General features: G+C 65.7%; 48 protein-coding genes and 2 pseudogenes (2 of these 50 only partly in view). 25 read left to right on the top strand and 25 right to left on the bottom strand.

Annotation, left to right across the window (positions count from 1 at the left end; genetic code table 11):
- Both I6H87_RS33640 and I6H87_RS33635 read right to left on the bottom strand, forming a co-directional pair.
- A protein-coding gene (locus I6H87_RS33640; protein WP_011154208.1) for a hypothetical protein crosses the window boundary here: on the bottom strand, positions 1-502 show its 5' portion. Its footprint begins 182 nt before the window's first position; 502 of the gene's 684 nt are visible here — the first part of the coding sequence; the start codon lies at positions 500-502; its stop codon lies off the left edge, out of view.
- A complete protein-coding gene (locus I6H87_RS33635) occupies positions 489-1,250 on the bottom strand; it encodes a hypothetical protein (protein ID WP_231881526.1) in 762 nt (253 codons plus the stop codon). The genes I6H87_RS33640 and I6H87_RS33635 overlap by 14 nt, the downstream gene beginning before the upstream one ends.
- A gap of 594 nt (positions 1,251-1,844) precedes the next feature.
- Here I6H87_RS33635 and I6H87_RS33630 point away from each other — a divergent pair.
- From I6H87_RS33630 to I6H87_RS33615, 4 genes are all read left to right on the top strand, one after another.
- Positions 1,845-3,134, top strand: a complete 1,290-nt coding sequence (locus tag I6H87_RS33630; RefSeq protein WP_011154204.1) for a recombination directionality factor — start codon at positions 1,845-1,847, stop codon at positions 3,132-3,134.
- A 96-nt stretch (positions 3,135-3,230) separates the two neighbouring features.
- Positions 3,231-4,691, top strand: coding sequence for a metallophosphoesterase family protein (locus tag I6H87_RS33625; RefSeq protein ID WP_011154203.1), 1,461 nt, complete (start codon positions 3,231-3,233; stop codon positions 4,689-4,691).
- Positions 4,692-4,868: 177 nt separating this feature from the next.
- On the top strand, positions 4,869-5,384 hold the full coding sequence (locus I6H87_RS33620; RefSeq protein WP_011154202.1) for a hypothetical protein: 516 nt from the start codon (positions 4,869-4,871) through the stop codon (positions 5,382-5,384).
- Positions 5,372-7,696: a nuclease SbcCD subunit C gene (locus tag I6H87_RS33615; RefSeq protein WP_011154201.1), complete on the top strand. Its 2,325-nt coding sequence runs from the start codon at positions 5,372-5,374 to the stop codon at positions 7,694-7,696. Before I6H87_RS33620 ends, I6H87_RS33615 begins: the two co-directional genes overlap by 13 nt.
- A gap of 89 nt (positions 7,697-7,785) precedes the next feature.
- Here the strand turns inward: I6H87_RS33615 and I6H87_RS33610 are convergent, their stop codons facing one another.
- The 5 genes from I6H87_RS33610 to I6H87_RS33590 form a co-directional block, all read right to left on the bottom strand.
- On the bottom strand, positions 7,786-8,097 hold the full coding sequence (locus I6H87_RS33610) for a hypothetical protein (RefSeq protein WP_041688724.1): 312 nt from the start codon (positions 8,095-8,097) through the stop codon (positions 7,786-7,788).
- 122 nt (positions 8,098-8,219) lie between these two features.
- A complete protein-coding gene (locus I6H87_RS33605; protein ID WP_011154199.1) occupies positions 8,220-8,663 on the bottom strand; it encodes an HU family DNA-binding protein in 444 nt (147 codons plus the stop codon).
- A gap of 110 nt (positions 8,664-8,773) precedes the next feature.
- Positions 8,774-9,706: a tyrosine-type recombinase/integrase gene (locus I6H87_RS33600; RefSeq protein ID WP_041688722.1), complete on the bottom strand. Its 933-nt coding sequence runs from the start codon at positions 9,704-9,706 to the stop codon at positions 8,774-8,776.
- A gap of 774 nt (positions 9,707-10,480) precedes the next feature.
- Positions 10,481-10,867, bottom strand: coding sequence for a hypothetical protein (locus I6H87_RS33595; protein WP_011154197.1), 387 nt, complete (start codon positions 10,865-10,867; stop codon positions 10,481-10,483).
- Complete coding sequence (locus I6H87_RS33590; protein WP_231881549.1) at positions 10,864-11,379, bottom strand: hypothetical protein; 516 nt, start codon at positions 11,377-11,379, stop codon at positions 10,864-10,866. Before I6H87_RS33590 ends, I6H87_RS33595 begins: the two co-directional genes overlap by 4 nt.
- Between I6H87_RS33590 and I6H87_RS33585 the strand changes: the two are divergent.
- Positions 11,321-11,488 (top strand): annotated as a pseudogene (locus I6H87_RS33585) (helix-turn-helix domain-containing protein); the annotation flags it as partial. The gene I6H87_RS33590 and the pseudogene I6H87_RS33585 sit on opposite strands and share 59 nt — an antisense overlap.
- Before the next feature lie 16 nt (positions 11,489-11,504).
- Here the strand turns inward: I6H87_RS33585 and I6H87_RS34770 are convergent.
- Together I6H87_RS34770 and I6H87_RS33580 are read right to left on the bottom strand one after the other, a co-directional pair.
- Entirely contained in the window at positions 11,505-11,630 is a 126-nt protein-coding gene (locus I6H87_RS34770) for a hypothetical protein (protein ID WP_268911852.1), read from the bottom strand.
- Positions 11,631-11,701: 71 nt separating this feature from the next.
- On the bottom strand, positions 11,702-12,214 hold the full coding sequence (locus tag I6H87_RS33580) for a hypothetical protein (protein WP_011154193.1): 513 nt from the start codon (positions 12,212-12,214) through the stop codon (positions 11,702-11,704).
- A 172-nt stretch (positions 12,215-12,386) separates the two neighbouring features.
- Here I6H87_RS33580 and I6H87_RS33575 point away from each other — a divergent pair, with 172 nt between their 5' ends.
- The 5 genes and pseudogenes from I6H87_RS33575 to fnr all read left to right on the top strand — a co-directional run bounded on the left by I6H87_RS33575 (position 12,387) and on the right by fnr (position 17,487).
- Entirely contained in the window at positions 12,387-12,677 is a 291-nt protein-coding gene (locus tag I6H87_RS33575) for a nucleotidyltransferase family protein (RefSeq protein WP_041688718.1), read from the top strand.
- A gap of 8 nt (positions 12,678-12,685) precedes the next feature.
- A pseudogene (locus tag I6H87_RS33570) lies at positions 12,686-12,849 on the top strand (helix-turn-helix domain-containing protein); the annotation flags it as partial.
- Positions 12,850-13,869: 1,020 nt separating this feature from the next.
- The gene (locus tag I6H87_RS33565) at positions 13,870-16,035 is read left to right on the top strand and encodes an adenylate/guanylate cyclase domain-containing protein (RefSeq protein WP_082236124.1); all 2,166 of its coding nucleotides are present in this window, start codon (positions 13,870-13,872) and stop codon (positions 16,033-16,035) included.
- A 190-nt stretch (positions 16,036-16,225) separates the two neighbouring features.
- Positions 16,226-16,696 (top strand): phage integrase N-terminal SAM-like domain-containing protein, encoded by a 471-nt coding sequence (locus I6H87_RS33560; RefSeq protein ID WP_011154189.1) that lies wholly within the window; start codon positions 16,226-16,228, stop codon positions 16,694-16,696.
- Between the two features lie 65 nt (positions 16,697-16,761).
- Complete coding sequence (fnr, locus tag I6H87_RS33555) at positions 16,762-17,487, top strand: fumarate/nitrate reduction transcriptional regulator Fnr (RefSeq protein ID WP_041688844.1); 726 nt, start codon at positions 16,762-16,764, stop codon at positions 17,485-17,487.
- A 620-nt stretch (positions 17,488-18,107) separates the two neighbouring features.
- Here fnr and mobB read toward each other — a convergent pair.
- The 8 genes from mobB to I6H87_RS33515 form a co-directional block, all read right to left on the bottom strand.
- Positions 18,108-18,671, bottom strand: coding sequence for a molybdopterin-guanine dinucleotide biosynthesis protein B (mobB, locus tag I6H87_RS33550; protein ID WP_011154187.1), 564 nt, complete (start codon positions 18,669-18,671; stop codon positions 18,108-18,110).
- Between the two features lie 137 nt (positions 18,672-18,808).
- The gene (locus I6H87_RS33545) at positions 18,809-19,561 is read right to left on the bottom strand and encodes a peptidylprolyl isomerase (RefSeq protein WP_011154186.1); all 753 of its coding nucleotides are present in this window, start codon (positions 19,559-19,561) and stop codon (positions 18,809-18,811) included.
- A gap of 27 nt (positions 19,562-19,588) precedes the next feature.
- Complete coding sequence (narI, locus tag I6H87_RS33540) at positions 19,589-20,272, bottom strand: respiratory nitrate reductase subunit gamma (protein ID WP_011154185.1); 684 nt, start codon at positions 20,270-20,272, stop codon at positions 19,589-19,591.
- A 48-nt stretch (positions 20,273-20,320) separates the two neighbouring features.
- A complete protein-coding gene (gene narJ, locus I6H87_RS33535) occupies positions 20,321-20,995 on the bottom strand; it encodes a nitrate reductase molybdenum cofactor assembly chaperone (protein WP_011154184.1) in 675 nt (224 codons plus the stop codon).
- A gap of 37 nt (positions 20,996-21,032) precedes the next feature.
- Entirely contained in the window at positions 21,033-22,583 is a 1,551-nt protein-coding gene (narH, locus tag I6H87_RS33530) for a nitrate reductase subunit beta (RefSeq protein WP_011154183.1), read from the bottom strand.
- A complete protein-coding gene (locus I6H87_RS33525) occupies positions 22,580-26,341 on the bottom strand; it encodes a nitrate reductase subunit alpha (RefSeq protein ID WP_011154182.1) in 3,762 nt (1,253 codons plus the stop codon). Before I6H87_RS33525 ends, narH begins: the two co-directional genes overlap by 4 nt.
- A gap of 187 nt (positions 26,342-26,528) precedes the next feature.
- Positions 26,529-27,923: a NarK family nitrate/nitrite MFS transporter gene (locus I6H87_RS33520; RefSeq protein ID WP_011154181.1), complete on the bottom strand. Its 1,395-nt coding sequence runs from the start codon at positions 27,921-27,923 to the stop codon at positions 26,529-26,531.
- Positions 27,924-27,962: 39 nt separating this feature from the next.
- Complete coding sequence (locus tag I6H87_RS33515) at positions 27,963-29,243, bottom strand: MFS transporter (protein ID WP_011154180.1); 1,281 nt, start codon at positions 29,241-29,243, stop codon at positions 27,963-27,965.
- A 224-nt stretch (positions 29,244-29,467) separates the two neighbouring features.
- Here I6H87_RS33515 and I6H87_RS33510 point away from each other — a divergent pair, with 224 nt between their 5' ends.
- Positions 29,468-30,688, top strand: a complete 1,221-nt coding sequence (locus I6H87_RS33510) for an NnrS family protein (protein WP_011154179.1) — start codon at positions 29,468-29,470, stop codon at positions 30,686-30,688.
- Between the two features lie 365 nt (positions 30,689-31,053).
- Here the strand turns inward: I6H87_RS33510 and I6H87_RS33505 are convergent, their stop codons facing one another.
- Both I6H87_RS33505 and I6H87_RS33500 read right to left on the bottom strand, forming a co-directional pair.
- Positions 31,054-31,716 (bottom strand): response regulator, encoded by a 663-nt coding sequence (locus I6H87_RS33505; RefSeq protein ID WP_011154178.1) that lies wholly within the window; start codon positions 31,714-31,716, stop codon positions 31,054-31,056.
- Positions 31,713-33,701: a type IV pili methyl-accepting chemotaxis transducer N-terminal domain-containing protein gene (locus I6H87_RS33500; protein ID WP_011154177.1), complete on the bottom strand. Its 1,989-nt coding sequence runs from the start codon at positions 33,699-33,701 to the stop codon at positions 31,713-31,715. Before I6H87_RS33500 ends, I6H87_RS33505 begins: the two co-directional genes overlap by 4 nt.
- A 412-nt stretch (positions 33,702-34,113) precedes the next feature.
- On the opposite strand from I6H87_RS33500, the gene I6H87_RS33495 reads away from it, so the two are divergent.
- From I6H87_RS33495 to I6H87_RS33485, 3 genes are read left to right on the top strand one after another with little or no spacing between them, the layout of a single operon-like run.
- A complete protein-coding gene (locus I6H87_RS33495) occupies positions 34,114-34,539 on the top strand; it encodes a hemerythrin domain-containing protein (protein WP_011154176.1) in 426 nt (141 codons plus the stop codon).
- A 43-nt stretch (positions 34,540-34,582) separates the two neighbouring features.
- Entirely contained in the window at positions 34,583-35,920 is a 1,338-nt protein-coding gene (locus I6H87_RS33490) for a hypothetical protein (protein ID WP_011154175.1), read from the top strand.
- Complete coding sequence (locus tag I6H87_RS33485; protein ID WP_011154174.1) at positions 35,913-36,599, top strand: Crp/Fnr family transcriptional regulator; 687 nt, start codon at positions 35,913-35,915, stop codon at positions 36,597-36,599. Before I6H87_RS33490 ends, I6H87_RS33485 begins: the two co-directional genes overlap by 8 nt.
- 39 nt (positions 36,600-36,638) lie before the next feature.
- Here I6H87_RS33485 and I6H87_RS33480 read toward each other — a convergent pair whose 3' ends face one another.
- From I6H87_RS33480 to I6H87_RS33470, 3 genes are all read right to left on the bottom strand, one after another.
- A complete protein-coding gene (locus I6H87_RS33480) occupies positions 36,639-37,427 on the bottom strand; it encodes an SDR family oxidoreductase (RefSeq protein ID WP_011154173.1) in 789 nt (262 codons plus the stop codon).
- A gap of 215 nt (positions 37,428-37,642) precedes the next feature.
- Positions 37,643-38,092: a putative zinc-binding protein gene (locus tag I6H87_RS33475; protein WP_011154171.1), complete on the bottom strand. Its 450-nt coding sequence runs from the start codon at positions 38,090-38,092 to the stop codon at positions 37,643-37,645.
- A 176-nt stretch (positions 38,093-38,268) separates the two neighbouring features.
- A complete protein-coding gene (locus I6H87_RS33470; protein ID WP_011154170.1) occupies positions 38,269-39,447 on the bottom strand; it encodes an NAD(P)H-dependent flavin oxidoreductase in 1,179 nt (392 codons plus the stop codon).
- A 249-nt stretch (positions 39,448-39,696) separates the two neighbouring features.
- Between I6H87_RS33470 and ubiU the strand changes: the two genes are divergently transcribed.
- Genes ubiU through ubiT form a run of 3 tightly spaced genes read left to right on the top strand, consistent with a single transcriptional unit; the run spans position 39,697 to position 42,167 of the window.
- A complete protein-coding gene (ubiU, locus tag I6H87_RS33465) occupies positions 39,697-40,743 on the top strand; it encodes a ubiquinone anaerobic biosynthesis protein UbiU (RefSeq protein ID WP_011154169.1) in 1,047 nt (348 codons plus the stop codon).
- A gap of 42 nt (positions 40,744-40,785) precedes the next feature.
- Positions 40,786-41,727, top strand: coding sequence for a U32 family peptidase (locus I6H87_RS33460; protein WP_011154168.1), 942 nt, complete (start codon positions 40,786-40,788; stop codon positions 41,725-41,727).
- Positions 41,724-42,167: a ubiquinone anaerobic biosynthesis accessory factor UbiT gene (ubiT, locus tag I6H87_RS33455; protein WP_011154167.1), complete on the top strand. Its 444-nt coding sequence runs from the start codon at positions 41,724-41,726 to the stop codon at positions 42,165-42,167. Before I6H87_RS33460 ends, ubiT begins: the two co-directional genes overlap by 4 nt.
- Positions 42,168-42,245: 78 nt before the next feature.
- Here the strand turns inward: ubiT and I6H87_RS33450 are convergent, their stop codons facing one another.
- Both I6H87_RS33450 and I6H87_RS33445 read right to left on the bottom strand, forming a co-directional pair.
- Complete coding sequence (locus I6H87_RS33450; RefSeq protein WP_011154166.1) at positions 42,246-43,274, bottom strand: FAD:protein FMN transferase; 1,029 nt, start codon at positions 43,272-43,274, stop codon at positions 42,246-42,248.
- 9 nt (positions 43,275-43,283) lie between these two features.
- Positions 43,284-43,682 carry a c-type cytochrome gene (locus I6H87_RS33445; protein WP_011154165.1) on the bottom strand — a complete coding sequence of 133 codons (399 nt, stop codon included), beginning with the start codon at positions 43,680-43,682 and terminating at the stop codon, positions 43,284-43,286.
- Positions 43,683-43,893: 211 nt separating this feature from the next.
- Here I6H87_RS33445 and nosZ point away from each other — a divergent pair, with 211 nt between their 5' ends.
- The 6 genes from nosZ (at position 43,894) to I6H87_RS33415 (ending at position 52,061) form a co-directional block, all read left to right on the top strand.
- Positions 43,894-45,825 (top strand): TAT-dependent nitrous-oxide reductase, encoded by a 1,932-nt coding sequence (nosZ, locus tag I6H87_RS33440; RefSeq protein ID WP_011154164.1) that lies wholly within the window; start codon positions 43,894-43,896, stop codon positions 45,823-45,825.
- A 61-nt stretch (positions 45,826-45,886) separates the two neighbouring features.
- Positions 45,887-48,508, top strand: a complete 2,622-nt coding sequence (locus I6H87_RS33435) for a NosR/NirI family protein (protein ID WP_011154163.1) — start codon at positions 45,887-45,889, stop codon at positions 48,506-48,508.
- A 56-nt stretch (positions 48,509-48,564) separates the two neighbouring features.
- Entirely contained in the window at positions 48,565-49,812 is a 1,248-nt protein-coding gene (locus tag I6H87_RS33430; protein WP_136227944.1) for a nitrous oxide reductase family maturation protein NosD, read from the top strand.
- Positions 49,787-50,710 (top strand): ABC transporter ATP-binding protein, encoded by a 924-nt coding sequence (locus I6H87_RS33425; protein WP_011154161.1) that lies wholly within the window; start codon positions 49,787-49,789, stop codon positions 50,708-50,710. Before I6H87_RS33430 ends, I6H87_RS33425 begins: the two co-directional genes overlap by 26 nt.
- Positions 50,711-50,712: 2 nt before the next feature.
- Positions 50,713-51,537 (top strand): ABC transporter permease, encoded by an 825-nt coding sequence (locus I6H87_RS33420; RefSeq protein ID WP_011154160.1) that lies wholly within the window; start codon positions 50,713-50,715, stop codon positions 51,535-51,537.
- Complete coding sequence (locus I6H87_RS33415) at positions 51,534-52,061, top strand: nitrous oxide reductase accessory protein NosL (protein WP_011154159.1); 528 nt, start codon at positions 51,534-51,536, stop codon at positions 52,059-52,061. The genes I6H87_RS33420 and I6H87_RS33415 overlap by 4 nt, the downstream gene beginning before the upstream one ends.
- A 16-nt stretch (positions 52,062-52,077) precedes the next feature.
- Here I6H87_RS33415 and norR read toward each other — a convergent pair whose 3' ends face one another.
- Positions 52,078-53,622 (bottom strand): nitric oxide reductase transcriptional regulator NorR, encoded by a 1,545-nt coding sequence (norR, locus tag I6H87_RS33410; protein ID WP_011154158.1) that lies wholly within the window; start codon positions 53,620-53,622, stop codon positions 52,078-52,080.
- Positions 53,623-53,772: 150 nt separating this feature from the next.
- Here norR and ytfE point away from each other — a divergent pair, with 150 nt between their 5' ends.
- Together ytfE and I6H87_RS33400 are read left to right on the top strand one after the other, a co-directional pair.
- Entirely contained in the window at positions 53,773-54,456 is a 684-nt protein-coding gene (ytfE, locus tag I6H87_RS33405; RefSeq protein WP_011154157.1) for an iron-sulfur cluster repair protein YtfE, read from the top strand.
- 46 nt (positions 54,457-54,502) lie between these two features.
- A protein-coding gene (locus tag I6H87_RS33400; protein WP_011154156.1) for a nitric-oxide reductase large subunit crosses the window boundary here: on the top strand, positions 54,503-56,471 show its 5' portion. Its footprint extends 320 nt past the window's final position; 1,969 of the gene's 2,289 nt are visible here — the first part of the coding sequence; it begins with the start codon at positions 54,503-54,505; the stop codon falls past the right edge of the window.

The following is a 56,471-nucleotide window of genomic DNA, read 5'->3' as shown; positions in this document are numbered from 1 at the left end:
CTGTCTCCGCCTTCGGCTCCGCTGGTGATCGCTCCCGCGTTTGCTCCGCGGGCACGGCGGCAGCGGATGCTGCGGACGTCGACGCCACTGCGGCCTCGCCAGATACCGGCAATACAGTGCTCTGAGCTACTTCCGATGCGGGGACGCTGTTGGTCTTGCGCGGCCATTCATGGCCGTCGGCCGCCGGAACACGCGCGGAAGCTTCGGGAGCGGAGTGAACCGGCTGCACCTGCTCGGTGCCGGCACGCGATTCCCGCTTCCCAATAGATGTGCCAATGATGAACATGAGCGCTGCGGCGGAAACGAAGCCAAGCCCCCACAGCAGCCGGGGATTGCCGCGCAACGCGAACGGGAACGGGGAGGTGGAGGCCCTTGCTGGTGCGGTGGAAGTGCCGCCATAGCCAAGATGCGGCGCCGTCGCTGCACCCGCCGGAGAGATGTCGATCGTAAGGGGTGGTTGGGCGTATTGAGCATGCAGCTGCTCGATGTCACGCATGTCCATCGGGGGAGCTCCGGTGAGATGAAATCAGTGTGCCGTCGGGTCCGAACTTGTCTGTGTCCGGGATGCAGAGTTGGTGAATCGCGGTGATCCGCTTTGCGGCGATCTGGATTGTCGTGGTGCGTTGGTCCGCAGAGATGGACCCGCATTCCTGGCTGTAGAGCGTCTCAACAAAAATCCGGTCGAACTGCATCAGCAGTCTGAGCAGCCGGCCGGCGAAGGAATGGGAGACCTTGACCTCTTTCTCCTCGTAGAAGAGGGGAATCTCGACCTGATCGGTCTTCGAAAGCCAGCTCAGTGCACTGCCATACCAATCCTCCGCGTCGCGAAACGCTTCATCCAGCGCCTTGACCTTGCCGCCACGCGCCACGACGAACTTGGATGAAGCGTAGTAGAAATGTGCATCCAGGAAGTCGCGCGCGAACTTTGAGCAGTAGGCGTGGAGGGTAGCTGAAGCCGTCGTCGGCGTGAGGCGGCTTAGCCGTTCTTCGCTGTTGTGTCGCTCAATGGGTCTGAGCCCACTGGCTGATACCTTGGGTGGATCCTGTTCGGCCATTTTTTCATGTTCTCGGAAGCGCTCTCTCAGGGTGAAATTGTCGGACACAACCGGGCACTCGATGACTTTGAAAGCTATGGCAAATTGGCGAGCTTTCGCATTCTTTGCGACGGATTTTCTGTGCCACAATGCATTCACACCTCGCGTCACTGACGCATCGACCCTGACTCCTGGCGAGTCCATCTTCTGCTTCAAGTCGTGCATATGCGCACGCGCCGACTGGTTGGCTACCAGTGTGGATATTTCTTGTGCTAAGTGTTTTCGCCGAACACTTCCCTCATCAGCTCGTAATACGCGTTCTCGCGGTGCCTCCTTGTGAGCGCACGCGACTGACACCGTTCGAGCCCGGGATCATGTGGAGCTCTCTCTCAAAGGCCCCTCCCGGGCAGAACGGCAGCCGTCGAGCCGATCCGTGAACCTGCGGCCGAACCTGTGGGTTCGCGAAATGGGTTGCTGTGCAGCGTGACCATGCTGCACGAGGACGACTTTACGTCCTCAGCATCGAGCAGCGCGCAATTGTGCGCCGCTCCCTGAGTGCCACGCCCCCGGAAGGGGCGTGGCATTGCAGGTTCTGAATAGCAAAGCTCGCTGCCGGCGCAATCCGGAGCGGGCTTTTTTCGTTTCTGGCGCGCCAATGGCGCCGCCAGTCTTTTCGGAAGCCTGCGCGTCAGGCTTTCCCATCGCCGCAACGACCCAGCGCGGGGCCGACACAGCCCAGCGCCTTCGGGAGCATGCTGCGTCCATCCGGGCCGACGTCGTTCGCTTTCCTGACAGGAGAAAGGACGTACCATGCATGCACCCATCACCTACAGCGAACCTGGCGGACGCCGGAGCCTGCTAGAGGAGCGGCCCACGCGGCCACCGATCATTGGCAAGATCCGGCCCGGCATCAAGGTTCTGACCAAGGCTGCACGTGAGAAGCCTGAAGCCGTCAAGATCCATGACCGGATGTTGGCCCAGGGTCAGAGCTTCGAGCGTATGGGGTTGGAGATATCCCGGGCAACCGGAATTAAAACGCCTCTTGTTCCGAAGAACGTGCCGTGGTTCACCTGCCGCGGCTCGGACTTTGCCAACCCCGCAGTGGCTGAAGAGATCGTGCAGCGCTACGGTGAGGATCGTGGCGACGGCAACGGCTTCCGTCTCTGGCGATTCCCGGTCATCTTCGCGTTCGACGACTGGTTGAGCAATATGCCCAATCAGCTCGTTGCATGGACGCAGAGCGGTCGCCAGTTCTTCTCGGAGTACGGGCCGGACGGCAGGCGTTACTGCAAGATGTACGCGCCCCCAGTGCGCGATGCTCGCGCCAATCGCGCGAAGCGAACCTGGGGCGGCCGCACCATCATCCTGCGACAGGACGACGATATCCCTGACGGTATCTGCGACCCACACATGTGCCCGCAATACCAGGATGGGAATTGCAACCTGTCGGCCAGTTTCTACTTCGCGCTGCCGGCCATTTCCGGCCTTGGCCTCATCGAAATGCCGACAACCTCGATTTACGTCCTGCAGAAGGCTCACGCCGCCATGCAGACCGTGGCGTTGGCGCGCGGCAGGCTGGTGGGCGTCAAGTTCTGGATGTCCAAGCAGGAGGTGGAGATCAGCCGCATCGATGATAGCGGAAGGGCGGTGCGCCAGATGCAATGGCTCATCACGTTGGACGCGGAGATCGATATCGCTGCCCTGCTGGACGGGTCGGACCGTCGTGCGCCGGCACTCGAGATGGCGACGCAGGCAGTTGCTGCGTTGGAAGACGAGGTCCAGCCAACGGAGCAGACGCCTCTGCAGGGCGATGAAGCGACGAAGCTGTCGCAGGTTGTTGATGCCACTGCAGCGCATCAAGTGCCCGTCGACGGCGACGACCTGGAAAGCCAGTTCGAGGATCTGATGGTGCGTCTGGGCCTGGCCAATCAGGAAGGCCGGGCACAGTTCCGCATCTACGCATCTGCCACATTTGGGCGCGGCTGGACCAAGCGTGACCAGGACGTTCGCCAACTGCTTGGCGAAATGCGCACAGCGCTGACCAATCCGCTTGCGTTCCGCGAACAGATAGCCGCGATCGCTGCCGAAGTCGCACCGTAGTTTCGCCAGCCTCGTGCCGGCATGTCAGGGGAAGCCATATGGCTTCCCTTTCTCTTTTCCTGCCGCACGCCGGCACATTTCTTTGGAGGTCATACCATGCACAATGAAGGCGATAGCCTGCTTGTCGCGCACTTCTCGGATCTGCACTATTCCCCTGGCCACCTGGCAGAGGCCGACCGCTGCTTCGGCTTTGCGGTCGATGACGCGATTGCCGGCGGGTGCCAAGTTGGCGTGGTGTCTGGGGATTCCACCGACCACCGCCTGGACGCGCACACACCGGCGCTCTCGGCGCTGGCACGCCGAGTTCACCAGCTGACAGCACGCATGCCCGTTTTGATGCTGCAAGGCACATATAGCCACGAGCCCCCGGGCACGCTGGACCTGTTTCGCCTCATCGGCGCACAGTATCCCGTCTATGTCGCGGATCGCATCCATCAGGTTGCACTATGCGCAGGGCACTTTGTGCCGTCGGTGGGGCCCGTCTTCGACACCGCGGAGATCGACGTGCTGCTAGCACAGCACGGCATACCGGAAGTGGTGTTCACCTGTGTGCCGACGGTCAATAAGGCTGTGCTGGCGGCCGCGGCTGGCGTTGCAAGTGCTGCCACGGCAGTCGGCGATCACCTGGCCGACTATCTGAGGGCTGCGGGTACCGTCAATCACCAATGGCGATCGAGGGGCGCGCGCACGATCGGCGTGTCCCACGGTACGGTCAACGGGTGCCAGACCGAGCACGGGGTGCCGATGGCCGGATTCGACTACGAATTCACCATTGGCGCGCTGTTCGATGCCGATTGCGATGCCTTCATGCTCGGGCACATTCACCGCGCCCAGCAATGGGCACAGGAGGGCAGGGTGGTGGCCTATCCGGGCTCCATCGGGCGCTTCCACTATGGTGAGATTGGGGAAAAGGGCTACCTGCGCTGGCAGATTGCTCCCCGCCGGACCGAGGCCTCGCTGGTGGCGACACCGGCGCGCCAGTCCGTCTGCATTGACTTCGACGGCCCGCCGGATATGGCGCAGCTGACCGAGATGGCCACCGATGCTGCCGACAAGTTCGTGCGCATCCGTTGGACGGTCAACGAGGAGCACCGCCAGCTTGTGGACCGGGAGGCCATCACGGCTCTCTTTGGCGCCAGTGCCGAGGTGAAGCTCGAAGCCCGGGTGCTACCGGCAGTTCGTAGCCGGGCCGAAGGCATCAGCCGGGCCGCAACATTGCCCGAGAAGCTGGGACGCTGGTGTGAGTTGACGGGTGTTGAGGCCAATCCGCTCATGGACTGCCTCTCGATGCTTGAGACGAACGATGCGCAGTCGATTGCCGATCGCGTGCTGGCGGATCTTGTGGCTGATCCGGTAGCGGCAGCATCCGATGCATCCCCACCCGAGCCTGTGTTGCCACATGTCTTAACGGCGCTGGTTGGCATGGAGCTGGAAGACGATGTCGGTGCGCCTCCGGTGCCGCCAGGCTCGAAGGAAACGGACGCCAAGCCGGCGTTGCCGTCGTCATCGCTAACTGCCCCAGCGATGGACTGGCTGACCGATGATCTGTTTGCGTAGCGATACGCCCACACCTTAGAACATGTGAGCCATGTTCCGACAGCCCTAGAGGCTGCCGAAACCCGGTTTTCTCCGCGTCCTTGACGCATCGACCCCGCAGTATCCATTTTCTTTCTTTCTACCCAGACGGGTGCTTCCCGTCTGGGGCGCACTCCGTCCTTTTCCAGGAGTGCAAAAATGATCTTGTACCACGCCGGTCCCGACTGGCTCTTCGTTGAAGAAGCGTGCATGGACCGCTCGGTGATGGCCAAGCGCCTGGCCGACGCCCATGAATTTACGCAGTGCATGCTGTACGAGCCGTTCGGCAAGGGCCGCGGTACGGTGATCGCCAAGCGCGGTCACATGCTGGTTTTGGCCCTTGGTGAAGTCGGCCGAAATACCTTCCTTGCCGTGGCACCTTCCAAGGAGCTGCAGGACCTGATCTGGTCGGCGTCCAACGGCTTGGCTTCCCAGTGGAGCCAACTCGAACTCAGGGCCATCACTGGCCTTGAGGATTGGCCGGCCGTGATCAAGATGGCCGCCGGCGAGTTTGCCGCAGCGCGTCGCTCCCTGGAGCGCGCAATCGCTGGCAAGCCGGAACGCGATGCTCCTGTCGTTGCCGAGCTGCCAGTGTTTGACGACAACGTCATGGAAATGCCGCCGGAATACCTTCACTCCTTCAATGGTACGGAGGTGTCCGAATGCGTCCACTGAAACTGATGCTCACGGGATTCTACGGGATCCGCGACGGCATGAAGCGCGATAGCGTCACGGTGGACCTGACGACGCTGCCGGGTGGCCTGATCGCCCTGGTCGGCCCCAACGGGGCTGGCAAGACCACGATCATGGACAACCTGCACCCGTTTCCCATCATGCCGAGCCACGCAAGCAAGATGTCAGTCGACGCGTTCTCGTACTGGGACCATCTCTGCGCCCCGCGCGCGGAGAAGGATCTGGAGTGGGAGCACGGCGGCAAGACGTATCGCTCAGCGTTCGCGTTCCGCAATCCTGGCAAGAGCCGCAAGGCCGAGTACTACCTGTTCGAGAAGGACGCGGGAGGTGACTGGAAGCCGCTGCAGTTGGCTGACGGGACGCTGTCGGACGGTAAGGCGGACACCTACAACCGGTGTCTGGAGGCCGTGCTCGGGTCGCCCGAGGCGTTCTTCACCAGCGTGTTTTCTGCCCAGAACCGCCGACCGCTCGCCAGTTACCAGGCCGGCGAGATCAAGAAGCTGCTTGCCGAACTGCTCGGGATCGAGCACCTGCGCGACTTGTCGGCGAAAGCGGGCGAGGTTGCCAAACTGCTCACCCGCTCGCTGGATACCCTGCAGCGCGACGTATTGACTCTCTCCGGAAAGCGCGACCGCGCCGCGGTGGTTGCCAAGGAGATCTGGCAGGTAGGCGAAAGCCTGGATGCCCAGCGCGAGGCCCGGGACGTGGAGACGGCCACGGGCGCCAAGCTGATGCAGGAACGCGCGACGCTGGCTGCGAAGCAGGAGGCCAATGCCGGTACCGAAGCGCGGTTGCGGGAATTGAACCAGCGCAAGGGTGAGTTGGAGCAGCGTGCGGTATTGCTGGGCAGCGACGAGCAGGCGGCTGCCGGCCGTGCTGCGGTGCGCCGACGCGATCTGGACCGAAATGCGGCAAGCCACCGCGCAGTGCTGGCGGAGGCCTCGGCCATCGAATCGGCCGCCGGCGAGCGGGATGCCTTGCAACTGGCCATCGGCCGGAAGCAGGCGGAGCTGGCCAGCCAGCAGGCGACTGTTGAAAAGCTCGATGCCGTGCAGGTCGAGCACGCGGCGCTCAGTTCCGAGCTCAAGGGCCTGGAACAACGCGGTGCCTCGGCGGCGCAATTGGTCAAGTCGCTGAAGCTGCAGGCCGACGTCATCGAGACGGTTCCTTGCTGGGACGACCCGATGCACGCCGCCTGCCCGTTGTTGGCACAGGCGCGCAATGCCAAAGCCGGTCTCAGTGAGCAGGCAGTGACGGTCGAGGCGCTTCGCGACAGCTATCGCAAGAAGCTGGCACAGGCGCAGTCGATGCAGGACTCGCTTGCGGCGCGCGCCCAGGCGCGGAGCGCCTTCGCGGCACTGCGGGCCGACCTGGAGCGTGATCAGCAGTCGCTGCAGCGTCTCACGGCGCTGGCGGCCAGGAAGCCAATGCTCGACGCCGCGCGCGAAGGGCTGGTGCAGGCTGATCGTGATCTGACGGCACTGACTGAGGAAGAAGCGGCGCGCGTAGACCGCCACAAGCGGGATGCTGCGGACGTGCAAGCCCAGCTTGAAGCGGTGCGCAGGGAACTGGCAGCACTGGCCACAGAGGATGTGACCGGCATGCTGGGACAGATGGACCGCCAGATCGCTGCCAGCCGGGAGGGTGGCGCTGCCATCGCCGGCCGGATCGAAGCACTGATTCGGCAGGAGGGCACGCTGGTGGCCGAGCGCGAGCGCCTGGATGCCGAGCTTGCAGGTTTGCCGGCGGCAGAGGCCAAGACGCAAGCGCTGTCCGACCAGATCGCGCAGTGGAAGCTGTTGGCAAAGGGCCTGGGCAATGATGGCGTCATTGCGTTGTCTATCGATGACGCGGGCCCGGCCATCACGCAGATCGTCAATGACCTGTTGCTTGCCTGCTACGGACCGCGATTCACCATCGCGATTCAGACGCAGACCGAGCTGGCCAACGGCGAGAAGCGGGAAGGCTTTGCCATCGACGTGATCGACGCCGACAACGACAGCACGAAGGATTTCTCCGTGATGTCAGGGGGACAGAAGGTATGGATCAACGAGTGTCTGACGCGTGGAATCGCCCTTTACCGGGCGCAGGACGCGCAGCAACCGTTCCAGACCCTCTTTACCGATGAGGCCGATGGCCCCTTGGATCCTGAGCGCAAGCGCGCCTTCATGAAAATGAAGCGCGAAGTGCTGCGTATCGGTGGCTACGAACGGGAGTTCTTCATCTCGCAAACGCCGGATCTCGTCGACGAGGCTGACGGTGTCATCGATGTACTTGCCTTGGCGGCGCAGTAAGGCTGCCCATCATCCAACACGCCCGCATCTCCGAAAGGGGAGCGGGCTTTTCTTTTCTGGCTCCAACTATGACTTCGAACAACCATATTCTAAGTGAGGAACAGGAGCGGCTTGTGGCTGCTTCCATCGAGCTTGGCATGCAACAGATCCAACGAGAAATTGCTGCCGGCCGGATTACCGCGTGAGGTCAGATCATGCACCTCATTGTCGACATTGATATTGGTGGCCCAACGTTTCAGGGGACGGCCGGTCCCGCCGAAGCCGCGCAGCAATTGCGCGAGTTGGCCAGCGAGATCGAACGCAAGGTAGTTGATTTCTCCGTCTGTCGTGAGGGCCAACGCCTGGCCGGCACGGACGGCGGATGCGCAATCGCCTATCTCGCCGATCTGTAGCACTTCCAAGTTGGCGTGGTGGTAATTTGCTACGCCTCAGCACTCTCTCTTCTCAGAGAGCCTACGAAAAAAAAGCCCCGAGATCAGCAAAATCTCGGGGCTTTTCCTTTGGTTCGCGGGAACCGTAGCGATTACATCGCGGCGTCCTTCAGCTTCTTCATCGCGCGAACCTTCACCTTCACGCTGGCCGGCTTGGCGGCGAACCACTGCTCTTGGCCCGTGAACGGATTCTTGCCGAAGCGCTTTTTCGTGGCCGGAACCTGGATGGCCGAGACCTTGAACAGGCCGGGGAAGGTGAACTCGCCTGCGCCTTTCTTGTGGATCGCGCTCACCATGGTGTTTTCCAGGTGAGTCAGAACGGTTTGGACAGTCTTCTTGTCCAGTTCGGTCTGGGCGACCAGATGGGCGAGGAGGCTCGACTTGTTGAAGGTGTCCTTCAGCGGCTTGGCAACCGGGGAGGCTGCGGCAGCCTTCTTAGCCGGAGCGGCTTTCTTCGCCGGGGCAGCCTTCTTTGCGGGGGCAGCCTTCTTTGCGGCGGTCTTCGTTGCAGTCTTCGCGGATGCTTTCGTGGCCATAGTCGTACCTGATTAAGAAATGCGTGCGCGCGGGATATCGCGTACATCGCATCCGCGAAGAATAGCAAATGCAAGCGCGAGTGCAATAGTGAGATGCGCTGAAACCCCGATCATTTCAGGATTTTTCGCCGTCGGGCAGCCGAAATGGTAGCGGCAATGCGGTCGCAAGTGCGATTGCTGGCAAGTCCTAAGATCCGGGTCACGTCGTCGTGCGTACAGCCAGCGAGCAGCTGACGCCGGCAAAAAGTATTGCGCAGCGTGCGGGGACTTGGCTCGACGCCGGAGAATTCTATCGCTTCCAGCGCGGCGGCCACGATCCGGCCAAAGCTCATGTCGGTGATGGGGCGGCCATCCGGGGTAAGGGTAAAAAGCAGGTCGCCGTGGACGGGAAGCGTTGAGCGGCGGGCATGCCAGGCCTGAAGTAGCGATACAGCGAATTCGGCCACGTGAACAGTGCGCGCGTCCCGCGCCCCATGTCCCGTCACGAAGAGATAGGGCGGGTTTGTATCCGGCACTAGGTCCCCCAAACGCGCGGCTCGCGCTTCCGCCGCGGTAATCCCCGTTGCGAGAAACATCGCGACGATCGCCCGGCTACGCAAGCCGGACAGATCGTCGGCAGGGGATTGAAGATAGGCTTGCAGCCGCCCGTCCTCGGCCTCGTCAAGGAACTGGGGTGTGGGCTCTTGGTCTGGCCAGCGCTCGGCGGAAAGCATCAGGGCGGCTGGGTTGTCCAGGCGCACACCGGCGAAGACCAGATGCCGGCACAGGCGGTCCAGCAGCTTCACGTACCGCATGCGTGTGGCCGGAGAGTATGACCTAGCGTCGGGCGTCTGCAAAAACGACTCAATATCGGCGGTGCCAAATGAGGCAACGGTCGCGCTCCTCGCCAGCAAGTGTCGTCGGAAGTTCTCGAACATCGCCTGGTGCTGGACGATCGAGCGCGCGGAGAAAGGGCGGCGATCAGAGCCAGCCGCCTCACGCGCCTGCCAGTCACGGTAGGCCAGGCTGGGATTGCTGAGCCAGAGGGAGTCCATTTTTGCCATACCCGCTGTTATATACTGAATTTGAACCCATCCCACACCCCTGCCGCCGCTATGCGGCGGATATGGCTTGCAGGCGAGAGTTCAGAATCGCGGCCGCCCATAATGGTTGCGGCGCGCGGCGAGCTTTGCGCGGGTACAGGCGTAGCGGGGGTAGGCGGCATCGAGCATGCCCGCGATCCGCTGTCACGTCTCAAAGTTGTTGAGTTTTGTCTCACAGTTAGTGGGTTGGATTCTCAAAGTTAATGGGTAAAAGGCGCTGATGATGTCAGAAGGGGGGCGCCGCGCTGGAGTCTGCATCTACTATGTCGGTGAGGTTACAAGCGTTTCGACTGGAGCGTCGTCGGTGAATCTGCCTGTGCGGACTCGTGAGATCGCGCACTGAAGACCACAGGGGAAGCCGGGCAAGGAGGCGGGACGCATGCTGCTCTGGGCCGTGTGTGAGCGTCGGCGTGCGGTGTCATCGCTGACCGTGGAGGACTGTCTCGCGTATCGAGCGATTTTCTTCTGGCGCCGCCCTCGCGCGCGCAGCCGCACTGGATAAGCACGTGGCGACCGTTCGCCGGGACACTTTCTCCGCGCTCATGCGCGTATGCGATTTCACATGGCCATGTGATAGGGAGGTGGAGCGACGCGGTTCTTTCCACTCCGTCGTCTCCGTGTACCCACTTACTGTGAGACAAGCTGCGTCTTTTAACCAGTTTCTGTGAGAATTTGGCTCAGTTAACTTGAGGCGGTGCCTTGTAACCCATTGATTTGTTTGCGATCGGTCTCCCATCAACTTTGAGACGTGACATCATTGCTGGCAGACGCAGGGGGGGCACGGCGTGCATCGTCGCAGATCCTGCCGTAGCGATTGCGGCGCGCACGCAGACGCGCTCGCGTACAGGCATAGCGCGGATAGCGCTGATCTAGCATCTCGGCAATCTCGCGCAGGCGGCGCTCCTGCGACGGATAGCACTCAAGCAAACACTCGTCGGCGCAGTAACGCAGGATCTCATGGAGCAGGGCGTAGCGCGTTTCGTCTGGGAAATGCAGGTTGCCTTCCTTGGCCCAAGCCTTGTAGCCGGCGTGCGCCACGGTCAGGAGCGCCTCGGGCGTGCCATCGAGGTTCACGCTGAGTGCCTTCGCTTCCTGGTGCAACGCCTTGTCGAATTCGCTCATGCGGCCTCCTGCAGCGGGTGGAGATCAGCCACGCCGACCCAGCGAGAGCCAATTCTGGTACCGCCGCGGAAGCGTTCCTCGACCTCAACATCGGCGGTCGGTCCGGATGGGCCTTGGAACAAAGCAAGCACGCGGGCCTGGAGCGTAGGCAGGTAAGGGGCCGCCCGGTAGATCAGGTGGGTCACGGCACCGGCTTCGATCCAGCCGTAGCGCCGGTAGAGCGGCGTGCCATTGGGGTGATGGCCCATCGGTTCGTTGAACATCGGCGCGAGACCGTCGAGAAATGCGCCGAGTTGCGAGCGTTGCATGCCGATGCCGCCGGTCGTTTCCTGTACGGCAGGCAGGGTGGTGTTGTACTGGCGAGCGAGCGCGGCGCGCATGACACGGCGGTACTGCTTGCCGCCGGCCAGCAACACCTTGCCGACCTGGGCAGTTCGCCGATCCCGCGAACGCCGGGCGTTGCGTGAGCATCTGCACTTGAGCCAAGCGGTGCTCGCTTCGGTGTTGAACACCAGCCTGTCAACCGTTCGCAAATGGGAGGTTGGCGACAAGAAGCCGAGTGGCCCCTCTGTGAAGCTGCTCAACCTCATCGAGCGCAAGGGCCTCGAAGCGGTGCTTTGAAGCCGCCTTGTCCAGATCACCGGCTGCTCATGTACTTGGCGAAGAGCGACGGATGCAGACTCTGGAGCGCCTTGCACCGTTCGACCAGGTCGTGGTGGCGGCCCTTTCGCTCCAGGTTCAGCAGTTCCAGCACCAGGCGCATGACCCGCTCTGGCGGGCGGTGAGTTGACGGCTGCGTCCTGCCCAGCAGGCTGGCTAGGCCCGGCTTTTCGATCAACACCCCGCCGGGAACCAAATCAGATCCTCGATCGTCCCGTCGCCATCGAAACGGGCGTCGAAGGTCTTGCGCAACGTCCTCAGCAAAGGATCCACCAAGCGCCGGATCAGCGCATCAAGGCGGCGCGGCGACAGCCATGCGAGTTCGGACAACAGCGGCCAGACGGCTTCCAGTCCCTGCTGGTGATATTGTGCCTCGGCCATCCAGCTGAGCGCAGGAGGAATCCGGCGCCGCGATTCGATGCGCGCGACAGCGTCCTGGGTCGCGACCCAGTCTCCGGCCTTGAGCCACAGCGGCGCAGCATGGGTCTCGTCCTCGTCCCGGCACAACGGCAGGTGTTCTGCCGCGCGCGCCAGGGTTCGCCAAATGGGCGCGAGCCATGCGCTGCCCTGAGCGCCGAACACACGCCGGGCGGCCGGTTCGACCTCATCGGCTATTTCGCCACGCGCACATCGCAGCGTGTCGTGGTCGGCAAAGCGCGTTGACGTAGGGTCCTCGAGCGTGCGCACTAGTCTAGGGCTCGTAACGCCGCGTCGGGACGGACCGCGGCGATGCCCCTGAGTACCTTCCGAACGTGCAGCATTTGGGTTGGATCGGAATACCCCAGCTTCTCAAAAATAGTTCTTGAAATGCTATTCTCAACTACATACCATTTCCCCGAATTTCAAAGGAAAGATGCCCATGCGACCGTCCGTTGTGCTTGACCTCAAGCGCAGCGCCATCCGCGAGGCGGCGAGCCGCTTTCGCACGGCGAACCTGCGCGTGTTCGGCTCGGTGCTCCACGGCACCGACCGGGACGGCAGCGACCTCGACCTGCTGGTCGACGCGCTGCCCGGCGCGACGCTGTTCGACCTGGGCGGCTTGCAAGACGAGCTGGAAACGCTGCTTGGCGTCCACGTCGATCTGCTGACGCCTGCCGACCTGCCGCCGAAGTTCCGGATGAAGGTGCTCGCGGAGGCGCGGCCGGTATGAGCGAGAACCGGCTCGGCCGCAAGGGCGGGCGCAAGCCCAAGATGACGGACAGCAAGATCGAGTCGGCCAAGGCGCTGCTCGCCAGCGGCGTCCCGCCCAAGGACGTGGCCAAGAACCTGGCGTGTCCATTCCTACGCTCTACTGCTGCGTGCCGGCCTCCGCGCACGCTTAACTTACGATTTTTTCCCGTGTCGTGAGCAGCGGCACCGCCTACCGGCAGCAGAGTGGCTCCGCTTCGGGCGCGGCTTCACCGCTGCTGAAGCCGCGTCCCTGTTGCGCCAGTTTTTCGCGTGTTCAGACTGACAGCGTGGGCTGCAGCTCTATATTCGCCTTCTCGCAGCCGGTATCGCGCGCTGCGGGCCCCTATGAAATACGCTGAGCCGCCCCTCATTCGTACATCGACCAGGCCAGGCGTCGGTTTGCATAATTTTGCTTCCTGCATGCCGCCAGCCAGTGGGGCGTGGCTGGAGGCATGCAGGAACAACACCCACTTAGTTCACCCCACCCACTGGGGCGCCGCCACAAAGCCCGCACTCGCCGTGAGTGCTGCCGAGCAGAGGGCTTTGAAGGCGTGCGATCTCCCTTGGCAACGCATGCACCTCCGGCGTGCGATCCCTCGCGGCATCTCAACGTAGAGAAGTAATGAGCAGCATACGCCTTAAGGACGCCGGCAAGTCAACCAATTCGCCCACCGCGTTGCCTTTAACGGGGGGCAGTTCGAATAATATCTTGAAAATTCGGTGCGCAAGATTTACGAATCCATTGGGAGCTGCAAGTGTTGAGCCAACGGTGTTCGGCGTGCCGGCCAAGATACAATCCGCTATCCATAAGCCTTCCGGTTATGATGAATTGAGCGCGCTGTGCTCTTGATGCGTCGCGACATCGCGGCCGCGTGAGCCCTGGAGAGGCTGAGGCGGGGCGACACGACGCGAAGCGTCCGACCTCCCAGTCCTCGGACTGAGTTGATAGCAGTTGGCACGTCTGGGACGCGAGCGTGCCGATGCCTGGCTGACGGCAAGCTTCGACGCGCCGGGTCAACGCTCGTCGATAGACATTACCGACACCTTCCTATGAGCGGAGCGAGGAATGCCGAATGTCAGCGCCACCCAGCCGATCCTACGGGGTCAGCCCCCGGAAGGTCAGGGCGGACCATTGAGCGCGCTCGGGCGAGTACCGCGGAGGGAATGACCTCATGTCTGTCCCTCGCCTCAAAAGGCCCTTCCGCCCATCGGCTGCCGTTAGCGGTAAAACCGGAAGCCTGCGGGTGCGGGTGCTGCTGTTGGTGCTGCTTGCCATTCTGCCAATGCTTCTGCTGATTCTTGCCACGAACCTTGAGGAGCGGCATGCTGCGGAGAAGCGCGTCCAGGAAGATACCGTACGCCTGCTCCACCTGACGATCAGCCAGCACGAGCGGTTCATCGAGGGGTCACGACAATTGCTCATCGCGCTGGCCCAAATTCCGGTGGTGCACGATCGCTCCGAGGCGGCCTGCAGTACTCTGTTTGGTAATTTCCTTAAGCAGTACCCCTTCTATGCCAATCTGGGCGCTGCGGACCTGGAAGGCAATGTGTACTGCAGCGGGCTGCGCCTGGCCGAACCGGTGAATCTCGCCGATCGTGGCTATTTCCAGCGTGCGCTGCAGTACAAAGGCCTGGCGATCGGAGATTACCAGATCGGCCGCATCACCGGCAAAGCTAGTGTGAACTTCGGCTATCCGATCCTCGATGAGACCGGCTCCCCCAAAGGGGTGGTATACGCCGCACTCGATCTGAGGTGGCTCGAGCAGTTGGCCGTTGAGGCGCGTCTGCCGCCCGATGCCGTGCTCATCGTGCTCGACCGCCACGGCACCGTGCTCTTCGAGCATCCAGATTGGCGACGCTGGATGGGGGTCGCCGCGGCGGGTAACCCGCTGGTCGAAGCCATTCTCTCCCACCAGGAGGAAGGCACGGTTGAGCTCCCCAACCTGGAGGGCGTGACCAGCCTGTTCGCGTTCGCGCCGCTGCGCAGCGCACGCGGGGTGGTCATCACCACTCAGGGGTATCTTGCGGTCGGCATCCCGACCTCGGTGGCGTTCGCACAGGTGAACCGCGCCTTCGCCTACCGCCTGCTGTTCTTCAGCGCAGTCGCCTTGCTCGCGCTGGCCACGGCCTGGTGGTTCGGCGCGGTCTTTATCCTGCGTCCGGCACGCGCCCTGCTCGCGGCCACCGAGCGGCTGGAGGAAGGCGATCTTCAAGCGCGCACCGGGCTGTTGCCGGGGCATGGGGAATTGAGCCAATTGGCCGGCTCCTTCGACCGGATGGCCGAGCGGCTGCAGGAACACCAGGCTCAATTGCGCCACGCGCTGACCGAGACCACCGAGCTGAAGGATCTGCTCGACAATGTGTTCGCCTCCATCGTCAGCGGAGTGATCACCACCGATCTCCAAGGGAAAATCATGCTGTGTAATCTGGCCGCCTTGCCCATCCTGGGGTATCGGGAGGCCGAAGAACTGGTCGGGCGCAACATCGTCGAACTCCAGCCTCCGTTGGGGTTGGCCCTGCTGTCGCACGTGCTGAGCACGGCTCGCACGGACAAGCCGGTAATCGGCCTTGAGCTCGCTCCCACTGTCACAGGGCGCGGTACTGTCTATCTGCGCTTCAACCTCTCCACGCTCAAAGGCTTGCAGCAGCCCCAGGGCATCGCGATCGTGCTGGACGACGTGACGGAAAAGCGGCTGATGGAAGCCCAGCAGCAATTGCTGAAACACATGGTATCGCCGGCGATCCTGGCGCAGATTGATACCGAGCATTTGCAGCCGGCGGGCAAGCGCACCGAGATCACCACCCTGTTCGCCGATATCCACGGCTTCACCGGCATCAGCGAGCAACTGAATCCGGACGATCTGTTCGGCTTGCTCAACCGCTATCTCGGTGTGATGACGGACGCCGTGCTGGCGCAGGAAGGGACGATCGACAAGTTCCTGGGCGATGCGGTGATGGCTTGGTTCAATGCCCCCATCCCCCAGCCCGACCATGTAATGCGTGCACTTCGCACCGCGCTCGGTATCCGGGAGGCCATCCAGGCCCTGTACCAACAGATCTCCCCGCTGTTTCACCTCTCCGTCGGTATCGGCCTGCACGTCGGCGAGGCGGTGCTGGGACTGGTCGGCGGCAAGCAGCGCATGGAATACACTGCGATCGGCGACGATGTGAACATCGCCAAGCGCATCCAGGAACATGCCGGGATCGATCAAATCCTGATCAGTGCCGCCGTCTACGCCCGCGTGCAGGATCAGGTCATTGTGCGTCCGGTGACCGTCATTCAGGTGAAAGGCCGGCAGAAACCGTTGGAAGTATATGAACTGCTCGGATTGAAGTAGGGGGCTGACCAAGATACCGCCTTGTACTAAACCGCTGACGCGGTAGTGGGAGGGAAGCGGAGGCCAGTGCCTGGCGTTCTGTGAGAACGGTTGTCTGGTGCCGGGCCCAGGGAAGGGATGAGCCGGCGGCTGGGAGCAGCATGGAGGTGCCCGACCGGGCATTTCATTCCGTGTTCCCAGGAGGTTCGTCATGACACCGCTCCGCGAACGCATGCTGGCCGACATGCAGATCGACAACACGCAGAAGTCCTATCTGCTGCAAGTTTTCAGTTTCGCCCCGCACTTCCGGCGCTCGCCTGAACTACTCGGCCCCGAAGAGATCCGTGCCTGGCGCGTCTATCTGCGTGAGGAGCGCAAGCTTGCGCCCAGCAGCCTCTGTCCTGCCATCGGCGCACTGCGGTTCCTCTATCGCGTGATGCTCAGACGCGACTGGAGCGATGAGGACTTCCCTCTCCCGAAGAAGCCGGTGAGGCTGCCGGTCATCCTGAGCCAGGACGAGATCACCGCCTTCTTCGCGTCGGTTGCCAGCCTCAAGCAGCGCACCATCCTGATGACCACTTCACTGCCAGCGCGATACCGCCACACTTGGGCGGCGCAGTGCATCCCACTGAGCAAAGCCAGCCAAAAAATGCAAAAAAGTACTGAAATTTTCATATTCTGATTCAATGCCGCATCGCATCGCACGGTAAAATGATCGTGTCGCGGGACCAATCCTGCAGGTTCCAATTGCTTCCATCCGTTCCCATTACCGAGATGTCGCCCCGTTGCTCCACGTGCACGATGGGGCAACTGTGCCTTCCGATGGGGATGTCACAGCAAGACCTCGCCAGGATGGACACGCTAGTGCAGGAACGCATTCGCGTTCAAAAGGGTGAAACCCTGTATCGCATGGGCGATCCGCTCGCTGCCGTCTACGCGGTCCGCTTCGGCACGCTCAAGACCCACGTCACCACCGAAGACGGCCGTTCGCAGATTACCGGTTTCTATCTGCCTGGCGAAATCGTCGGCCTCGACGGGCTGGGCGAAATGCAGCATGCCTCCGATGCCGCCGCGCTGGAGGATACTGAAGTCTGCGTCGTCCGCCTCAACGACCTGCAATCCCTGTCGGCCGACTTGCCCTCGTTGCAGCACCAGTTCCTGCGCCTAATGGGCAAGGAAATCACGCGAGACCAGCTGATGCTCGTCATGCTGGGCGCGATGCGGGCCGAAGAACGTCTTGCCGCCTTCTTGATCAACCTGTCGGAACGCTTGTCGGCGCGTGGCTATTCGGCATCGGAATTCGTAATGCGCATGAGCCGCGAAGAGATCGGCAGCTACCTGGGCCTGAAGCTCGAAACCGTCAGCCGCCTGTTCTCGCGCTTCGCCGAAGCGGGGCTAATCCAGATTCGGCAACGCCACGTCAAGCTGGTGGACATCGCCGGCATCAAGGAACTCTACAGCCGCTCCTGCTGAAGGGCATAGACGGCGCTGCGCCGCTTGCGCCGCGCGGGCCGGAGCGAAGCCGTCCATTCCAGTTCGCCGGTATCGCTGAGCCTGGTCGGTATGGGAGTAGCGCGTCAGCTCGCTGGACGACGCGCAAAACAGGCAGGCCAGCAGGAAGTCAATCGTAAAGACGGACCTCGCGCGACGCGTCGCGCGGATGGCCAAGAAACGGCCTTATAAGCAAGATTTGCGCCAACTGAGCGCCGCGCGGCGCGAGAGGTGGCGAGGCGATCATTTTCAGGTACATCTTTCAGCAGTTCAAGGTGTTGGCATACCTGAGTGCGGTCGACAACGTGCTCCTGCCTTGTCGTTTCTCCAGTTTCACCCATCTGCGCCGCGAGCAGGCTTTGTTGGGGCCGGGTGCGAGAGCTCGCGCAGATGCTCCCCGGCGACCTTCAGTTGGCGCCCAGCATGTGGCATCGCCTTGCCACTCAACTATCGGTGCGCCGGGAGATGCGCCGGGAGCAACGGGCTGCCGCAGCGCGAGCCTTGATCGGCGGACGAGAACTCGTTTGTGGCGCGGCCCGAGTCGCACCGCTGTGGCATCTGCGCGCGGTCCTGGGGCGTCGACGCGACAGGCGGAGCCGCGCTTATGAAGCGTCGGGTGCGCGGAAGCCGTGGCGATGCGCTGCGGGATGCAGCATCCGTTTCCCAGTATGGCGCTCCCGCAGCGCCAAGATGAACTGGGCGACTTCCGGCGGATGATTGAGCGGCAGACAGGGCAGCGCGGCGTCGGTGTTTCGGTCGGTGGCCAAGGCGACGATTGACGGGTCGCAAGGGTAATAGGGCTCGCGTCCGTGCACCGGGCGATACACCTCGATGCGCGGAATCGCGTCGCTGCGGAAGCCTTCCACCAATGTCAGCTCGGCCGGCGCAAGCCGGGCGAGCTGTTCGGCCAAGGTGGGCTCGGCATCGCCGCGCAGTTCATGCACGATCGCAAAGCGGTAGGGCGAGGCCACCATGACCTCGCTGGCGCCGGCGGCACGAAAGCGTGCGCTGTCCTTGGCCGGAGGTTCGAGCTCAAGCGGATGGTGGCTGTGCTTGACGACGTTGACGCGCAGGCCGCGCTCGCGGAACCACGGCAGCATGGCCGTGATCAGCGTGGTCTTGCCGCTGCCGGACGTGCCGGTGATGCCTACGACGAATTCTTGCATGACGCTTACTCTGTGTGTGGGACGTGAGCGCACAGCCCGGCCGCAGGGTGCTGTCCGCGAGTTTTGAGCGGGCGGGCGCTTGCAAGGGCAGAGTGCCCTGATGCAGGTCGGGCTCCTGTACGGCCTAATCGCCGGCACTACTGCACCAGCGGGCTGTCCGCGCCTTCCAGTTCGATGCCATCGATGCGGGCACGGCCGATCAGCAGGCTTGCATACTGCTTCCAGGCGCGGTCGCGCGCGGCGGCTGCGAGGGCGCGGGCGATATCGCCGCGCACCGCGTCGAAGGGCAGGCGCGTGCCGGGGTAGCGCTCGAGGATGCGCACGATATGCAGGCCGAACCGGGTTTCGACCAGTTGCGGCAGTACGCCGTCCTGCAGCGCCCCGAACAGCGCGCGCTCGAACTCCGGTGCGGTCTCGCCGCGGAATACGCGGCCCAGGCGGCCGCCGTTGACGCCGCTGGGGCAGTTGGACAGCGCCCGGGCATGCTCGGCAAAGGTCGAGGGGTCGCCGCGCACCAGCGCCAGCGTCTGCGCGGCGATCTCGCGCAGCGCGTCCAGCGGCACGCGCGGCGTGACCTGGAACAGGATATGGTCGGCCTCGACCCATTCGCCGTCGCGAAAGCGCTCGGGCCGGCTGTCGTAGTGGCGGCGGCAGCTGGCTTCGTCTGGCTCGGGGATGCCGGCCTCGCGTTCCAGCAGGGCCAGCGCCAGTGCGTCGTCGTCCAGCCCTTCGGCGGCGAGGCCGATGCGGTCGGCTTCAGTGCGCACCAGTTGGCGCAGGATGGCCGCGATGGTGGCCAGCCGCGCCGGGTTGGCCGCATCGTGATGGTGGTCCAGCTCGCGTTCGATGTCGGCGTCGCGCAGTTCCACGCCGTTGACGGTGACAGGCATGCTGTTCTCCTTGTGGGGTTGCGGCGCTCAGCGGCTACGCACCAGTTGCCAGGCACGGCCGAGGTAGCCGACCGAGGCAAAGCCGCTCCACACATGCACCAGCCGCGTGAACGGGAAGATCGCGAACAGCGTGATGCCCATGAACAGGTGCGCCTTGAACAGCAGCGGCGCATCCGCGACATAGCTGGCGGCGTCGCCGCGCAGCGTGACGATGTGCTGCGCCCAGGTCATCAGCTGCACCATCATGTGGCCGTCCATGTGGCTGGCGGATTCGAAGATGGTGGACAGGCCCAGCAGCAGCGTCACCAGCAGCCACAGCAGCAGCACCTTGTCGCCGGTGCGGGTGACGGCCGACACGCGGGCGTTGGTCAGGCGGCGGTGCAGCAGGATCAGCAGCCCGGCCAGGCACATGGTGCCCATCACGCCGCCGGCGGCCATCGCCACGCCCTGCTTGAAGCCGTGCGAGACGCCTAGCGCATCCCACACCGCCACCGGCGTCAGCAGGCCCACCAGGTGCCCGAAGAACAGGCCCAGGATGCCCACGTGGAACAGGATGTTGCCGGTGCGCAGGTTGCCTCGGTACAGCACCTGCGAGCTGTCGGTCTTCCAGGTGTACTGCTCGCGCTCGAAGCGCGCCAGGCTGCCGAACAGGAAGATGGCGGCAGCGATATACGGGTAGATGCCGAAGAGGAATTGGTGGAGCGTTGCCATGGTGTGTTAACCCATTGTCTGGTGTTCGGTTTGCATTGCCATGCCCTGTCAGCAGGCAGCCGGCACTGGCGCCTTGGCCCGCGGATCGCGCGGATAGAACTTCACCGCCTGCGGCCCGGCCTGCGGGGCCAGCAGCGGTTCCACGCCATCGGCCCCCGGCCCGAAGGTTTCCAGCGCCTCGTCCATGTCGCGCACCGGCGGCTCCTGCTGCGGTTGTGGCTGCACGTCGGTCAGCGTGCGCAGCACCGCGAACACGCCGGCGTACGGGCTTTGATTGCGCGCCAGGCGCTCGCCGATGGCGGCCAGCACGTGGATCGCTTCGCCCAGCAGCTGTTCGGCGCGCGCTTCCTTGCCGTCGGCCACCAGCGCGCCGAGGAACTCCAGGAACAACGGCACGTAGTCGGGCAGTTCGGACGCCGCCGGTTCAAAGCCTTCGCGCCGGTACTCGTCGATCAGGTCGACCATGGCCTGGCCGCGGTCGCGGCTTTCGCCGTGCACGTGCTCGAACAGGTGCAGCGAGTGCGCCGGGTTGCGGTCGAAGGTGGCGACGTAGTTCTCCTGCAGCGCGATCAGCGACTCGCTGCGCAGCAGGTCGGTCACGGGGGCCAGCAGGTCGCGCACCTGCGGCCATTCGGCCAGCGCGGCATCGATCTCGGGCAGGGCGTCCAGCAGATCCTGCTCGGGATAGCCGAACAGGGCGCTGAGGATGGGATAGAGGGGCATGGTCTTCTCCGGGCGATTCGTGGATGCGGGCACGCGCTCAGCTCATCACGGCTTTCTTGCGCGACTTGGGCATGTCGACAAAGTGGACGCTGCCCTGCGGCTTCTTGCCGAACAGCGCGCCCTCCGAGGTGCCGCCCGAGCAGCCGTTGCCGAAGGTGAAGCCGCAACTGGCCTTGTCGTTGAAGCTGTCCTCGACCATCTCCTTGTGCGAGGACGGGATCACGAAGCGGTCCTCGTAGTTGGCGATGGCCATGGTCTGGTACATGTCCTCGACCTGCGCGGGCGTCAGGCCAACCTGCTCCAGCACGCCCAGGTCCTGCACGCCGTCCACCACCTGCGAGCGCTTGTAGGCGCGCATCGCCAGCATGCGGTCCAGCGCCGACAGCACCGGCATCACGTCGCCCGCGGTCAGCAGGTTGGCCAGGTACCTGACCGGGATGCGCAGGCTCTTCACGTCCGGGATCACGCCGTTCAGGCCCATGTGGCCGGCCTCGGCCGCCGACTGGATCGGCGACAGCGGCGGGATGTACCACACCATCGGCAGCGTGCGGTACTCCGGGTGCAGCGGGAAGGCAACCTTCCACTCGCACGCCATCTTGTAGACCGGCGACTTGCGCGCGGCATCCAGCCAGCTTTGCGGGATGCCCTGGCGCAGCGCCTCGGCTTGCACCGCGGGATCGTGCGGATCGAGGAAAACGTCGAGCTGCGACTGGTACAGGTCGCGCTCATCGGCCACCGACGCGGCCTGCTCGATGCGGTCCGCGTCGTACAGCATCACGCCGAGGTAGCGGATGCGGCCGACACAGGTCTCGGAGCAGACCGTGGGCTGGCCGGCCTCGATGCGCGGATAGCAGAACAGGCATTTCTCGGCCTTGCCGCTCTGCCAGTTGAAGTAGATCTTCTTGTACGGGCAGCCCGAGATGCACATGCGCCAGCCGCGGCACTTGTCCTGGTCGACCAGCACGATGCCGTCGTCCTCGCGCTTGTAGATCGAGCCCGACGGGCACGAGGCCACGCAGGCCGGGTTCAGGCAGTGCTCGCACAGGCGCGGCAGATACATCATGAAGGTGTTCTCGAAGGTCGAGTACATCTCCTTCTGCACGTTGTCGAAGAGCTTGTCGCGGCCGCGCGAGCTGAACTCGCCGCCGAGGTCGTCTTCCCAGTTTGGGCCCCATTCGATCTTTTCCATCTTGCGGCCGGTCAGCACGGACACCGGGCGCGCGGTGGGCGGGGTCTGGACCAGCGGCGCCTTCTGCAGGTGCTCGTAGTCGTAGGTGAAGGGCTCGTAGTACTCGTCGATCGCCGGCAGGTTGGGGTTGGCGAACAGGTTCGCGAGGATCTTCAGCTTGCCGCCCTGGCGCGGCTCCAGCGTGCCGTCGGCGTTGCGCTTCCAGCCACCCTGCCACTTGTCCTGGTTCTCCCATTCCTTGGGGTAGCCGATGCCGGGCTTGGTCTCGACGTTGTTGAACCAGGCGTACTCGACGCCGTCGCGGCTGGTCCAGACGTTCTTGCAGGTCACGGAGCAGGTATGGCAGCCGATGCACTTGTCGAGGTTCAGCACCATGGCCACCTGGGCACGGATCTTCATTGCGAGGCTCCTTCATTCACAGTCAACTTCGCAGTCTTTTCCACGAGCGGCCCTTCCAGCCAGTCGACCTTCTTCATCTTGCGCAGGATCACGAACTCGTCGCGGTTGCTGCCCACGGTGCCGTAGTAGTTGAAGCCGTAGGCCAGCTGCGCGTAGCCGCCGATCATGTGGGTGGGCTTGGTCACGGCGCGCGTGACCGAGTTATGGATGCCGCCGCGCATGCCGCTGGTCTCGGCGCCGGGCACGTTCACGATCTTTTCCTGGGCGTGGTACATCAGGCACATGCCCTTGGGCACGCGCTGCGACACCACCACGCGGGCCGTCAGCGTGCCATTGACGTTGAAGACCTCGACCCAGTCGTTGTCGCGGATGCCGTTGGCCTTGGCCTCGGTTTCCGAGATCCACACGTGCGGGCCGCCGCGCGACAGCGTCAGCATGCGCAGGTTGTCCGAGTAGGTGGAGTGGATGCCCCACTTCTGGTGCGGCGTGATCCAGTTCAGCACCAGTTCCGGGTTGCCGTTGGGCTTCTTGCCCAGCATCGGCGCCACCGTCTTGGTGTCGATGGCCGGCTTGTACACGCACGCCCCTTCGCCGAAGTCCAGCATCCAGCGGTGGTCCTGCCAGAACTGCTGGCGCCCGGTCAGCGTGCGCCAGGGGATCAGCTCATGCACGTTGGTGTAGCCGGCGTTGTAGCTGACCTCTTCCGATTCCAGTCCCGACCACGTCGGCGCGGAGATGATCTTGCGCGGCTGCGCCTGCACGTCGCGGAAGCGGATCTTGTCGTGCTCGCGGCCCTCGGCCAGGTGGGTGTGGTTGCGCCCGGTGATCTTCGACAGCGCCTCCCAGGCCTTGACGGCGACGTGGCCGTTGGTCTCGGGCGCGAAGGTCAGGATCATCTCGGCTGCATCGATCGCGGTTTCCAGCTTCGGCCGGCCCTGGCTCACGCCCGGCTCCTGCACGGTGTGGCTGAGCTGGCCGATCTCCTTCACTTCATGCTGGGTATTCCAGTTGATGCCCTTGCCGCCATTGCCGAGCTTGTCCAGCAGCGGGCCGATTGAGGTGAACTTCTTGTAGAGGTCCGCGTAGTTGCGCTCCACCACGGTCATCGACGGCGCGGTCTTGCCGGGGATCAGGTCGCATTCGCCGGCCTTCCAGTCCTTGGGTTCGAAGGGCTGGCCCAGCTCGCCCGGGGTGTCGTGCAGCAGCGGCGTGCACACCAGGTCCTTGCGCGTGCCCAGATACGGGCCGGCAATCTCGCTGAACTTCTTCGCGATGGCCTTGTAGATCTCCCAGTCGGTCTTGCTTTCCCACAGCGGCTGCACGGCTTCGGACAGCGGGTGGATGAACGGGTGCATGTCGGACGTGTTGAGGTCGTCCTTCTCGTACCAGGTCGCCGTCGGCAGCACGATGTCGCCGTACAGGCAGGTGGTGCTCATGCGGAAGTCCAGCACCGTCAGCAGGTCCAGCTTGCCTTCGGCGGCCGGGCGCACGTTGACCTCGCTCGGCGTGATCGCATCGTTCTCGTCGCCGAACACGGCGTTCTGCGTGCCCAGCAGGTACTTCAGGAAGTACTCATGCCCCTTGCCCGAGCTGCCCAGGATGTTGGAGCGCCACACGAACATATTGCGTGGGAAGTTGGCCGGGTTGTCGGGGTCGTCGCAGGCGAACTGCAGCTTGCCGGACTTGAGTTGCTCGACCGTGTAGGCCACAGGGTCCTGCCCGTTGCGCTCGGCGGCATCGACCACGTCGAGCGGATTGGCGCCCAGCTGCGGGGCCGAGGGCAGCCAGCCCATGCGTTCGGAGCGCGCGTTCAGGTCCAGCAGCGAAAGGCCGTCATAGCGCTTGCGGTCGGCGGTCGGCGACAGGATCTCGTCGACGCCCAGCTTTTCGTGGCGCCACTGGCTGGTGTGGTTGTAGAAGAACGAGGTGCCGTTCATCTGGCGCGGCGGGCGCGACCAGTCCAGGCCGAAGGCGAGCGGGGCCCAGCCGAACTGCGGGCGCAGCTTTTCCTGGCCGACATAGTGGGCCCAGCCGCCGCCGCTCTTGCCGATACAGCCGCACATCATCAGCAGGTTGATGATGCCGCGGTAGATCATGTCGTTGTGGTACCAGTGGTTGAGTGCGGCACCGACGATCACCATGCTCTTGCCCTGCGTGCGGTCGGCGTTGTCGGCGAACTCGCGCGCTACCTGCGTCACCAGACGGGCCGGGACGGAGGTGTGCTTTTCCTGCCAGGCGGGGGTGTAGGGCACATCGTCTTCATACGACGCGGCCACGTTCGGGCCGCCGAGGCCCTGATCCACGCCATAGTTGGCCATTTGCAGGTCGTACACGGTGGCCACCAGCGCGGTGCTGCCGTCGGCCAGCGTCAGCCGGCGCGCCGGCACGCGGCGGCGCAGCAGCTCATCGTGCTCGCCGCCGAAGTAGGGGAAGCCGACTTCAACGACTTCATCGGCATAGCTGACCAGCGACAGGCGCGGGTCGACCGTGCGGCCGCTGCCGCCGTCCTTCATTTCCAGGTTCCAGCGGCCGACCTTTTCGCCGCCGTTGTGGGCGCCTTCGCCCCAGCGGAAGCCGATCGAGCCGTTGGGCGCGACGATCTCGCCGGTGGCGTCGTCAATCTGCAGGGTCTTCCATTCGGGATGGTTGGCTTCGCCGAGGTTATTGGCCAGGTGCGACGCGCGCAGGAAGTGATCCGGCACCAGCGTGCCCTGGTGGTCGTCGTTCTTGCGCAGCAGCACCAGCATCGGCATGTCGGTGTACTGCTTCACGTAGTCGCGGAAGTAGGCGGACTTGCCGCTGGCGTGGAATTCCTTCAGCACCACGTGGCCCATGGCCATCGCCAGCGCGGCGTCGGTGCCTTGCTTCGGCGCCAGCCAGATGTCGCCGAACTTGACCATCTCGCCGAAGTCGGACGAGACCGCCACGGTCTTGGTGCCCTTGTAGCGGACCTCGGTGTAGAAGTGCGCGTCGGGCGTGCGCGTCTGCGGCACGTTGGAGCCCCACACCATCAGGTAGGTGGAGTTGTACCAGTCGGCAGATTCGGGCACGTCGGTCTGCTCGCCCCACACTTGCGGGCTGGCCGGCGGCAGGTCGCAGTACCAGTCGTAGAACGACAGGCAGGCGCCGCCCAGCAGGCTCAGGTAGCGTGCACCGGCGGCATACGACACCATCGACATGGCCGGGATCGGCGAGAAGCCGATCACGCGGTCCGGGCCGAACTTCTTCACGGTGAAGGCATTGGCCGCCGCGATCATCTCGGTCGCCGTGTTCCAGTCCGCACGCACGAAGCCGCCCAGGCCGCGCACGCTCTTGTAGCGCGCGGCCTTGACCGGGTCCTGGCTGACCGATTCCCACGCGGCGACGGGGTCCATGGTCTTGCGGGCCTCGCGCCACATCTCCATCAGGCGGCCGCGGATCATCGGGTACTTGACGCGCTGCGCGGAGTAGACGTACCAGCTGTACGAGGCGCCGCGCGGGCAGCCGCGCGGTTCATGGTTGGGCAGGTCCGGGCGCGTGCGCGGATAGTCGGTCTGCTGGGTCTCCCACGTGATCAGGCCGTTCTTCACGTAGACCTTCCACGAGCAGGAGCCGGTGCAGTTCACGCCGTGGGTGGAGCGCACGATCTTGTCGTGCTGCCAGCGGCTGCGGTAGCCGTCTTCCCACTTGCGGTCTTCGTTCACCACCGCGCCGTGGCCGTCCGCATAGGTGGACTTGACGCGCGACATGAACTTCAGTCGATCCAGGAAATGACTCATTGCTTTGTTCTCCGCGAGTGCTTTGCTGCGGGGGCTCCGGCGGTTGCGGGAGCGTTTGCAGGGACACGCTCAGCTTAAGGGGGGAGGGCGGCGGCGCCAATTCGCTGGTGGAACAGGCGCCGCACGCCGGTCGGGCTAGGTGACGGAGGGCGGACTAGTTCGATGGAACTAGTCCGGCCGGCGGCTGTTAGCAAGGCATGGGCGCGTTGCGGCGCGCGTAGTGCCACCACGTCACCAGCACGCAGCTGAGGTAGAAGGCGATAAAGCAATACAGCGCGGCGTCGGCGGCGCCGGTCAGCTCCAGCGAGGTGCCGAAGCTCTTGGGGATAAAGAAGCCGCCGTAGGCGCCGATCGCACCGGAGAAGCCCAGCACGGCGGCGGATTCCTTGCCGGCTTCCTGCAGGGCCTGCTTCTGCGCCACGTCGCCCTTGCCGGCGGCAGCGCGCTGGCGCTCGGTCAGGAAGATCACCGGGATCATGCGGAAGGTCGAGCCGTTGCCGATGCCGGTCAGCGCGAACAACGCGACGAAGGCCGCCAGGAAGTACATGAAGTTGCCGCCGGCGCCGTCATGCGGCAGCGCTGCCAGCACCGCGAACACCGCGGCGATCATGCCGGCGAAGGTCCACAGCGTGACGCGTGCGCCGCCGAGCTTGTCCGAGATCCAGCCGCCCACCGGGCGCGTGAGCGCGCCCACCAGCGGCCCGAGGAAGGCATAGGCGGTCGGGTTCACGCCCGGGAACTGCGACTTGGTCAGCAGTGCCAGCCCGGCCGAGAAGCCGATGAACGAACCGAAGGTGCCCACGTACAGCCAGCACATCAGCCAGTTGTGCTTGCGCTTGAAGATCACGGCCTGTTCGGCGAACGATGCCTTGGCATCGGCGATATCGTGCATGCCGAACCACGCCGCCAGCGCCGATACCACGATGAACGGCACCCAGATGAAGCCGGCGTTCTGCAGCCACAGACTCTGCGTGGTGCCGTTGGCCTCGTTGGCCGGGAATTGCTGCGGCTCGCCGCCAAGCGCGCCGAAGATGGCCACCGACACTACCAGCGGCGTGACGAACTGCACCACCGACACCCCCAGGTTGCCGATGCCCGCGTTGAGCCCGGTGGCCAGCCCCTTCTTCGCCTTGGGGAAGAAGAAGCTGATATTGGCCATCGATGAGCTGAAGTTGGCCCCGCCCAGCCCGCACAGCAGCGCCAGCACCAGCAGCGTCGGGTAGCCGGTGGACGGGTCGCGCAGCGCAAAGCCCATGCCCAGCGCCGGGATTAGCAGCAGCGCGGTGGAGATCGCGGTGAAGCGGCGCCCGCCGAACACCGGCACCAGGAAGGAATAGAAGATGCGCAGCGTGGCGCCGGACAGCGCCGGCAGCGCGGTCAGCCAGAACAGCTGGTTCTTGGTGAACTGGAAGCCGGCGCGGTCGAGGTTGACCGCGACCACGCTCCACAGCATCCAGACCACGAAAGCCAGCATCAGCGCCGGAATCGAGATCCCGAGGTTGCGATAGGCGATGCGTTCGCCTTTGCTTTGCCAGAAGGCCGCGTTCTCGGGCTCCCAGCGGGTGAGTACGGAGGTAGACATGATGGTGTGCGTTGGTTGGTGGCGTTATGTGAAGGGTCGTCAGGCCGGCTGGGTCAGGCCCACTGCCTGTTCCTTGCGCTGGCGTTCGGTGCGGTGGCTGTAGTGCATCCACACCAGGCTCACGCACACGGTGCCGTACATCAGCATGAAGCAGCTGCTGCGGATGCCGGTGAGGTCGGCCAGCATGCCGAACAGAATGGGCAGGACAAAGCCACCCAGCCCGCCAGCCAGGCCCACCACGCCGGAAACCGCGCCGATGTTGTGGTTGAAGTCGTTGGAGATGAACTTGAACACCGAGGCCTTGCCGATGGCGAAGGCGATGCCGACCACGAACAGCAGCAAGGTGAACACCGTGGGCGTCAGCGCGATGCGGAACCCCTGCGGACCGCTGGTGGTCTGGACGATGAAGTCCGTCTGCGGATAGCTCAGCAGGAAGAAGCCGACCCAGCTCACCCACATCACCCACCAGGTGGTGCGGTGCGCGCCGTAGCGGTCGGAGATCCAGCCGCCGATGGCACGCAGCGCGCCGCCGGGCAGCGAGAAGCAGGCGGCCAGGAAGGCGGCGGTCTTGATGTCGAAACCGTATTCGCCGATGTAGTACTTGGTCATCCACAGCGACAGGCCCACGTAGCCGCCGAACACCACCGAGTAGTACTGCGAGTAGCGCCACACGCGCGGGTCGCGCAGCATGGAAAGCTGCTCGCGCCAGCCGGTGCTGGACTTGACCAGGTGCGCGGGGTTGCTGCGCGAGAACACCCAGAACACCAGCGCGGTGGCGAGCATCGCCAGCGAATAGACGCGCGGCACGATTTCCCAAGTGCCGGCGGCCAGGATCATCGCCGGCGCGACGAACTTGGTCAGCGCCGCGCCCGAGTTGCCGGCGCCGAAGATGCCCATCGCCAGGCCCTGGCGCGAGCGCGGGAACCAGCGCGCCACATACGGCGTGCCCACCGAGAATGAGCCGCCGGCCAGGCCGACGAACAGGCCCAGCACCAGCAGTTGCCACAGGCTGTGCGCGTACGAGATCAGCCAGATCGGGATCACGGTGGCCAGCATCAGCACGAAGAAGACGATGCGGCCGCCGTAGCGGTCGGTCCAGAGGCCTAGCGGCACGCGGATCAGCGAGCCGCTCAGGACTGGCGTTGCCGCCAGCAGCCCGAACTCGGTGTCGTTCAGGCCGAGTTCCTTCTTGAGCGGAATGCCGAGCACCGCGAACAGCATCCAGACGGCAAAGCAGATGGTGAAGGCGAAAGTGCTGGATGCCAGCGTCGTATAGGCACCGGGCGGGATCGGCGCCCGCGCGGGATGTGGGGTGGCCATGGCCATGCTCCTGTGTCAACTTTGACGGGTGCTGCCAGCGTAGGGGCCGCCACATCGCTTGAACATTCGCCGGGAGCACAGCCAGGGGCGGGGAAGAACCTGCCGGTGGAGGTAGTTCCATCGGGGGAGGACACCAGGCGGCAGGCGGTGCTATCGTGCTCGCAGCCAGCCTGTGTCCAGACCGGACCTTTGTCCGGGATCAACGAAGGGGAGTTACTCCCACTATGGAAACCATTCCCATCCTGCCCGCGCGCGGTCCACGCAAATCGCCGGAGGCCGGGCCGCCACCGCGCGGCTTTGCCCTCTTCGCGCTGGGTTTCCGGCCCTTCTACCTGGGCGGCGCAATATTCAGCGCCGTTGCCATTGCGCTTTGGGCCGCGATGCTGGCGGGCATCACCAGCGTGGGATCCTCGGCATCGCTGCCGCCGATGCTGTGGCATGCGCATGAGATGGTGTTTGGCTTTGCGGTGGCCATCGTGATTGGCTTTCTGTTCACCGCTGGGCGTGCATGGACCGGCCAGCCGACACCGACCGGGCCGCTGCTGGCCTGCCTGTTCCTGCTGTGGCTGGCGGGGCGTATCGCGATGTGGACCGCGTCGGGCGAGGCGGCGCTGGTGATCGACGGTGCGTTCCTGCCGCTGGCCGCGCTGGCCTTCACGCGCGCGCTGGTGAAAGGCGGCAGCCGGCGTAACTATCCGCTGGCGCTGGCACTATGGCTGCTGGCAGCCGCGAACATCGTCAGCCTCTGGCTGCAATCGCAAGGGCAGACCGATGGCGCGCTGCGCGCTTGCCAGGCCGGCGTGGCGCTCATCTCCCTGTTCGTGATCGTGATTGGCGGGCGGGTGATTCCGATGTTCACGACCAACGCGATTCCCGGTTTCCGCCTGCGGCAGTACCGCAACGTCGACCGCGCAGTGGTGCCGGCGGGTGTGCTGGGACTGGCGGCCGGGCTGCTTCCTTTGCCCGGCTGGCTAGGCGCCGTGCTGTCACTATTGGCGGCGTTCGTGCTGGGAATTCGCGTGTGGGGCTGGCGCGGCCATGCGGTGGGCAACCGGCCGCTGCTGTGGGTGCTGCACCTGGCCTATGCGTGGCTGCCTCTGGCATTCGTGCTGCAGGCCGGAGCGGTGCTCGGACTATGGATGCCCGGCATCGCCACGCATGCCTTTACTGTGGGCGTGCTGGGCGGCGCCATCATCGCCATGATCACGCGCACGGCGCTGGGTCATACCGGCCGCATGCTGGTGGCCGGCCGCGCCGAGACCATCGCGTACTGGCTGGTGGCTGCCGCCGCGCTACTGCGCGTGCTCGGGCCACTGCTGTGGCCGGCCGGATACCGGCACTGGCTCTACGGCGCGGCCCTGTGCTGGGTGGCCGGGTTCGGGCTCTATGCGCTGACGTATGCGCCGCGGCTGATGCGGCCGCGGGTGGATGGCAAGCCGGGTTGACCGCGTGGAAGTTCAAGGGGCCAAAGTTGGCAGGTCGCCGAGACCGTCAACAGCCCCTCGGAAGTGCCGTTCAGTTGGCGTTGCACCATGGTCTTGCCCACGAAGGCAGGCATCCAGTGTCTTTGAGTTGGTTGGGCCCGCGCCTTCGCGGGGACGATGCAAGCTTAAGACCCCATTCCTGATGCTGACGCGGGTAGCCCGCTGACGTGTTGATGAAGCTGTCTCCAAACTGTCACAGGGGCGCGCTACTTGCTTCCAATTGAGGCCAGGCGGATGGGAAGACGCGCCGAAGGTGGACTGATCCTGGTCCAGGAACAGGATGAGGACGCCGCGCGGCGGGGCGGCGCGCAATGGCGCCGGACGGTTCAGCCAGTTTCGGTCAGGCGGTGCTCGACTGCGTAGACGGCGACCTGCACGCGGCTGGCGAGGTTAAGCTTCTTCAGGATGTTCTGCACGTGGATCTTCACGGTGCTCGCAGCCACGCCCAGGGTGCGCGCGATTTCCTTGTTGCTCTCGCCGCGGGCCAGTTCCTGAACGATCTCGCGCTCGCGTACCGTGAGCCGCGCCGTGTCGACCTGCTGAGGAACAGCGACAGCGGCGGGCGCGGGGGCGCGGAACTGCGCGACGAGCTTGGCGGTCATGCTTTCGGAGATCACGGGTTCACCGGCCGCAGCACGGCGGATGGCGCTGGTCAGGGCCTCGGTCTCGATGTTCTTAAGCAGGTAGCCGCGCGCGCCGCTGCGCAGTGCGATGGCAAGCTCCTCGGCCTCTTCGGACACGGTCAGCACGATCACTGCGCTATCGGGAAGATCTTCCACCAGCAGCTGGAGCGCTTCCAGCCCGGACAGGCCGGGCATGTTCAGGTCCAGCAGGATGACATCGGGCCGGCGCTGCTTGGCGCGCTTGATGTCCTCCACGCCGTCGGCGGCCTCGTCGACGATTTCGAAATCGGCCTGCCGCTGCAGCAGGGCCCGGATGCCGGAGCGAAACAGCGTGTGGTCATCGATCAGCAGGATGCAGATGGTCATGGGAAGGTATTTTGGAGTTGGCTGGCAGCCATGGCGTCGGGTTGTTGTTCGCCGCGCGGCAACAGCAGTGCGATGCGCACGCCTGCCCCCGGCTGGCTGTCGATCTGCAGCCGGGCGTTCAGGCGCGCGGCGCGTTCGCGCATGATGTTCAGGCCGATGTGGGCGTCGCTGCGTTGCGCGAGGTCGGCAGGGTCGAAGCCTTCGCCGTCGTCGTGTACCACCAGCCGGAAATCGCGGCCGTGGCTGAGCCGCACGGTGACGTGAGCCGCCAGCGCGTGTTTGCGTACATTGGAAAGCGCCTCCTGCAGGATGAACAGCACCTGCAGCTGCTGCTCCGGATGCAGTGGCAGGACGTCGCCGCCATCGTCAACGATCAGCGTGGCCTCGGTGCGGCATTGGCGGCGGAAGCGTTCCACGGTCGCTTCCACGGCCGGACGCAACTCGCCCGGCGTCAGCCGCGAGCGGAAGTTGTTCAGCAGCTCGCGCACGTCCTGGTAGCTCTCTTCCACGCCGTGGCGCAGCATCGGCACGATCTCGCGCGCTTCGGGAAGGTCGTCGCGGCCCACAGCATCGGCAAGCAACTGCACCTGCAGGTTGAGGAAGTTCAGACCTTGCGCGATGCTGTCGTGCAGCCCCTGTGCGACCAGGTTGCGCTCCTCCACCACGGCCAGCTGGCGGGCGGAGTCGGACAGACGTAGCTGTTCCAGCGCGGTGCCGAGGTGCCGGCCGAGGGTTTCCAGCAACTGGCGGTCCGAAGGCGGCAGCTCGCGCGGCTCGCGGAAATGCAGGGCGAAGACGCCGGTTGCGCCGCGCAGGCTCCCGATGCGGAATGCGGCCAGCGCCTGGAAGCCATTGCGCGTGCAGGGCGAGGGGCTGACCGGGCCGGCGGCGCGGGCCGGCGCATGGCGCAGGTCCTGGATGGCGATCACGGACTGCGTGGTCGCGTCGCCGCAGTGGCACGCCTTGACCGACACGCATTGCGCGGCACCGGACAGTGCCGCTGGCAAGCCGATCGACGTCATCAGCGGCAACTTGCCGCGGACATCGTCAAAGGCACGCACGCTGCCGCCGTCCGCATCGAACTGCCGCATTACGCGCTGCAGGAAACCGTTGCACATGGCTTCGGCATCGGTCGCCTGATTGAGGAACGCGGCCATCTCGTACAGCGTTTCCAGGTCGCGGTTCTGGTGCGCCAGTTCGGCGGTCTTCTGCGCCACGCGTGCTTCCAGGTCCCGGTAGAGATCCTGCAGCTCGCTGGCCATGCGGTTGAAGCCTTCATTCAGAGTGCCGAACTCGTCGCGGGTCTCCACGGGCAGGCGCAGCGAGAACTCGCGCGCCGCCATGCGCCTCAGACCGTCCTGCAGCCGCAGCACCGGCAGGATGATCCACAGGTAAAGCAGGTAGATCACTGCCACCGTGCCCACGCAGGCCATGGCCGCCAGGCCGGCCTGCGACACGCGCAGCAAATCGGTCTTGCTGGCGCTGACGTGCTCGATCATGCCGACCAAGCGGTCGGCCTGCGTGACGAAGCTGGGCAGGGCGTCGATGTAGGCAGTCGTGGCCTGGCCGGCCATTAGCCCGCCGGCCCGCGCCAAGGGCTTGAGCCGGTGCTGCCAGCCGTCCACCACGCGGTCGAGCTGTGCGTGAATGGCCGGCTCGTCCGGCAGAAACAGTGGCCGGGCGGGGTTGCCCTTGCGCAGCTGGGCGAGCGTGTTGTCGAGCGCGGCGATCTGGTCGTCCAGCGCATTGGGCTTGCCGGCCTGCGATAGTGTGAGCTCGATGGCAACGCGGTTGGCGCGCATGCGCAGGCTGCCGGCATCGTTGATCGCCGCGCCGGCGCCTTCGAGCTTCCACGACAGCCACAGCGTGCCGGCGATCATGGCCAGGACGACCAACAGCGATGCAAGCGACAGCGAAATGATGCGTGTCGAAAGCCGGTGCCGCAATGCGGGCAGCGTGGCGAGATCGGCGCCGGAGTCGGGCATGCTTTCGTGCACCTCGTCGGAAGTAGGATCTGGCGTGGTCTTGGACATGAGGCGAGGATCGGGGTGGCAATGAAGACGATGAAGCACTGGCTTCGCGCGCGAAGCCAGTGTCTGAATTGTGGGCGCATGGCGGGGGGCGATACATGAGCCAGATCAAGAACGGCCAATCGGCGCGCACGGGAAAGTGCGCTGAAAACCTCATTTCGATGCGTCTCGGGCGCCAGCGGCAGCCGTGCCGAAAAAATAGGTCACGATGTGACATATGGTCGGCCAAAGCCTTTGTGCCGGGCGCTTCCAGTTTCCCTACTGAGTGCCGGGTCTTTCCGTCTTTTCCCGGGGGAACTTATTCAGGATCAAAGCCAGGGCGCAGGCCGCGACCTAGCATGCATTCGAACCGAACCGGAGAATCACTATGTCCACTGGAATCGAAACACTGGTGCAGCAGCATCGCGGGTGCGATGACGCGCTCGGGCAGCTGGAGACCGCCCTGCGCGGCGGCGACTGGGATCTCATTGCAGGCGCCCTTGCGCGGCTGGAGGCGGAGCTGTCGGGCAACTTCGAGGCGGAGGAATCCCGGCTGTTTCCCGCGTTCGAGCGGGCCATCGGCTTTGCCGGTGGCCCGACCTCGGTCATGCGCCACGAACATGAAGAGGTGAGGGTCCTGCTGGACAATGCGCGCGAATGGCTGGAACTGCGCGACGGTAATGCGCTGGCCGCCGAGATCGACACGCTGGTGGTATTGCTGCAGCAGCACAACGTGAAGGAAGAGAACGTGCTCTTTCCCATGTGCCGCGCACAGGTACCGGATCTGGACGCGGTGCTGGCCGGCATCGCCTGACCGCATGCCGTGATCGCAACAGGCCAGCAAAGGGATCACCGACGTGAAAGCGGCCAACCTGGACTACGAGCGTGCGCCGCCGCCCGGCGTGGTGTTCGGCTGCCTGATGCCGGCGCCATGGCTGGGCGCGGCGGCGGGCCTGCTGCTGGCATTCGGGTCGGTGGACGGCTTGCCGGACCGCTTCGCACCGCTCGCGCTGGCGGCGGTGCACGTGCTGGCGCTCGGCATGCTGCTGCCGGTCATGCTTGGTGCGCTGTTCCAGATGATGCCGGTGGTGGCCGGCGTGACGGTGCCCGGTGCCGGCTGGATGGCGCCGCTGGTCGCGCTGTCTGGCGGCGGCAGCGCGCTGGCGTTGTCGGCGGGATTCCTTGGCGGCAGCGCGGCCGCTTTCCGCTGGGCCGCGTTGCTGGGTGCGCCCTTCCTGGTGCTGGCGGGCTTGCTCCTTCTCGGCGCAGGCAGGCGCGTGGCGGCGGTCGACGCCACGACACGCACGCTGGCGTGGATCGGCGCGCCGCTGCTGTTGACCGCTTTGTGCGGTGGCGTGCTGGCAGGGTTGTTCGGCGGCTTGTGGCCGGCATCGCCCGCGCCGCTGCTTGCACTGCACATAGCGTGGGGTCTTGGCGGCTGGCTCGCGGCGCTGGTGACGGGCGTGGCGACTACGGTCCTGCCGATGTTCTGGCAAACGTCGCGGCTGCCAGCCAGACTGGAGCGATGGCTGCCGCTCGCGCACTGGGTGCCGCTGCTCGCATTCACCGTGGCAGTGGTGGCTTGGCCGCGCTCGACGGCACTCTCCCAATGGACACTGCTGCCCTGGCTGGTGGTCGCCGCGGTCGTGGCCGGCTTCGGACTCGCCGGCACGCTGAAGGCCAAGCGCAGGCACGATCCGGTCTGGCCGTTGTGGCCCGTGGCGTGCGCAAGCATGCTGGCCGCTGCCTTGCTTGCCGCAGCCATGCCCTTCGTGCCGGATAGTCGGGCACCGCTGGCCTGGTGGATCGGCTCGCTCGCGCTGATCGGCGGCGGCGTGCTGCCGGTGACGGCCATGCTCGGCAAGATCGTGCCGTTCCTGGTCTGGCTACACCTGCGCAAGCTGCTGCCGCCTCGCGCCCGGGTGCCTGCCATGCAGGCGATTATCGCCCCCGGCAGGCAGCGGCGGCAGGCGATGCTGCTGCTGGCTGCCTATCTCATGCTGCTGGCACTGCCGGTCGCGCCGGCGTGGCTGGCACCCGCCGGCGGGCTGGCTTTTGCCGCCGCCAATCTCTGGCTGGGCGTGCAACTGCTGACGGCGCTGCGTTGCATGCGCCGGATGCGTGCACAGGGCGGGCTGCCGCCACGTGTGCCGCGCCCCGCAACATTGCCTGTCGAAGGAGGCCGTGATGGCTGACCCGATCCCATTCGCGCGGATGCCGTTGTTTCGCGGCATCGATGCCGAAGTCCTGGATGCCCTGCGCCAGGCCGCTACGCCGCAGCACCTGCGCAAAGGGGAGTTCCTGTTTCGCCGCGGCGAGGCCTGCCAGGGCCTGTATGTCGTCGTCGAGGGCCTGGTGAAGCTGGCCCTGCCGACGGCGCCGGCCAGCGAGCGCACGCTGGAGCGCGCCATCGAGGTGTTCGGGCCGGGCGCCATCTTCGGCGAGGACGCCTTATTCCTCGATGCGCCGCAGGTCGCGGATTGCCAGGCGCAGGCGCGCACGACGGTGCTGCATGTTAGCAAGCTTGCGCTATGGGGCGCGGTCGAGCGCGATCCGCTAGTGTCCACCCAGCTGCTGCGCAACCTGTCCGGACGGCTGCATACGCTGATGCGCGATATCGAGGCCGTCAGCCTGCAGAATGCCTTGCAGCGTGTGGCAAGTTTCCTGCATGAGCAGGCGCAGGCGGGCCGGCGCACGTGGCTGGCCTGCACGCAGCGTGTGATCGCATCGAAGCTGGGTGTCACGCCGGAGACGCTGTCGCGCGTGATGAGCCGGTTCTCGGCGCAAAAGCTGGTGAAGCTGGAGCGAGGGAAGATCTTCCTGCTCGATGCGGAAGGACTGGCGCGACAGGTTGCCGCCTCAAACGAGAGGTGATTGCAGCGCGCCACTGGACGTGGTCGCGCTGCGTGGGGACTAATCTGCCAGGTCGAGCGGGGCTGCCATGCACCGGTATCCGGCGTCAACATAGCTGACCTGCCCCGTCATGCCGCTGGCAAGATCCGATAGCAGGAACGCCGCCACGTTGCCAACTTCTTCACTGTCGATATTGCGCCGCAATGCCGCAGTGTTTGCCACGTGTTCCAGGATCTTGCCGAAATCGCGGATGCCGGCGGCAGCCAGCGTGCGCAGTGGGCCCGCCGAGATGGCGTTCACACGCACGCCGCGCCCGCCCAGTGCGGCGGCAAGGTACCGTACGCTGGCTTCGAGGGAGGCCTTGGCCAGCCCCATCACGTTGTAGTGCGGCAGCGTACGCTGCGCGCCCAGGTAAGACAGTGTCAGCAAGACGGCGCGTGGTGCCAGCATCGGCAGCGCGGCGCTGGCGAGTGCGGGGAAGCTGTAGGCGGAAATATCGTGCGCGATGCGGAAGCTGTCGCGCGACAGCCCGTCGAGGAAGCCGCCCGACAACGCCTCGCGCGGCGCGTAGCCGATCGCATGGACCAGGCCATCGAGCTGCGACCAGTGGGCGCGCAGCGAAGCCAGGGCCGCGTCGATCTGCGTATCGCTGGCAACGTCGCAGGGAAAGACCAGTTCGCTGCTGAAGTCCGCCGCCAGTTCGCGCACGCGCGCCGCGACACGTTCGTCGGCATAGGTGAAGGCCAGTTCGGCGCCTTGGCGCCGGCATGCGGTGGCGATGCCAAACGCGATCGACCGGTTGGAAAGCATCCCGGTGATCAGGATGCGCTTCCCACTGAGAATGCCCATAGGGATGTGTGGTGAGTGGGTGGAATGGATCGATATCATGGCTGCCTCAGGCCGCTGCTGCCTGCGGGTGCGACTGTCAGCGCTGCCGGCGTCTCGCCGGTGAGCAGGTGGTGCATCAGTTCCGCCACGGGCCGGATCCTTTCCCCGAACGGCCTAGCCAACCCACCCCTCTCCCCGTGACGTCCAAGAGGGGGGGAAGGGAGTAAGCGCCGTCGTCACTGCAATCGGTGCCGGAGTGTCCCGTTGGCTTTGACCAATGCCGCCGATTTGTCAGCAAGCTGCGGCGGCGCATCTTTGATGGCGGACAGTGCCAGAGTTACCGCCGCCCAGACAGCGCCAGCCTCCGCTTCACTGCATTCGCCATGCTGTCGCTTAGTGGCGCCTAGGCGGTTGAGCACCAGATGCTGAGCGGGCGCAACACCCGCGCTGGCCAGGCAGGCTTTCACGCAGGCGAGCGGGCAGCCGTCCAGCGCCAGGATCGGGCGGCCCGAGCGGGCCACCCTGGTGAGCGCGGGAACGCCGCCGCCTACCCCGCTGATGCACGACATCTCGGCCAACCCGCCGCGATCCAGCCGTACTGCGACGGTGTTGGCGAGTTGCGCTACGCTGGAGCAGCCGGAGCAGGCGTAGACGAGGGGTAAGGATGTGGTGTCAGACTTGGACATTGAGATCCCTTTGGACTTGATGATAGGAATAGGGCGACGCCTTCAAGACGCGATCGCCGAAGGACAAAGGCGATCATCTGGTTCGAGATCAACCCGGTGATCAGGATGCGCTTGCCGCTGAAATAAGCATAAGGATGGCGAGTCAGGGGGTGGAATGCATCGGTGGCCCGCTAGCCTCAGGCCGCCATGGCCGGCGCCGACGTTGCCGCCAGCGCGGCAGGCTTCTCGCCGGTGAGCAGGTAATGCATCAGTTCCGCCACGGGCCGGATCGCCTCGCCGAACGGCAGCGCGCCCTTGCCGCGGAAGAACAGGCCGCGCTCCACGTCGCCGCGCACCGCTTGCGACAGCTTGAGGTCGATGCAGAACTGGCCAATGCGGGCGATGCCGTCGCGCAGGCCGCACGACTGCAGGCAGTCGAAGCCTTCCAGGCACTCGCGTACCTTGGCACGGCGCTGCAATTTGGCTTCGCTCGACAGGTAACGGCTGAGCCAGGGCGTGAGCACTGCGCGCGCCGGCAGGCCGGCCACGCTGGTGAACTCGCGCAACGATTCCGGGCGTGCGGTGGCCAGCACCTGCTTGAACGCGGGGTGCGCATCGCATTCCTCGGTCACCGCGAACGCCGTGCCCAGCTGCACGGCGGCGGCGCCCTGGCCGATCCAGTGGCGGACCTTGGCGTGGCTGTCGATGCCGCCGGCCAGGATCAGCGGAATGCTTTCCCAAGCCAGGCCCAGTGAGGCGAACAGCTCGCGGCATTCGGCGAGCACGCGCGAGAAAGAGAAGCGCGCTTCGCCGAGTTCCTGGATGGCCGGCGCGCCCAGGTGGCCGCCCGCGTGGTTGGGATGCTCGATCACGATGGCGTCAGGCAGCCGGCCCTTCTTCATCCATTTGCGCAGCACCAGCCCGATGCCGCGCGATTCAGACAGGATGGGAATCAGGGCAACCTTAGGATAGTTCGCGGTGAGTTCGGGCAGGTCGAGCGGCAGCCCCGCGCCCATCACGATCGCATCCGCACCGCTTTCGCAGGACTGCCGCACCAGTGCCGCATGCGAGCCGACTGCCTTCATCACGTTGACCGCGATCATGCCGCGGCCGCCCGACAGCGCGCGCGCGGCCTTGATCTCGCGGTCCAGGGCAACTAGGTTGGCCGCTTCGATGCGCGGCTTGTCGCGCGTGCCGCGCGTCTGCGCGAGCAGGTCCGGATGATGATGGCGCAGGTCGATGCTGGCGATGGTGCCCATGCCGTTCAGGCCGGCGACCGTGCCGGCGAGCCGGTGCGCGGAGATGCCGATGCCCATGCCGCCCTGTACGACCGGCACCAGCCGGCGCCCGGCTAGCTTCAGCCAATGTTCTTTCATGTCGATCTCGCTCAAGTGATGCCGCCGCGTGCGGATAGTTGGCCAAGCGTGGCACAGCGGCAGCGGCCGGTGTTTGCCGCAGGTCAATGCCGGGCCAGCTGCCTGCCAACGGCGTACGCCGATCGGCGTAGGCGGCGGGCATCGCTGACGTGGTCAGTCGCAATTTGCGCACGATCAAGCTCACGGGCGTGGTGCCTCGCTAACATCTCGGCTGGTCAGATCCTCGCGCCGGCAGCGGCCATTCCCGACATGAAGTTCTCTTCTCCCGAATCGCCGGCCGAGCCGCAACCGCCGCGCCGCCCGCAACTGGTAGCGCCGGCTGGCTCGCTGGCCGCCTTGCGCATGGCGCTGCAGCACGGCGCCGACGCCGTCTACCTGGGGCTGCGCGACGCCACCAATGCGCGCAACTTCGGCGGACTGAATTTCACCGAGGCCGACATCCGCACCGGCGTGGCCGAAGCCCATGCGCGCGGCGCCGAGGTGCTGTTCGCCATCAACACCTTTGCGCAGATGGGCGCGGTCGGGCAATGGCACCGGGCGGTGGACGCCGCCGCGGACCTGGGTGCCGATGCAGTGATCATGGCCGATGCCGGGCTGATGGGCTACGCCAGCCAGCGCCACCCCGACCTGCGCCTGCATTTGTCCGTGCAGGGCTCGGCCACCCATGCCGATGCCATCGAACTGATGCGCGAACGCTTCAATATCCGCCGCGTGGTGCTGCCGCGCGTGCTGTCGCTGGCGCAGATCGGCAAGCTGGCGCGCCAGACCAGCGTGGAGCTGGAGGTCTTCGGCTTTGGCAGCCTGTGCGTGATGGCCGAGGGGCGTTGCCTGCTGTCGTCCTACGCCACCGGCGATTCGCCCAACAACAAGGGCGTTTGCTCGCCCGCGCACGCGGTGCGCTGGACCGAGCAGGACGGCACCCTGCACGCCAGGCTGTCGGGCATCCTGATCGACAGCTACGCGCCCGGCGAGCCGGCCGGCTACCCCACGCTGTGCAAGGGGCGCTTCGAAGTGGAAGGCGAACGCGGCTATGTGCTGGAGGAGCCGACCAGTCTCAATGCGCTGTCGCTGCTGCCGTCGCTGATCGACATGGGCATCGCCGCCATCAAGATCGAAGGCCGCCAGCGCAGCCCCCGCTATGTGGGCGATGTCGTGGGCGTGCTGCGTGCCGCCATCGACGCTGCGTGCGCCGATCCGGCTCGCTTTGCGCCGCGCCAGGAATGGCAGAGCACGCTGGGCCGCCACGCCGAAGGCGACCAGGTCACGCAAGGCGCCTACGACCGCCCGTGGCGCTGACTGCGCCAACCGACAATTTCCCGAACAGGAGCGCGACTACCCATGGGTGCACCAATGTCTGAAACCTTCGTCCCGGCGCAGCAGGCCGCCAACGTGCCGCGCTTCGGCATTGCGCTTGGGCCGCTGCTTTACTACTGGCCGCGCGAAACCGTGATGCAGTTCTACGCGGCGGCGGCGGATTCGGCAGTTGATCGCGTCTATCTCGGCGAGACCGTCTGCACGCGCCGGCACGAGTTGCGCCATGCGCACTGGCTGGAAATTGCCACGATGCTGCGCGAGGCCGGCAAGGAAGTGGTGCTGTCCACCCCGGTGCTGATCGAGTCCGACACCGATATCGCCTGGATGCGGCGCGTCTGCGAGCAGGATGACTACCTGGTCGAGGCCAACGACCTCGGCGCGGTGCGCTGCATGGGCGGGAGGCCATTCGTGGGCGGCCCGCACCTGAACGTCTACCACGCCGATACGCTGGCGTGGCTTGCGGGTCTGGGCGCCAGGGGCTGTGCGGTGCCGGTGGAGATGGATGGGCCTACGCTCTGCAGACTGGCGGCGGGGCGCCCCCGTGGCGTCTCGCTCGAAGCCATGGTCTGGGGCCGCATGCCGCTCGCGTTCTCGGCGCGCTGCTTCACCGCGCGCCATCACCGCCTGCGCAAGGACAGTTGCGAGTTCCGCTGCCTCGACTATCCGGACGGGCTGGTTGCCGCCACCGGTGAGGGGCAGCCGTTCTTCACCCTCAACGGCGTGCAGACGCAGTCCGCCACCTGCCTCGACCTGTGCGGGGAAGCGGTGTCGATGGCGGCGATGGGCGTCGATATGCTGCGTGTCAGTCCGCATGCGTCGGGAACGCTGGATGTGGTGGCCACGCTCGCGGCCATACGCGCCGGCGAACGCCCCGCCGCCCCGACCGGCATCACGCCCGCCGGCGCGCAGCCCTGCAATGGCTACTGGCACGGCGCGGCCGGTATCGTGTGGGAGGAGCGGACGTGAGTGTACTGCAAACGCTGATGGCGGGCGTGCATCGCCGCATGCCGGCACGTGCCTGCGCGCTGCCGCTGGTTGCCGCGCTGGAAATCGCGCGCCGTGCCGGTTGGCTCGAACCGCCGGCGGCGCTCGATGGGCACAGCTTCCTGCTGACGGTGGAAGATCTGGGGCTGGACGTGCCATTTCGCTGCGAGGGCGGGCGCTTCCATACCGGCCGCTCGGATGGTTCCGCCCCCGCGCTGACGCTGCGCGCACGCGCGGTCGACTATCTTCGCCTGCTGGGCGGCGAAGCCGATACCGATACGCTGTTCTTCCAGCGCAAGCTGGTGATCAGCGGCGACACCGCGCTCGGGCTGGAAGTGAAATACTGGCTCGATGCCGCGCCGCGGCCGGCGTGGGTTGGCGACGTGGTGTCGCGAATGCTTGGCCGGGCAGTGCCCGGCTGATGCGGGGACCGCGGGATTCTCAAACAGCCTGTGAGGGAAGGCCGCACGCCTGTGCGGCCGCCATTGCCAGGCGTGCAGTCAGCCGATCAGGCGACCCGCCATGCCGGCCGACAGCCAGCGCCGCCCGCCGGGCCCGACGATCATGGCGTCGACGCCGGGCAATGCCTCCAGCCAGTGCCGGCCCGCGGTCTCGCCTGCCACCATGATGGCAGCGCCGAGCCCGTTGATGTCGTCCACGCCGCGCGCCACCAGTGTCACGCCGTGCGGCCCCGCGCTCGGCATGCCGGTGCCGGGGTCGAGGATATGGTGGTACCTGCGCCCGGCTTGCATGAAGCAGCGTTCGTAGTCGCCTGATGCGGCGACCAGGCCGTCGTGCATGGCGATCACGCCGGTCAGTCGCGCTGGCGCGAGCGGGTCGCGCACGCCGATGCGCCATGCACGCCCCTGCAGCGCGCCGCTGACCAGCACGTCGCCGCCACCGTTGATCATCGCACCGTCAAGGCCGTGTTGCCGCAGGACATCCATGCCGGCCTGCAGGACCGGCAGCTTGGCAATGCCGCCCAGATCGATCCGCATGCCCTGCCGGCGCAGGAAGGCAGTCTCAGCGCGGGGATCGACCACCACGTCGCGATAGTTCACCAGCGGCAGTTCGCGTGCGATCTCGGCCTGGTCCGGCATTGCCGGGTGGGCCGGATCGAAGTTCCAGCCGGCGAAGGCGCCGACGGTGATGTCGAACGCGCCGGCACTGCGCCGGGACATCCGGTTTGCCATGCCGAGTACGCGCAGCATCTCCGGCGCGACCTTCACGGGCTGCACGCCCGCCGCCAGTTGCAGCGCGTGGACCTGGCTGCCGACGCGGTAGCGACTCATCAGGTCGGCGAGCCGCGCCATCTCGGCCCAGGCCGCCGCCATCGCCGGCGCCGCGGTGTCGGCATGGCGGGCTTGCACGGTGATGTCGACGCGGGTACCCATCAGCGTGCGCGACGACTGTGCTACGCGCGGGTCGGCCAGTGCGGGCCGGATCCATAAGCCCGTGGCAAGCAGCGGCCATGCGCACAGCAGCCGCCGCCGTCCCGGGTTCGGCCTGTCAGGACGGGAAGCGTTCATGTCGATGCGTCAGTGCGATTGCGCCACCATGAAGTCGACGGCGGCCTTGACGTCGCCGTCCTGCAGCGAGGTACTGCCGCCGCGCGCCGGCATCATGCCCTTGCTGCCGGTGAAGCCTTCGAGCGCGTGCTTGTAGAGCGTGTCGTTGCCCTGCGCGATGCGCGGGCCCCAGTCGTCCTTGTTGCCCGGCTTGGGTGCGCCGGCCACGCCGGCCGCATGGCACATCGCGCAGGTCTTGCCATACACCGACTTGCCCAGCTCGTTCACGGGCGCGGCGGCGGCCACTGCTGCTGCCGGCTCTGGTGCGGGGGCCGCCGCCGCGGGCTCGGCCGGTGTCTGCTTGCCGCAGGCGACCAGTGCCTGAACGATGATGCCCATGCCCAATACCACGATCTTCCTCTTGCTCATCAGATGCTCCGTTTGTGTGGCATCCATTCTAAGAAGCAGAGGCGTGCAGTGGTTGCACGGTGCCGGCCTTATTCATGCATTTTTCTACTTGTTTTGTTGCCTTTTGATTCGAGTCAAGTTCAGACTGGTCCGGAACTTCGAAGATTCGCCTGTTCACAAACATCTGCAAAACAGCCGGTGATTCCGGCACATATCTCTTCGAGGGTTCTCCATGAGCAAAGAGAAGGCATCGATCGGCAACGGTCCAGGCGGTATCGGTCGCCGCCAGTTTCTCGGCACGGCAGCGCTGGCCGGCCTAGCGGGGGTGGTCGCCTGCACAGACAAGGGCGCCGCGCCCGCGGCGGCGGCCGTTGGCGCACCGGCAAGCGGGGCACACGGGGCCGCGCACGGCGCAGGCGCGTCCGTGCACCTCAAGCCCGGGGAACTGGATACGTACTATGGCCTCTGGAGCGGCGGGCATACCGGCGACATGCGCGTGCTGGGGCTGCCGTCGGGGCGCGAGATCCTGCGCATCCCGTGCTTCGTGCCCGATGCGCTGGTCGGCTGGGGCATTACCAATGAATCGAAGAAGGTGATGGGCGCCCGGCCGGACGGCACGCTGCGCTACACGGTGGCCGATACCCACCATACCCATGCTTCGTACAAGGACGGCAACTACGACGGCCGCTATGCCTGGGTCAACGACAAGATCAATTCCCGCATCGCGCGCATCCGCCTCGACTACTTCATCTGCGACAAGATCACCGAGTTGCCCAATGTGCAGGGCTTCCACGGCATCTTCCCGGACAAGCGGGATCCGGTCGACACGAAGATCAACTACACCACACGCGTGTTCTGCGGCGGCGAGTTTGGCATTCCGCTGCCCAGTGCGCCGACCGAGGATGCCGGCAAGTACCGCAGCCTGTTCACCTGCGTGGACGCCGAGACGATGGCGGTGCGCTGGCAGGTGCTGATCGACGGCAACTGCGACCTGGTGGCCACCTCCTATGACGGCAAGCTGGCGGCGACCAACCAGTACAACACGGAAAACGGCGCGCACTTCGAGGACATGATGTCCGCCGAGCGCGATGCCTGCGTATTCTTCAACATCGCTCGTATCGAGGCGGCGGTGCAGGCGGGCAAGTTCAAGACCTACGGCGATTCGAAGGTGCCGGTGGTCGACGGCACGCAAGCGGCCAACAAGGACCCGAAGACCGCGCTGACGGCCTACGTATCGGTGCCGAAGAACCCGCACGGGGTCAACGCCAGTCCCGACCAGAAGTACTTCATCTGCGCGGGCAAGCTCTCGCCCACGGCCACGGTGATCGAGCTGTCGCGCGTGCTTGGCTGGTTCGACGGCAAGCAGGAGAAGCTCGACGATGCCATCGTCGCCGAGGTGGAGCTGGGTCTCGGGCCGCTGCACACGGCCTTCGATGGCCGCGGCAATGCCTACACCACGCTGTTCCTCGACAGCCAGCTCGTGAAATGGAATCTCGATGCGGCGATCAAGTTCCACAAGGGTGACAAGAACGCCAAGTACGTGGTCGATCGGCTGGACCTGCAGTACCAGCCCGGCCACGTCAACGCCTCGCAGTCCGAGACGGTTGCGGCCGACGGCAAGTACCTGGCGGTCGGCTGCAAGTTCTCGAAGGACCGTTTCCTGCCGGTCGGACCGCTGCATCCGGAGAACGAGCAGCTGATCGACATCTCCGGCCAGAAGATGGTGCTGATGGCGGACCACCCGGTGCGTGGCGAGCCGCATGACTTCATCATCTTTAAACGCGAGCTGGTGCGGCCGAAGCAGGTCTACGCGCTGGACGACTTCCCGCTGGCGATCAAGGACCCGAAGGAGTCGGGCGTGTTCCGCAATGGCCGCAAGGTCACCGTGAAGATCACGTCGCAGGCGCCGGCCTTCAGCCTGCGCGAGTTCAAGCTGAAGAAGGGTGACGAGGTCACGCTGATCCTGACCAATCTCGACAAGATCGAGGACCTGACCCACGGCTTCGCGATCCCGAAGTACAACGTCAACTTCATCGTCAACCCGCAGGAGACGGCATCGGTCACCTTCGTTGCCGACAAGCCGGGCGTGTTCTGGTGCTACTGCACCCACTTCTGCCACGCACTCCACCTGGAAATGCGCACCCGCATGATTGTGGAGGCCTGAGCCCGAGCAGCCGCGCGGCCATGGTTTCCCCTCGTGGCCGCGCGGGACAGACGAGAACGACATGCAGCCCCTGAAGCATTTTGGTGCGGCCATCGTGGCCGCCCTTTTCCTGCTGCTCATGGCCGGCCCGCGCCCGGTCCATGCGGGCAGTGCCTACGAGGCGGCATTGCCGCCGGACCTGCGCACCGCCCGCAACCTTTGCGCACTGGTGCCATGCCAGGAAGTCTTTCCAGGCGCAGAGAGCTTTTCCGAGCGCATCGGGCAGCCTCCCTACGTCGAGGCCTACGGCCGCGCCGGTGCCGACGGCAAGAAGCCAAAGCTTGGCTACGTGATGCTGTCCACCGACATTACCGACACGCCCGCCTATTCCGGCAAGCCGGTGGTGACGCTGATCGGCATGGACACGAATGGGCGATTCGTCGGCGTAAAAGTGCTCAAGCATTCGGAGCCGATCCTGCTGCTCGGCATTCCGGAATCTGCACTGTTGAAGTTCAACCAGCAGTACCTGGGCAAGTCCGTCGCCGACAAGATCGAGATCGGGGCGTCCAGGCCCGACGAGGGCGTGCTGGGCGTCGATGCCATCTCTGGCGCCACGGTCACCGTGATGGCACAGAACCAGGTATTGACGACCGCCGGCGCCGCAGTGGCCCGCCAGGTCGGCATCCTCGCGCCCACGCGGCGCGAGCCGGCCCGCTTCGCGCCGGGCAACCCGCACGCGAGCTGGACTCAGCTGGCGGCGCAAGGGGCGGTCCAGCGGCTGCGCGTCATGCCCGAGCAGGTGGGGCTGGCACGTTCGGACGATCCCTTCATCGAGCTCTGGTTCGGCAACCTGGACCATCCCGACGTGGGCCGCAGCCTGCTCGGCGAGCAGGGCTACGCCAACCTGCGCACGCAGCTCAAGCCGGACGAGCATGCGATCTTCATCATCCGCACCGCCGGCTCGGAGTCGTTCAAGGGCTCGGGCTTCGTGCGCGGCGGGATCTATGATCGTGTGCAGGTGAAGCAGGGGGCCGACTCCTTTACCTTCCGCGACCTCGACTACCTGAACCTGTACGGCCTGGCCGCCGAGGGCGCGCCGGCGTACAACGAATCGGCCATCTTCGTGATCCGCTCGAAAGCATTCTCGTCGGCGTATCCGTGGAAGCTGTCGCTGCTCGGCAACCGCGTCGACCGCGCCACGGGGGCGCGCAGCTTTACCAGCTTCGATGCGGCCTACTGGTTGCCGGGCGAGTTGCTGGAGGGTGGCCGGCCGGAGATCGACGACCCCGCCGCGCCCTGGGTGCGGGTGTGGAAGTCGCGCGCGGCCGGGATTGCCCTGTTCGCCGCGCTGCTGGTGGTCGTGACCGTCGTTTATGCATTCCGCGAGCGGCTGACGCGCCGGGCGACGCTTCGGAACAAGTGGCCCGTCAACGCCTTCAAGTACAGCGCCTGGGCACTGAGCATCGGCTTCGTGGGCTTCGGCGCGATGGCACAGCCGTCGGTCACGCAGGTGCTGACGTGGTTCCACGCGCTGCTGTTCCAGTGGACGTGGTCGCTGTTCCTGTCCGATCCGTTCATCTTCCTGTTCTGGATCTTCATCATCCTGACGGTATTCGTGTTCGGGCGCGGGCTGTTCTGCGGCTGGCTGTGCCCGTTCGGGTCATTGTCCGAAGCCATCCACAAGTTCGGCGGCATGATCGGTCTGCGGCGCTGGCAGCGGCATCTGCCGCGGGCCTGGCACGACCGCCTGAAATGGTTGAAGTACGTCATCTTCTTCGGGCTGCTGGCGGTGTCGATGTTCTCGATGGGGCTGGCCGAGAAGCTCGCCGAGGTCGAGCCTTTCAAGACCACGTTCCTGGTCGGCATCACGCACCGCGCCTGGCCGTACGGCCTGTTCGTGTGCACGCTGCTGGGCCTGTCGCTATTCGTCGAGCGGCCCTACTGCAAATACATCTGCCCGCTCGGTGCTGCGCTGGCGATGCCCAGCACCTTCCGCTGGTTTGGGCTGCGGCGCAAGCAGGACTGCAACAGCTGCAAGGCCTGCGCCGTCGGCTGCGGCTCGCAGGCAATCGACGCGAACGGTCGCATCGACCATCGCGAATGCCTGCACTGCCTGGATTGCATGGTGCTCTATACCGACGCCGGCGGCTGCCCGCCGCTGGCCAGGGAACGCAAGCGGCGCGAGCGCGATGGGCTCGCGCTTACGCCGATTGGCCGCGACGGCTATTTCATCCCGATCCAACCGGTGGCGCCAATGCCAGCCAAAGTCGCCAACGGACCGGATCCGCGCATGCCGACCGATCCGGTCGCGCCGTTGCACATGGCCAAGGCCGTCGGCCTGAAGCGGCTTTGGCTGGAGCTGTGCGATCACCTCTGGCCGTGGAGCATGGCGGGCTGGCGCTCGCAGCGTGCGCTGCTGCTGGCCGGCATGTCGGTGGCGCTGGCCGCCACGGCGGCCTGGGGGCTGGCCGCACTCGGGCAGCTGTCGTCCGTGGCCGTGATCGCCTGGTGGTTCGGGTGGAGCACGTACGAGGTCCTGATCCGCATGGCGGGCCGCCGCTACGTCCAGGACGGCCCGTGGTGGCGCAACCGCTACCGGCGCGCGGGCTGGATGGACATGGTCAGCTACGTCGGCTTCAAGAACCTGCTGATCGGCGCGGCGCTGTTCCTGACGCTGAAGGCCATGGGGCTGCTGCTGCCATGAGACACGCACGATGCCGGATGCCGTCGTTGGGCGCGTTGCTGCTGGCCTCACTGTTGATGGCGCTGCTGGTGCGCAATGTGCTGGCGGAAACCCGGCGCGTGAAGCCGGGCGACGCGTTGCAGCAGGCCATCGCCATGGCACACGCCGGCGACGTGCTGGAGATCGAGCGCGGCCGCTACGACGGCAATTTCGTCGTCGACAAGCCGCTCACGCTGCGCGGCATCGGCAGGCCGACACTCAGTGGCGGGATGCACGGCGACACGCTGCGCATCACCGCGCCGGATGTGCTGGTGGAGGGCCTGATCGTGCGGGATTCCGGCGACAGCCTGAAGGACCAGAACGCCGGCCTCTACATCCGGCCGGGTGCGCACCGCGCGGTCGTGCGCCACTGCGACCTGACCTACAACCTGTTCGGGCTGTGGATCGAGAAGGCCGACGACGTGCGAATTGAAGGCAATGTGATCACCGGCAAGCGTGACTACAGTTCCTCGCAGCGCGGCAATGGCATCCAGCTCTACAACACGCGCGGCGCCCGCATCATCGGCAACAACATCGGCTTCGTGCGCGACGCGCTCTACGTGGACGTCTCGCACCATGCGACCTTCCGCGGCAACCGGCTCCACCACAGTCGCTATGGCAGCCACTACATGAACTCCTACCACAACCTGTGGGAGGACAACGACAGCTACTACAACCGCGGCGGCCTGGCCCTGATGGAAGTGCGCGACCAGGTCGTGCGCAACAACCGCACCTGGGGTAATTCTGACCACGGCATCATGCTGCGCACGGTGCAGGACTCCGTGATTGAAGGCAACGTGGTCGCCGGCAACGACCGCGGCTTCTTCATCTACGACGTCGAGTACGCAACGCTGCGCAGCAACCTGGTGACGGACAACCGCGTGGGTGTACATCTGTCCGCGGGGTCGACGCGCAATGTGGTGCAGGGCAATGACTTCATCGGCAACCGCGAGCAGGTGCGCTATGTCGGCGCACGCGATGAGCCGTGGGGCGACCGCGCAGGCGGCCCCGGCGGGAACCACTGGAGCAACTACCTGGGCTGGGACCGCGACGGCGACGGCATCGGTGACGTGCCCTACGAGGCGAACGACATCGTGGACCGTCTGCGTTGGCGCCATCCGGGTGTGGCGCTGCTGCTGGACAGCCCGGCGGTGCAGGCGCTGCGCATGGTCGGGCGCCAGTTTCCCGTGCTGCGGGTGCCCAGCGTCGTCGACGCGGCCCCGCGCATGAATCCCCGACATCGAGACTGGAGCTTCTGGCGTGACAAGCATTACCCCGGCCGCTGACGGCTGCGCGATCGAACTGCGCGACGTTACCCGGCACTATGGCGCCGTGCGCGCGGTCGACGGCGTCGACCTGCAGGTGCGGCGCGGCGAGATGTTCGGCCTGATCGGCCACAACGGCGCCGGCAAGAGCACGCTGTTCCGGATGATGCTGGGCCTGGTGCCGGCCACCGGCGGCGAGCTGACCGTGGACGGCGCCTGTGTGCGCAGCCGCGCGTTCCGCGCCGCGCGCCGGCATATCGGCTACCTGCCGGAAAACCTGGTCCTGTACGACAACCTGAGCGGGCTGGAGACGCTGCGCTTCTTCGCCAGGCTGAAGCGCGCGGACGCGGGGGACTGCCAGATGCTGCTCGAGCGCGTCGGGCTGGCCGCGGCCGGCAAGCGGCCGGTTCGCGAGTACTCCAAGGGAATGCGCCAGCGGCTGGGCTTCGCCCAGGCCCTGCTGGGTTCGCCGCGCGTGCTGTTCCTGGACGAACCCAGCAACGGCCTCGATCCCGCCGCGATCCGTGATTTCTACGCCATGCTGCGTGCGCTGCGGGAGCAGGGCGTCACCATCGTCATGACCTCGCACATCCTGGCCGAGCTGCAGGAGCGCGTGGACCGGCTGGCCATCATGGCCAACGGGCGGGTGCGGGCGCTGGGCAGCGTGGCGCAGCTGCGCGAGCAGAACGACATGCCGCTGACGCTGGCCTTGCGGGTCGAGCCGGACATGCAGCCGGCGCTGCGCGAACGCCTCGCCGCGGTGCCGGTGCTCGGCTGGCAAGCCACGGGTGCCGAGATCGAGCTGCGCTGTCCGCGCACGGCCAAGATGACCGTGCTGTCGCTGCTGGCGGGCGACGTGCAGGACTTGCAGATCCGCGAGCCTTCGCTGGAAGACCTGTTCTTTGGACTGGGGGGATAAGCATGGCCGACATAGAATGGGGACAGATCGCCACGCTGGCCGCCAAGGAGTTCCGCGACCGCATGCGTAATCGCTGGGTGCTGGCGGTGGCGCTGGTGTTCGCGGTGTTCTCGCTGGTCATCACCTATTTCGGCGGCGCCCAGCAGGGCCAGCTCGGCCCACGGTCGGTGGAGTACGTGATCGCCAGCCTGGTGAGCCTGGTGACCTACCTGATCCCGCTGATTGCGCTGCTGCTGGGCTTCGATGCCATCGTCGGCGAGCGCGAGCGCGGCTCGCTGGACCTGCTGCTGGCGATGCCCCTGACGCGGCTGGAGCTGCTGCTGGGCAAATACCTCGGCCTGGCCGCGGCGCTGGCGTTGTCCACGCTGGCCGGCTTCGCGCTGGTGGCGGTGCTGCTGCTGCGCCAGTTCGGCTGGGCCGGACTGAGCCAGTACCTGGGCTTCATGTTCAGCTCGGTGCTGCTGGGGCTGGCGTTCCTGAGCCTGGCCCTGCTGGTTTCCGTGACGGGGCGCGAGCGCACGCGCGCCTCGGGGCTGGCGATCGCGCTGTGGTTCGGCTACGTGCTGGTGTTCGACCTGTTGTTGCTCGGGCTGCTGGTCGCCGGCGGCGGCGAGTTCGGCGGCGCAGCGCTGGCGTACGCGCTGCTGCTCAATCCCGCCGATGTCTTTCGCATCCTCAACGTCTTTTCCCTCGACCAGGTGCGCAGCCTTTACGGGCTCGCCGCCATCGTGCCCCCTGCGCTGGCAAGCCCCTGGCTGATGGGCGGCGCGATGCTGGCCTGGATCGTTATGCCGCTGGCACTTGCTACCTGGAGGTTCCGCCAATGAGAGTCAATCGTCGCCAGCTGCTGCTGGCCACCTGTGCGCTGGGCGCGCAAGCAGCGCTGTCCGCCTGCGGACAAAAGACCGGGCAAACCGTTGTTCCCGCGGAATTCAACGTCGCCAGCACCTGCGACCTGGACGGCATGCTGCTGGCGGACTATCCCGGCCCCAAGGCCCAGATCCATTTTGCCGGCGAAAGCCGGCCCACCTGGTATTGCGACACGGCCGAGATGTTTAGCACCCTGCTCAAGCCCGAGCAGGTGCGCACCGTGCTGGGCGTATTCGTGCAGGACATGGAGCTGGCCGACTGGGACCGGCCGCGTGGATACTGGTTCGATGCCCGCACCGGGACTTACGTGCTCGGCAGCAGGCGGCGGGGCTCGATGGGGCCGACGATCGCCAGCTTCCGCCAGGAGGCCGCGGCCCGCAAGTTCGCCACGTCGTTCGGCGGCCAAGTGATGCGCTTTGCCGAGGTGAAGCCAGAGATGGTAGATCTCAGCGGCGGCGCGCTGCATGACAGCAGGATGTGACCCGACGGCAAGCCTGCTACTTGCTGCCCAACCGCTTCGCCAGCTTGTGCAGATTGCTGGCATCCATGCCCAACTGCCGCGCGGCCTTCGCCCAGCTGCCATCATGCGCGCGCAGCGCCTGCTCGATGCAGGCTCGCTGCGTCTGCTCCACCGCCTCACGCAGCGTCGCGCCCGTGGGTAGCGCCGGGTGCGCGATGGCCGCCTCGGCGGCATGGTGGGCTGACCCTGCCGGTAATTCCAGCCCGTCCAGGTCCAGCAGTTCCGCCTCCAGCGTCACGATGTCATTCCGGTCCGCGCCGCGGCTCACGCAACGCAGCGCGGCGCGGCTGATCACGTGCTCGAGTTCGCGCACGTTGCCTGGCCAGCGGTAACGGCGCAGCGCGTCCTGCGCGGCGGCCGACAGGCGCAGGCTGCGCATGCCGAGCCGTGCGCGGTTGAGTTCGAGGAAGCGGCCCGCCAGCAGCAGTACATCGTTGCCGCGTTCGCGCAGCGGCGGGATCGGAATCGGATAGACCGACAGGCGGTGGAACAGGTCGGCGCGGAACGAGCCGTCGCGCACGTGCTCGCGCAGGTTGCGATTGGTGGCGGCGATCACGCGCACGTTGACGCGGCGCGGACGGTCCGAGCCCAGCCGCTGGATTTCGCCGTTCTGCAGCGTGCGCAGCAGCTTGGCCTGGATTGAAAGTGGCAGCTCGCCGACTTCATCGAGGAACAGGGTGCCGCCGGCGGCGGCTTCGAAGCGGCCCGGACGCTCACCGGTCGCGCCGGAGAACGCGCCGCGGGCGTGGCCGAACAGCTCGCTTTCGGCGAGCGACTCGGGCAGCGCCGCGCAGTTCACGTGCACCAGCGGATGCCCGCGCCGGCGCGAGTGGCGGTGCAGGCGGTGCGCAAACAGCTCCTTGCCGACGCCGGTTTCACCCAGCAGCAGCACCGGCAGATCGGTGTCGGCCACCACCTCCAGCTCGTGCAGCAGGCCGGCAATGGCCTGGCTCTGGCCGATGATCTCGCCGTCGTCGGCCGGCCCTTCACCGTCTGGCTGTTTGCCACGCGCCAACTGCAGGGCGCGGATCTCGGCCTCCAGCCGGGTGGTGCGGATGGCGGCTTCGACGATCACGGTCAGCCGTTGCAGCTCGGCCTGCGCGGCGGCGTCGAACGTGCCGACCGTGAGCGCGTCGAGCGTCAGCACGCCCCATGGCCTTCCGTCCAAATGCAGGCTCGTGCCCATGCAGTCGTGCACCGGCAGCGGCTCACCAACGTGTTCGTCGATCAGCCCGTCGTAGGGGTCGGGCAACATGCTGTCGTGATGGAAGCAGGTGACGTCGCGCCGCGCGAGGATGGCGGCAAGCCGCGGGTGCAGGCTCACCGCAAAGCGCCGCCCGAGCGTATCGCGCACCAGCCCGTCGACCGCCACCGGCCGCAGGTGTTCTTCTTCCAGCCGCAGCAGCGCCACCGCACCGCAACGGAAATGCGTGCGTAGTCCGCTGACCAGCCGCTGCAGGCGCACCGCATGCGGCAGGTCGGTGACCAGGTCGGTCAGCAACTCGGGATACATGGGCGTCATGGTGATAAATACCGGTCCGGGTCAAATATACCATGCGAATTTTAAGGTAAATATGACCGTATGTCTTGTAAGCCATTGATCCAGCGCGGTTTTTATTTGGCACGGTCCTCGCGTAAGTCATGCATGCGTAACTTCAGACGGAGAAACATCATGACCCTGCAAGACCAATCCCTCGGCCAGTTGGCCCGCCGCATTCCCGGCGCCACGCGGATCTTTCATGACTATTCGCTGGATTTCTGCTGCGGCGGCAAGCACACGCTGCGCGAGGCGGCGCAGGAGAAAGGGCTCGATGCCACAGCCATCGAGGCGCGCCTGCTGGCGTTGCAAGGGGGCGCCGAGCCGGTGGAGAACGACTGGAACACTGTATCGCCCGCTGCGCTGATTGCCCATATCCAGACGCGTTTTCATGACCGCCATCGCGAGCAGCTGCCCGAGCTGATCCGGCTCGCGCGCCGCGTGGAGCATGTCCATGGCGACCGCCCCGACTGCCCGCTCGGGCTGGCCGATCACCTGGCGGAAATGCAGAGCGAGCTGGAAGCGCACATGCAGAAGGAGGAACAGGTCCTGTTCCCAATGCTCGCGCGTGGCTTCCATGCCGCAGCCGGTGCGCCCATCACCGTGATGCGCATGGAGCATGACGACCACGGCGCGGCATTGCAGCGGCTGGCGGACCTCACCAACGACATCACGCTGCCTCGCGCGGCTTGCAATACCTGGCGGGCGCTCTACCTCGGGCTGCGCACGCTGCGCGAAGACCTGATGGAACACATCCACCTGGAAAACAACGTGCTGTTCGAGCCGGGCCTGCCCGCCACGCACGGGGCAAACGACTGAGCCAAGGGCACCGTTCCACCCAATCAACGATCAAGAGAATCTCATCATGGGCTCATATCGCAGACTCTGGTTCCTGCTGATCGCCGTGCTGGCGGTCACGTTTTCCTTGCTCGCCTATTACGGCGCCGAGGTCTACCGCCAGGCGCCGCCGATGCCTGCCAAAGTGGTCGCGGCGGACGGCCGGACACTCTTCACCGGCGAAGACATCCTCGACGGCCAGACCGCCTGGCAGTCGGTGGGCGGCATGCAGCTCGGCTCCATCTGGGGCCACGGCGCCTACCAGGCTCCGGACTGGACCGCCGACTGGCTGCATCGCGAGCTGACGGCGTGGCTCGATCTTGCCGCGCAGGACGCCTACCACAAGCCCTACGACAAGCTGGACGCTGCGGCCAGGGGCGCGCTGCGCGAGCAGCTGCGGGCCGAATACCGCGGCAACGCGGCGGATCCGGCCACAAGCGTGCTGACCGTCTCGAACCGGCGCGCGCAGGCAATGGCGGCCACCGCCGGCTACTACGACAAGCTCTTCTCGGATGCGCCCGAGCTGCACACGAGCCGCGAGCACTTCGCCATGAAGGAGAACACGCTGCCGAGCGCAGAACGCCGGCAGCAGCTGACGCACTTCTTCTTCTGGACCGCCTGGGCCGCCGCCACCGAACGCCCGGGGCACGAGGCAACCTACACCAACAACTGGCCGCATGAGCCGCTGATCGGCAACCAGCCGACCAGCGAAAACGTGGTGTGGTCGGTGATCAGCGTGGTCGTGCTGCTGGCCGGCGTGGGCTTCCTGGTGTGGGCATGGGCCTTCCTGCGCGGACACGAAGAAGCGCTGCCGCAGGCGCCCGCGCGCGATCCGTTGCTGAGCTTCGCGCTGACGCCGTCGCAACGCGCGCTCGGCAAGTACCTGTTCCTGGTGGTCGCGCTGTTCGTGTTCCAGGTGTTCCTGGGTGGCTTCACCGCGCACTACACGGTCGAGGGCCAGAAGTTCTACGGCATCGATGTCTCGCAGTGGTTCCCGTACTCGCTGGTGCGCACCTGGCACATCCAGAGCGCGTTGTTCTGGATCGCGACGGGCTTCCTTGCCGCCGGCCTGTTCCTGGCGCCGCTGATCAACGGCGGCAAGGACCCGAAGTACCAGCGGCTCGGCGTGGACATCCTGTTCTGGGCACTGGTGGTCGTGGTGGTGGGTTCCTTCACCGGCAACTACCTGGCGATTGCGCAGAAGCTGCCGCCCAACCTGAATTTCTGGCTGGGCCATCAGGGCTATGAGTATGTCGACCTGGGCCGGTTGTGGCAGATCGGCAAGTTCGCCGGCATCCTGATCTGGCTCGTGCTGATGATGCGCGGCATCGCACCCGCCCTGCGCGCACGCAGCGGCGGCGACAAGAACCTGCTGGCGCTGCTGACCTCGTCGGTGGTGGCGATCGGCCTGTTCTACGGCGCCGGCCTCTTCTACGGCGAGCGCACCAGCCTGACGGTGATGGAGTACTGGCGCTGGTGGGTGGTCCACCTGTGGGTGGAGGGCTTCTTCGAAGTGTTCGCCACCACGGCGCTGGCCTTCATTTTCTCCACGCTCGGACTGGTGTCGCGCCCGATGGCGACTGCAGCAAGCCTGGCCTCGGCTTCGCTCTTCATGCTGGGCGGGATTCCCGGGACGTTCCATCACCTGTACTTTTCCGGTACCACCACGCCGGTGATGGCGGTCGGCGCGGCATTCAGCGCGCTGGAAGTGGTGCCGCTGATCGTGCTAGGCCACGAGGCCTGGGACAACTGGCGCCTGAAGGACCGTGCACCGTGGATGGCAGACCTGAAGTGGCCGCTGATGTGCTTTGTCGCGGTGGCGTTCTGGAACATGCTTGGCGCTGGCGTGTTTGGCTTCATGATCAATCCGCCGATCTCGCTGTACTACATCCAGGGGCAGAACACCACGCCGGTGCATGCGCATGCGGCACTGTTCGGGGTCTATGGCTTTCTGGCGCTGGGTTTCACGCTGCTGGTGCTGCGCTATGTGCGGCCGG

The sequence above is a fragment of the Cupriavidus necator genome, from assembly GCF_016127575.1.
Taxonomy (GTDB): Bacteria; Pseudomonadota; Gammaproteobacteria; order Burkholderiales; family Burkholderiaceae; genus Cupriavidus; species Cupriavidus necator_D.
This window is presented reverse-complemented; position numbering and strand designations above follow the sequence as displayed.

What these genes read in the sequence shown, in the direction of transcription:
- I6H87_RS33435 (WP_011154163.1), top strand. Translation starts at nt 45,887, where the DNA reads ATGCAGCCCCTGAAGCATTTTGGTGCGGCCATCGTGGCCGCCCTTTTC.
- I6H87_RS33430 (WP_136227944.1), top strand. Translation starts at nt 48,565, where the DNA reads ATGGCGCTGCTGGTGCGCAATGTGCTGGCGGAAACCCGGCGCGTGAAG.
- I6H87_RS33460 (WP_011154168.1), top strand. Translation starts at nt 40,786, where the DNA reads ATGGGTGCACCAATGTCTGAAACCTTCGTCCCGGCGCAGCAGGCCGCC.
- I6H87_RS33515 (WP_011154180.1), bottom strand. Translation starts at nt 29,243, where the DNA reads ATGGCCACCCCACATCCCGCGCGGGCGCCGATCCCGCCCGGTGCCTAT.
- I6H87_RS33510 (WP_011154179.1), top strand. Translation starts at nt 29,468, where the DNA reads ATGGAAACCATTCCCATCCTGCCCGCGCGCGGTCCACGCAAATCGCCG.
- I6H87_RS33520 (WP_011154181.1), bottom strand. Translation starts at nt 27,923, where the DNA reads ATGTCTACCTCCGTACTCACCCGCTGGGAGCCCGAGAACGCGGCCTTC.
- I6H87_RS33525 (WP_011154182.1), bottom strand. Translation starts at nt 26,341, where the DNA reads ATGAGTCATTTCCTGGATCGACTGAAGTTCATGTCGCGCGTCAAGTCC.
- I6H87_RS34770 (WP_268911852.1), bottom strand. Translation starts at nt 11,630, where the DNA reads ATGCGCCTGGTGCTGGAACTGCTGAACCTGGAGCGAAAGGGCCGCCAC.
- I6H87_RS33600 (WP_041688722.1), bottom strand. Translation starts at nt 9,706, where the DNA reads ATGGCAAAAATGGACTCCCTCTGGCTCAGCAATCCCAGCCTGGCCTAC.
- I6H87_RS33565 (WP_082236124.1), top strand. Translation starts at nt 13,870, where the DNA reads ATGTCTGTCCCTCGCCTCAAAAGGCCCTTCCGCCCATCGGCTGCCGTT.
- I6H87_RS33480 (WP_011154173.1), bottom strand. Translation starts at nt 37,427, where the DNA reads ATGGGCATTCTCAGTGGGAAGCGCATCCTGATCACCGGGATGCTTTCC.
- I6H87_RS33630 (WP_011154204.1), top strand. Translation starts at nt 1,845, where the DNA reads ATGCATGCACCCATCACCTACAGCGAACCTGGCGGACGCCGGAGCCTG.
- I6H87_RS33445 (WP_011154165.1), bottom strand. Translation starts at nt 43,682, where the DNA reads ATGAGCAAGAGGAAGATCGTGGTATTGGGCATGGGCATCATCGTTCAG.
- norR (WP_011154158.1), bottom strand. Translation starts at nt 53,622, where the DNA reads ATGACGCCCATGTATCCCGAGTTGCTGACCGACCTGGTCACCGACCTG.
- narJ (WP_011154184.1), bottom strand. Translation starts at nt 20,995, where the DNA reads ATGCCCCTCTATCCCATCCTCAGCGCCCTGTTCGGCTATCCCGAGCAG.
- narI (WP_011154185.1), bottom strand. Translation starts at nt 20,272, where the DNA reads ATGGCAACGCTCCACCAATTCCTCTTCGGCATCTACCCGTATATCGCT.
- I6H87_RS33485 (WP_011154174.1), top strand. Translation starts at nt 35,913, where the DNA reads ATGGCTGACCCGATCCCATTCGCGCGGATGCCGTTGTTTCGCGGCATC.
- mobB (WP_011154187.1), bottom strand. Translation starts at nt 18,671, where the DNA reads ATGCAAGAATTCGTCGTAGGCATCACCGGCACGTCCGGCAGCGGCAAG.
- ubiU (WP_011154169.1), top strand. Translation starts at nt 39,697, where the DNA reads ATGAAGTTCTCTTCTCCCGAATCGCCGGCCGAGCCGCAACCGCCGCGC.
- I6H87_RS33415 (WP_011154159.1), top strand. Translation starts at nt 51,534, where the DNA reads ATGAGAGTCAATCGTCGCCAGCTGCTGCTGGCCACCTGTGCGCTGGGC.
- I6H87_RS33575 (WP_041688718.1), top strand. Translation starts at nt 12,387, where the DNA reads ATGCGACCGTCCGTTGTGCTTGACCTCAAGCGCAGCGCCATCCGCGAG.
- I6H87_RS33595 (WP_011154197.1), bottom strand. Translation starts at nt 10,867, where the DNA reads ATGAGCGAATTCGACAAGGCGTTGCACCAGGAAGCGAAGGCACTCAGC.
- ytfE (WP_011154157.1), top strand. Translation starts at nt 53,773, where the DNA reads ATGACCCTGCAAGACCAATCCCTCGGCCAGTTGGCCCGCCGCATTCCC.
- I6H87_RS33495 (WP_011154176.1), top strand. Translation starts at nt 34,114, where the DNA reads ATGTCCACTGGAATCGAAACACTGGTGCAGCAGCATCGCGGGTGCGAT.
- I6H87_RS33615 (WP_011154201.1), top strand. Translation starts at nt 5,372, where the DNA reads ATGCGTCCACTGAAACTGATGCTCACGGGATTCTACGGGATCCGCGAC.
- I6H87_RS33500 (WP_011154177.1), bottom strand. Translation starts at nt 33,701, where the DNA reads ATGCCCGACTCCGGCGCCGATCTCGCCACGCTGCCCGCATTGCGGCAC.
- narH (WP_011154183.1), bottom strand. Translation starts at nt 22,583, where the DNA reads ATGAAGATCCGTGCCCAGGTGGCCATGGTGCTGAACCTCGACAAGTGC.
- I6H87_RS33420 (WP_011154160.1), top strand. Translation starts at nt 50,713, where the DNA reads ATGGCCGACATAGAATGGGGACAGATCGCCACGCTGGCCGCCAAGGAG.
- I6H87_RS33450 (WP_011154166.1), bottom strand. Translation starts at nt 43,274, where the DNA reads ATGAACGCTTCCCGTCCTGACAGGCCGAACCCGGGACGGCGGCGGCTG.
- I6H87_RS33475 (WP_011154171.1), bottom strand. Translation starts at nt 38,092, where the DNA reads ATGTCCAAGTCTGACACCACATCCTTACCCCTCGTCTACGCCTGCTCC.
- nosZ (WP_011154164.1), top strand. Translation starts at nt 43,894, where the DNA reads ATGAGCAAAGAGAAGGCATCGATCGGCAACGGTCCAGGCGGTATCGGT.
- I6H87_RS33605 (WP_011154199.1), bottom strand. Translation starts at nt 8,663, where the DNA reads ATGGCCACGAAAGCATCCGCGAAGACTGCAACGAAGACCGCCGCAAAG.
- I6H87_RS33470 (WP_011154170.1), bottom strand. Translation starts at nt 39,447, where the DNA reads ATGAAAGAACATTGGCTGAAGCTAGCCGGGCGCCGGCTGGTGCCGGTC.
- I6H87_RS33620 (WP_011154202.1), top strand. Translation starts at nt 4,869, where the DNA reads ATGATCTTGTACCACGCCGGTCCCGACTGGCTCTTCGTTGAAGAAGCG.
- I6H87_RS33560 (WP_011154189.1), top strand. Translation starts at nt 16,226, where the DNA reads ATGACACCGCTCCGCGAACGCATGCTGGCCGACATGCAGATCGACAAC.
- I6H87_RS33505 (WP_011154178.1), bottom strand. Translation starts at nt 31,716, where the DNA reads ATGACCATCTGCATCCTGCTGATCGATGACCACACGCTGTTTCGCTCC.
- I6H87_RS33625 (WP_011154203.1), top strand. Translation starts at nt 3,231, where the DNA reads ATGCACAATGAAGGCGATAGCCTGCTTGTCGCGCACTTCTCGGATCTG.
- I6H87_RS33545 (WP_011154186.1), bottom strand. Translation starts at nt 19,561, where the DNA reads ATGCCTGTCACCGTCAACGGCGTGGAACTGCGCGACGCCGACATCGAA.